Annotated in this window: 51 protein-coding genes, 1 pseudogene and 1 other annotated feature (2 of these 53 running past the window's edge); of the genes and pseudogenes, 31 read left to right on the top strand and 21 right to left on the bottom strand. The window is 40.7% G+C overall.

Annotation, left to right across the window (positions count from 1 at the left end; genetic code table 11):
* From M3226_RS17225 to M3226_RS17190, 8 genes are all read right to left on the bottom strand, one after another.
* Positions 1–282 carry the start of a hypothetical protein gene (locus tag M3226_RS17225; RefSeq protein WP_251567329.1) on the bottom strand. It extends 369 nt beyond the left edge of the window, so only the first 282 of its 651 coding nucleotides appear in the window; its start codon is at positions 280–282; its stop codon lies off the left edge, out of view.
* Positions 283–310: 28 nt separating this feature from the next.
* Positions 311–1,654, bottom strand: coding sequence for an MFS transporter (locus tag M3226_RS17220; RefSeq protein ID WP_251567326.1), 1,344 nt, complete (start codon positions 1,652–1,654; stop codon positions 311–313).
* A gap of 359 nt (positions 1,655–2,013) precedes the next feature.
* Complete coding sequence (locus tag M3226_RS17215) at positions 2,014–2,997, bottom strand: TAXI family TRAP transporter solute-binding subunit (RefSeq protein ID WP_251567322.1); 984 nt, start codon at positions 2,995–2,997, stop codon at positions 2,014–2,016.
* Positions 2,990–4,360, bottom strand: coding sequence for a sigma-54-dependent transcriptional regulator (locus tag M3226_RS17210; RefSeq protein ID WP_251567319.1), 1,371 nt, complete (start codon positions 4,358–4,360; stop codon positions 2,990–2,992). Before M3226_RS17210 ends, M3226_RS17215 begins: the two co-directional genes overlap by 8 nt.
* Entirely contained in the window at positions 4,360–6,285 is a 1,926-nt protein-coding gene (locus M3226_RS17205) for a transporter substrate-binding domain-containing protein (protein ID WP_374110623.1), read from the bottom strand. The genes M3226_RS17210 and M3226_RS17205 overlap by 1 nt, the downstream gene beginning before the upstream one ends.
* 741 nt (positions 6,286–7,026) lie before the next feature.
* A complete protein-coding gene (locus tag M3226_RS17200) occupies positions 7,027–7,818 on the bottom strand; it encodes a putative hydro-lyase (protein ID WP_374110622.1) in 792 nt (263 codons plus the stop codon).
* Positions 7,819–7,841: 23 nt separating this feature from the next.
* Entirely contained in the window at positions 7,842–9,086 is a 1,245-nt protein-coding gene (locus M3226_RS17195; RefSeq protein ID WP_251567316.1) for an NRAMP family divalent metal transporter, read from the bottom strand.
* A gap of 16 nt (positions 9,087–9,102) precedes the next feature.
* A complete protein-coding gene (locus M3226_RS17190; protein ID WP_251567314.1) occupies positions 9,103–9,864 on the bottom strand; it encodes a LamB/YcsF family protein in 762 nt (253 codons plus the stop codon).
* A 301-nt stretch (positions 9,865–10,165) separates the two neighbouring features.
* Here M3226_RS17190 and pxpB point away from each other — a divergent pair, with 301 nt between their 5' ends.
* Genes pxpB through accC form a run of 4 tightly spaced genes read left to right on the top strand, consistent with a single transcriptional unit; the run spans position 10,166 to position 13,714 of the window.
* Positions 10,166–10,900, top strand: coding sequence for a 5-oxoprolinase subunit PxpB (pxpB, locus tag M3226_RS17185; RefSeq protein WP_251567311.1), 735 nt, complete (start codon positions 10,166–10,168; stop codon positions 10,898–10,900).
* On the top strand, positions 10,897–11,892 hold the full coding sequence (locus tag M3226_RS17180) for a 5-oxoprolinase subunit C family protein (protein ID WP_251567308.1): 996 nt from the start codon (positions 10,897–10,899) through the stop codon (positions 11,890–11,892). The genes pxpB and M3226_RS17180 overlap by 4 nt, the downstream gene beginning before the upstream one ends.
* A gap of 12 nt (positions 11,893–11,904) precedes the next feature.
* Positions 11,905–12,354, top strand: coding sequence for an acetyl-CoA carboxylase biotin carboxyl carrier protein (gene accB, locus M3226_RS17175; RefSeq protein ID WP_251567305.1), 450 nt, complete (start codon positions 11,905–11,907; stop codon positions 12,352–12,354).
* Position 12,355: 1 nt separating this feature from the next.
* The gene (gene accC, locus M3226_RS17170; protein WP_251567301.1) at positions 12,356–13,714 is read left to right on the top strand and encodes an acetyl-CoA carboxylase biotin carboxylase subunit; all 1,359 of its coding nucleotides are present in this window, start codon (positions 12,356–12,358) and stop codon (positions 13,712–13,714) included.
* 67 nt (positions 13,715–13,781) lie between these two features.
* On the opposite strand, the gene M3226_RS17165 is transcribed toward accC, so the two are convergent.
* Positions 13,782–14,540 carry an IclR family transcriptional regulator gene (locus tag M3226_RS17165; RefSeq protein ID WP_251567300.1) on the bottom strand — a complete coding sequence of 253 codons (759 nt, stop codon included), beginning with the start codon at positions 14,538–14,540 and terminating at the stop codon, positions 13,782–13,784.
* Between the two features lie 342 nt (positions 14,541–14,882).
* Here M3226_RS17165 and M3226_RS17160 point away from each other — a divergent pair.
* Positions 14,883–15,338, top strand: a pseudogene (locus tag M3226_RS17160) (5-oxoproline transporter, DUF979 family subunit); the annotation flags it as partial.
* A gap of 24 nt (positions 15,339–15,362) precedes the next feature.
* A complete protein-coding gene (gene pcp, locus M3226_RS17155; protein ID WP_251567297.1) occupies positions 15,363–15,986 on the top strand; it encodes a pyroglutamyl-peptidase I in 624 nt (207 codons plus the stop codon).
* 47 nt (positions 15,987–16,033) lie between these two features.
* Here the strand turns inward: pcp and M3226_RS17150 are convergent, their stop codons facing one another.
* The gene (locus M3226_RS17150; protein ID WP_251567294.1) at positions 16,034–17,425 is read right to left on the bottom strand and encodes an aminotransferase-like domain-containing protein; all 1,392 of its coding nucleotides are present in this window, start codon (positions 17,423–17,425) and stop codon (positions 16,034–16,036) included.
* Positions 17,426–17,654: 229 nt separating this feature from the next.
* On the opposite strand from M3226_RS17150, the gene M3226_RS17145 reads away from it, so the two are divergent.
* Together M3226_RS17145 and M3226_RS17140 are read left to right on the top strand one after the other, a co-directional pair.
* On the top strand, positions 17,655–19,934 hold the full coding sequence (locus tag M3226_RS17145; RefSeq protein WP_251567291.1) for an EAL domain-containing protein: 2,280 nt from the start codon (positions 17,655–17,657) through the stop codon (positions 19,932–19,934).
* A gap of 88 nt (positions 19,935–20,022) precedes the next feature.
* Positions 20,023–20,943 (top strand): DMT family transporter, encoded by a 921-nt coding sequence (locus tag M3226_RS17140; protein WP_251567393.1) that lies wholly within the window; start codon positions 20,023–20,025, stop codon positions 20,941–20,943.
* A 67-nt stretch (positions 20,944–21,010) separates the two neighbouring features.
* On the opposite strand, the gene M3226_RS17135 is transcribed toward M3226_RS17140, so the two are convergent.
* The 4 genes from M3226_RS17135 to M3226_RS17120 all read right to left on the bottom strand — a co-directional run bounded on the left by M3226_RS17135 (position 21,011) and on the right by M3226_RS17120 (position 24,328).
* A complete protein-coding gene (locus tag M3226_RS17135; protein WP_251567288.1) occupies positions 21,011–22,471 on the bottom strand; it encodes an alpha-amylase in 1,461 nt (486 codons plus the stop codon).
* 120 nt (positions 22,472–22,591) lie between these two features.
* Positions 22,592–23,728, bottom strand: a complete 1,137-nt coding sequence (locus M3226_RS17130) for a zinc-dependent alcohol dehydrogenase (protein ID WP_251567285.1) — start codon at positions 23,726–23,728, stop codon at positions 22,592–22,594.
* 15 nt (positions 23,729–23,743) lie between these two features.
* Positions 23,744–24,103 (bottom strand): spore coat protein, encoded by a 360-nt coding sequence (locus M3226_RS17125; RefSeq protein WP_251567282.1) that lies wholly within the window; start codon positions 24,101–24,103, stop codon positions 23,744–23,746.
* Positions 24,104–24,118: 15 nt separating this feature from the next.
* Entirely contained in the window at positions 24,119–24,328 is a 210-nt protein-coding gene (locus tag M3226_RS17120) for a spore coat protein (protein ID WP_205180216.1), read from the bottom strand.
* A 145-nt stretch (positions 24,329–24,473) separates the two neighbouring features.
* Between M3226_RS17120 and M3226_RS17115 the strand changes: the two genes are divergently transcribed.
* Positions 24,474–24,677, top strand: coding sequence for a hypothetical protein (locus M3226_RS17115; protein WP_251567279.1), 204 nt, complete (start codon positions 24,474–24,476; stop codon positions 24,675–24,677).
* Complete coding sequence (locus M3226_RS17110; RefSeq protein ID WP_251567276.1) at positions 24,677–24,985, top strand: spore coat protein; 309 nt, start codon at positions 24,677–24,679, stop codon at positions 24,983–24,985. The genes M3226_RS17115 and M3226_RS17110 overlap by 1 nt, the downstream gene beginning before the upstream one ends.
* Before the next feature lie 131 nt (positions 24,986–25,116).
* Here the strand turns inward: M3226_RS17110 and brnQ are convergent, their stop codons facing one another.
* Positions 25,117–26,469, bottom strand: a complete 1,353-nt coding sequence (gene brnQ / locus M3226_RS17105) for a branched-chain amino acid transport system II carrier protein (protein ID WP_251567273.1) — start codon at positions 26,467–26,469, stop codon at positions 25,117–25,119.
* A 185-nt stretch (positions 26,470–26,654) separates the two neighbouring features.
* Positions 26,655–26,881: a binding site (T-box leader), on the top strand.
* Between the two features lie 168 nt (positions 26,882–27,049).
* On the opposite strand from brnQ, the gene M3226_RS17100 reads away from it, so the two are divergent.
* From M3226_RS17100 to M3226_RS17065, 8 genes are all read left to right on the top strand, one after another.
* Complete coding sequence (locus tag M3226_RS17100; protein ID WP_251567391.1) at positions 27,050–28,342, top strand: amino acid permease; 1,293 nt, start codon at positions 27,050–27,052, stop codon at positions 28,340–28,342.
* Between the two features lie 180 nt (positions 28,343–28,522).
* Positions 28,523–29,491, top strand: a complete 969-nt coding sequence (locus tag M3226_RS17095; RefSeq protein WP_251567270.1) for a LacI family DNA-binding transcriptional regulator — start codon at positions 28,523–28,525, stop codon at positions 29,489–29,491.
* Positions 29,492–29,742: 251 nt separating this feature from the next.
* Positions 29,743–30,714, top strand: coding sequence for an ABC transporter permease (locus M3226_RS17090; protein ID WP_251567267.1), 972 nt, complete (start codon positions 29,743–29,745; stop codon positions 30,712–30,714).
* Positions 30,715–30,727: 13 nt separating this feature from the next.
* Positions 30,728–31,627 (top strand): carbohydrate ABC transporter permease, encoded by a 900-nt coding sequence (locus M3226_RS17085; RefSeq protein ID WP_251567264.1) that lies wholly within the window; start codon positions 30,728–30,730, stop codon positions 31,625–31,627.
* A gap of 70 nt (positions 31,628–31,697) precedes the next feature.
* The gene (locus M3226_RS17080; RefSeq protein WP_251567261.1) at positions 31,698–33,305 is read left to right on the top strand and encodes an ABC transporter substrate-binding protein; all 1,608 of its coding nucleotides are present in this window, start codon (positions 31,698–31,700) and stop codon (positions 33,303–33,305) included.
* Positions 33,306–33,405: 100 nt separating this feature from the next.
* The gene (locus M3226_RS17075; RefSeq protein ID WP_251567258.1) at positions 33,406–34,386 is read left to right on the top strand and encodes a carbohydrate kinase family protein; all 981 of its coding nucleotides are present in this window, start codon (positions 33,406–33,408) and stop codon (positions 34,384–34,386) included.
* Between the two features lie 2 nt (positions 34,387–34,388).
* Positions 34,389–35,867: a glycoside hydrolase family 32 protein gene (locus M3226_RS17070; protein WP_251567255.1), complete on the top strand. Its 1,479-nt coding sequence runs from the start codon at positions 34,389–34,391 to the stop codon at positions 35,865–35,867.
* 16 nt (positions 35,868–35,883) lie between these two features.
* A complete protein-coding gene (locus tag M3226_RS17065) occupies positions 35,884–36,453 on the top strand; it encodes a YesL family protein (protein ID WP_251567252.1) in 570 nt (189 codons plus the stop codon).
* Between the two features lie 87 nt (positions 36,454–36,540).
* Here M3226_RS17065 and M3226_RS17060 read toward each other — a convergent pair whose 3' ends face one another.
* The 3 genes from M3226_RS17060 to M3226_RS17050 form a co-directional block, all read right to left on the bottom strand.
* Positions 36,541–37,242: an HAD family hydrolase gene (locus M3226_RS17060; RefSeq protein WP_251567243.1), complete on the bottom strand. Its 702-nt coding sequence runs from the start codon at positions 37,240–37,242 to the stop codon at positions 36,541–36,543.
* Positions 37,243–37,307: 65 nt separating this feature from the next.
* Positions 37,308–38,123, bottom strand: a complete 816-nt coding sequence (locus M3226_RS17055; RefSeq protein WP_251567240.1) for a hypothetical protein — start codon at positions 38,121–38,123, stop codon at positions 37,308–37,310.
* A 532-nt stretch (positions 38,124–38,655) separates the two neighbouring features.
* Positions 38,656–38,856, bottom strand: a complete 201-nt coding sequence (locus tag M3226_RS17050; RefSeq protein ID WP_251567238.1) for a hypothetical protein — start codon at positions 38,854–38,856, stop codon at positions 38,656–38,658.
* A 383-nt stretch (positions 38,857–39,239) separates the two neighbouring features.
* Between M3226_RS17050 and M3226_RS17045 the strand changes: the two genes are divergently transcribed.
* Positions 39,240–40,484 carry a cation:dicarboxylate symporter family transporter gene (locus M3226_RS17045; protein WP_251567236.1) on the top strand — a complete coding sequence of 415 codons (1,245 nt, stop codon included), beginning with the start codon at positions 39,240–39,242 and terminating at the stop codon, positions 40,482–40,484.
* A gap of 154 nt (positions 40,485–40,638) precedes the next feature.
* On the opposite strand, the gene M3226_RS17040 is transcribed toward M3226_RS17045, so the two are convergent.
* The 3 genes from M3226_RS17040 to M3226_RS17030 form a co-directional block, all read right to left on the bottom strand.
* The gene (locus tag M3226_RS17040; protein ID WP_308211955.1) at positions 40,639–41,757 is read right to left on the bottom strand and encodes a S1C family serine protease; all 1,119 of its coding nucleotides are present in this window, start codon (positions 41,755–41,757) and stop codon (positions 40,639–40,641) included.
* A 14-nt stretch (positions 41,758–41,771) separates the two neighbouring features.
* A complete protein-coding gene (locus tag M3226_RS17035) occupies positions 41,772–43,028 on the bottom strand; it encodes an FxLYD domain-containing protein (RefSeq protein WP_251567232.1) in 1,257 nt (418 codons plus the stop codon).
* 157 nt (positions 43,029–43,185) lie between these two features.
* Entirely contained in the window at positions 43,186–44,013 is an 828-nt protein-coding gene (locus tag M3226_RS17030) for a TetR/AcrR family transcriptional regulator (protein ID WP_251567229.1), read from the bottom strand.
* A gap of 95 nt (positions 44,014–44,108) precedes the next feature.
* Between M3226_RS17030 and M3226_RS17025 the strand changes: the two genes are divergently transcribed.
* The 12 genes from M3226_RS17025 to M3226_RS16970 form a co-directional block, all read left to right on the top strand.
* Entirely contained in the window at positions 44,109–47,192 is a 3,084-nt protein-coding gene (locus tag M3226_RS17025) for an efflux RND transporter permease subunit (RefSeq protein WP_251567227.1), read from the top strand.
* A gap of 291 nt (positions 47,193–47,483) precedes the next feature.
* On the top strand, positions 47,484–47,675 hold the full coding sequence (locus M3226_RS17020; RefSeq protein WP_251567225.1) for a hypothetical protein: 192 nt from the start codon (positions 47,484–47,486) through the stop codon (positions 47,673–47,675).
* A 193-nt stretch (positions 47,676–47,868) separates the two neighbouring features.
* Positions 47,869–49,335, top strand: coding sequence for a C40 family peptidase (locus M3226_RS17015; protein WP_251567223.1), 1,467 nt, complete (start codon positions 47,869–47,871; stop codon positions 49,333–49,335).
* A gap of 934 nt (positions 49,336–50,269) precedes the next feature.
* Positions 50,270–50,614 carry a lmo0954 family membrane protein gene (locus M3226_RS17010; protein WP_251567221.1) on the top strand — a complete coding sequence of 115 codons (345 nt, stop codon included), beginning with the start codon at positions 50,270–50,272 and terminating at the stop codon, positions 50,612–50,614.
* A gap of 25 nt (positions 50,615–50,639) precedes the next feature.
* On the top strand, positions 50,640–51,281 hold the full coding sequence (locus M3226_RS17005; RefSeq protein WP_251567219.1) for a PspA/IM30 family protein: 642 nt from the start codon (positions 50,640–50,642) through the stop codon (positions 51,279–51,281).
* Positions 51,282–51,451: 170 nt separating this feature from the next.
* A complete protein-coding gene (locus tag M3226_RS17000) occupies positions 51,452–52,282 on the top strand; it encodes an alpha/beta fold hydrolase (RefSeq protein WP_251567217.1) in 831 nt (276 codons plus the stop codon).
* 56 nt (positions 52,283–52,338) lie between these two features.
* A complete protein-coding gene (locus M3226_RS16995; protein WP_251567214.1) occupies positions 52,339–53,130 on the top strand; it encodes an IclR family transcriptional regulator in 792 nt (263 codons plus the stop codon).
* A gap of 274 nt (positions 53,131–53,404) precedes the next feature.
* Positions 53,405–54,682, top strand: a complete 1,278-nt coding sequence (locus tag M3226_RS16990; protein WP_251567211.1) for an MFS transporter — start codon at positions 53,405–53,407, stop codon at positions 54,680–54,682.
* Between the two features lie 159 nt (positions 54,683–54,841).
* Positions 54,842–55,378 carry a cupin domain-containing protein gene (locus tag M3226_RS16985; RefSeq protein WP_251567208.1) on the top strand — a complete coding sequence of 179 codons (537 nt, stop codon included), beginning with the start codon at positions 54,842–54,844 and terminating at the stop codon, positions 55,376–55,378.
* Positions 55,379–55,519: 141 nt separating this feature from the next.
* Entirely contained in the window at positions 55,520–56,434 is a 915-nt protein-coding gene (locus M3226_RS16980; protein WP_251567205.1) for a VOC family protein, read from the top strand.
* Positions 56,435–56,459: 25 nt separating this feature from the next.
* A complete protein-coding gene (locus M3226_RS16975) occupies positions 56,460–57,251 on the top strand; it encodes an SDR family oxidoreductase (protein WP_251567201.1) in 792 nt (263 codons plus the stop codon).
* A 25-nt stretch (positions 57,252–57,276) separates the two neighbouring features.
* Positions 57,277–57,671: the beginning of a thiamine pyrophosphate-binding protein gene (locus M3226_RS16970; RefSeq protein WP_374110626.1), read on the top strand. It continues 1,294 nt past the right edge of the window; the window shows 395 of its 1,689 coding nt (coding positions 1–395); the start codon lies at positions 57,277–57,279; the stop codon falls past the right edge of the window.

Genomic DNA, 57,671 nt, shown 5'->3' with positions numbered 1-57,671 from the left:
AGAGTCAACGTATTTTTTTCCTTGCAGTGACAACTTTCGCATTCCTAATTTCCGATCTCCTTTGACTATTAGGACGTTCCCCTGTTGTTCGCTGGTCAGACCAATGGTATCTAATGTTTCCTCTAATGTACAGGTACCATTTTCATCAATCGTCAAGGCTAATGCCTTCGATGAATAAAGTACAGACTTTCGGATATTCTCTAAACAAAAAAAAAACCGGGCGGTTTTTGCCCGGTTTTTCTTATCTAGTAAAATATTTTCATTATTCATAAAAGCAGACAAATGATTAATCTCTTTAAATAGTAAGATTTTATAATGCCTTAGAGCCGTTTGCATCTGCTGCTTTATTTCTAGAAATGAGTTCTGCTTCAATCTGAGATATCTTTGAAGATTCACTCATACGCCAATAGGTGATAAGGCTTATTGCAATACATGCGGCTACGTAGAAGAAGAAGATGGACTCAAGGCCAATACTCTTTAACCACAATGCCACGAATTCCGCAGTCCCGCCAAATATAGCAACCGTCAGGGAATAGGGGAATCCTACTCCAAGTGCGCGAATTTCAGTTGGAAATAACTCTGCTTTTACAATAGCATTGATAGAAGTATAACCGGTTACAATTGCAAGACCTATCATCATAAGGATAAAGGCCATAATCGGGCTTTTTGTATGCTGCATGAGCAGGAATAATGGGACAGTTAGTAATGTTCCAAATATACCGAAACTCATCAATAATGGCCGGCGCCCAATTCGGTCGGACAGCATCCCGGCGAGTGGTTGAAGAACAACAAATGCAAGTAATGCAATAAAATTGATCCAGCTTACGGATTCTTTATCGATCCCTACCGTATTGATCATGAACTTCTGCAAATAGGTTGTAAACGTATAGAAAGCAACTGTTCCGCCAAGTGTTAAGCCAACAACTGTTAGAACAGCCTTAGGATATTTCATCAAAACCTTAAGGGTTCCGGCACTTTTACGGGTTTCTGAACCCATTTTTGAGAATTGTTCTGATTCGTCCATCGTCCGGCGTAACCAAAGTACAGCCAATGCTCCTAATGCTCCAATTACGAAAGGAATACGCCAGCCCCATGAAACCATATCTTGTTCATTGAGTACTTGCTGAAGAACAATCTGAACCCCAAGTGCCACCAGCTGTCCAGCAACTAGTGTAACGTACTGGAAACTCGAGTAGAAGCCGCGGCGGCCGCTGCTGGCCATTTCAGATAAATAGGTTGCAGAAGTTCCGTACTCTCCGCCTAGTGATATCCCTTGGATGAGGCGGGCGAGAACGAGAATAATCGGAGACAGTATACCAATACTGCTGTAACCCGGAATACAGGCAATAACGAGAGAACCCCCGGCCATGATCGAGACGGAAAGTGTCAATGCGGCCCGGCGGCCAAAACGGTCGGCGTAGCGTCCCATTAATAAACTGCCAATTGGGCGCATCAGAAAACCAATCGCAAAAATCCCCGCTGTGTTGAGCAATTGGATGGTAGGATTTCCTTTTGGAAAAAATTCAGCTGAAAAGTAGACTGCAAAAGCAGAATAAACATACCAGTCGTACCATTCAATTAGATTTCCAAGCGACCCTTTGAAGATGTTGCTCCTAATACGTCGTGACTCTGCACGATTAATAGATTGTTTCACTTTTAAAATCCCCCTTTTTTAAGTAACTTAATGGTGCACAGCTGCATCCAAACTAGTACCCGAAGTGTTGATGTAACAACATTCCTTTTACCCCAACCCCTGTTGTGATGTAAGCGGATTCAAAAAAATACTAGCATTTCCCACCTTCTTCTAACTTAGTTCTCGTAATATACTATGCAACTTTCGTGCCAGCTCGTATCTGAGGGCCCGATCCCTTATTTTTAAGGGAAGTTCATTAGAAAAAAATTGAATTTTTCATCAATAAAAAAAACAATCCGGCAAAAAACTCCGCTTAATACGGAATTTTTTACCGGATTGGATCATCGAATCGTACATTTCTTCCGTCCACGCAACATGGCCTACTGATCGCCATTTTCTTTATAGTATTTCTTCGCACCGGGATGGAGGGGTACCACGAGACCCTTTCCCGCTTCTTTTCTATTAATCTGATTCGCAGCTTGATGAGCCTTCTGCACAACATCCAGACTTTCAAAGAATGTTTTGGTTATTTTATAAACCTGATCATCTTTTAAATCGGAACGCACCAGGAGGATATTGCGAATAGCGACCGTTGGGACGGGCGATACATTTTGATAGACCGCAGTCGGGATTTCCGCTTTCTCAAAAAACGGAAACCGCTTGATCAGCTGATCAACGTCCGCAGGCTGGATCGGAACGATCATAACTTCCTTTAACCTCTGCAATTCCAAGACCGCGTTATTGGGGAGGCCGGATGTTACAAAAGCAGCATCAATGGTCTTGTTTTTTAATTGTTCAATCGCCTCATTGTAGGAGAGGTATTCGGGTTTCAACTCATTATAGGTAATGCCATGTTCACCTAATATCATCCGGGCATTTACTTCTACACCGCTATTCGGTGCACCGACTCCGACCCGTTTTCCTTTCAAATCGTACACCGAATTAATTTGGTTTTCTTTCAACGTAACTATTTGCACATAGTTAAAATAAAGTCCTGCCACCGCTTTAAATTTTTGCGTGGGTCCACTAATCTTAAAATTTTCTTGCCCCTTTAACGCAAAAGAAGCAGCATCCGACATAACAAAGGCTAGGTCTGCCTTATGTTTCTTCAGGAGGTTCACATTCTCCACCGAACCGTCGGTAGACTGAACCGTGGCATTGTAGCCAAGTTTTTCTTTATAAACTTTAGCCAATGCTCCACCAATGGTGTAGTAGGGACCGGAAACACCGCCCGTTGCAATTGTTAAAAATTTCTGTTCGCCGTCTACATTGTTGGATCCTTTCTCAGGTAATTTAGAACATCCGACTGTAATAGCCACTAAGATTAACACTATAATCCGGATCCATGAACTGATCTTACTCATCTTTTTCCCTCAAATATTGCTTCAGCTTTTCACGTAATCCCCGTTCACTGATCACTAATTGTTTAGCCGTATTGAGGCGATGACCCTCATTTTTTTCCAGAGTGTAAAGGATGTACGCTCGATTCACTTCAGCAAGCGAAAGACCTTCCGGGATAAACAAACCACCCTCTTTAGGTTGTTCATCTTTGCCAGGAGACCATTTCTGATAGACCGTTGCCGGGAGATCAGAGGGCTTAATGACCTCTTTTTCCGAAAGAGCGACCGCATATTCCAGCGTATTGGAAAGTTCTCTCACGTTACCAGGGTAAGCATAGTTGTAGAGAATCCTTTTTGCGTCCAGACTGCAGGTCTTTGTGCGGATGCCCATATTTGAGGAGTATAAAGTTAAAAAATGTTCGATGAGCAGCGGTATATCCTCCTTGCGCTCGCGTAAGGGCGGGACATGAATGGGAATGACATTCAAGCGATAGAAGAGATCTTCGCGGAAATTCCCGTTTGCCACTTCTTCCAAAAGATTCCGATTTGTGGCTGATATAATTCTTACATCTACTTCCTTCGTCTGCTCGGAACCCAATGGCGTGACCACCTTCTCCTGAATCACCCGTAAAATCTTGGCTTGAAGGGCAAGCGGCATTTCCCCGATTTCATCCAGAAATATAGTACCGCCATCTGACCGTTCAAAAAGCCCTTGCTTTCGCTGATAGGCGCCTGTGAACGCTCCTTTTTCGTGCCCGAACAATTCGCTTTCAAGTAACGGTTCGGGAATGGCTGCACAATTGATGACTGAAAATACGCCATTCTGACGGCAACCCTGGAAATGAATGGCGCGGGCTACTAATTCTTTGCCTGTTCCGCTTTCTCCCGTTATCAAAATATTGGAAGGGATATCCTTTACCTTCTCGATCAATTGGAATACCTTCCGCATAGTACTACTCTTACCGATGATATCCGCATAGCTTTCCTGCTGGCGCACCGCTTGGCTTAATACTTGAACCTGCCGGTGCAGCTCCTGGAAAGCAAGGGCCTTGTTCAGCAGTAATTTTACTTCCTCCAAATTAAGCGGCTTGGTCAGGTAATGATAGGCTCCAGCTTTGATTGCCTCGATGGAAGATTCAATCGTTCCATAGGCAGTCATAATTATCACAACGGCATTTGGTTTCTTTTCCTTGATGATCCGCAGAAGATCCATTCCGCTTGTTTTCCCCAAATTCAGATCGAGCAAAATGCCATCGATGTCCTCTTTTTCCAGCAGGTTTAATCCTTTCTCCGCAATAGTAGCTGTCCAAACTGTGTATTCATCCTCAAGAGCGAATGAAAGTGATGAACAGATTGCTGGTTCATCATCAATGATTAAAATGTTCATCACGATGCATCTCCTTCGTTTGAAAAATATAGTATAAAAGTAGTACCTTTATTTTTGACACTTTTCACTTCAATCCGCCCGCCATGCTCCAGCATAATTTTCTGGCTAATATACAAGCCTAATCCAATTCCTTGACTCTTTGAGGTATAGAAAGGCTGGAACAAATGAACAATGTCCCGTTCTTCGATTCCTGCCCCTAAATCCGTAATCACCAGGCAGATCAGTTGTCGATCCGTCTTCGCATGAAAGGTCAATTTCTTATCTATTGTGGCGGACATTGCTTCAATCGCATTGAGGATCAGATTGATCAGTACCTGTTTTATGCGATCACGGTCCACATACACTTCCAAGTCGGGAGAAATATCAACCTCAAGTTTTATCCCTTCACTTCGGATCTGTTTCCTGAATAGACTTGTCACAGACTGAATCAGGTCTTGAAGGTTTGCCCATTTTCGGTGCATGGGCTTTTCCCGTGAATAATCGAGTAAATCCTCGATAATCCTGTTCATTCTTTCTACTTCTTCCGGGACGTGCCGGACCAGCTCAGCCCGGAAGCGGGAATCATCCAGCTTGAGCGGGAGTAATTCAGCAAAGGTTTTAATCGCTGTAAGCGGATTGCGAAGTTCATGAGCAATACCGGCGACCAGCTGACCTAGGGCCCGCATTTTTTCCTGGGCAATCAGCCTAGCCTGCAGGTGCTTCTGTTCTGTCCGGTTCTGGAGGGAAAGGATTCCTCCTGCCTGCTCTCCCGCACTGTTTTGTAAGGAAGCTAAATAATAATGAAGAATCCGGTCGGTGCCATCCCTCAGATGGAACTCACCTTGCAGCATCCGCTGCTCGCTTAAATCTGCCGTCTGATCGAGAGGAATTTGGGGCAGATAATCCACGACGTTTGTTCCCCCCAACTCGTCCTTGATACCAAGAAGATTACGGGCAACGTGATTGATCAAGGTAATTCTTCCTTCCTGATCAAAAGAAAGAATCCCGTTATCGACACTGTCCATTACTTTTGTTTGAAAAGCAAAGCTATCGGCCAAAGCGGCAGTTTGTTTTTTAACCTCTTTTTGCAATCGTTTATTCCAAAAAAAGCTTCCCGCAAGCACAATGACTGTAATCCCCAATGCGATGAGCAGTCCGGAGACAAGCTTTCGCCACCATCCAATTTCCATCCCGTTATAAGGTTCGAGATACTGTGAATATAAGCGTTCATAAGTTCCATTACGATGAAGCTCTGCCAATCCCTTATTCAATTCGTTTAACAGATTATAATTACCTTCTCGGACAGCAAAAGCATAATCTGATGGCGGAATGAGCCCTGTGCGAATACGGTAATGAAGTTGTTTATTTTCTTTTTGGAGAATGTATTCGGCCGTCCAGCGATTGCCCAGGAATACATCTGCTCTTCCTAGAAAAAGCATTTCCATTGCATCAGGCTGGTTAAAGGCAACGAGCATTTTGCTTCCTCTAATGCCTTCCAGCTGGGTGATGACGGTGTCTTCCCGCTGAACCGCAACGACTTTTTCTTTTAGTTCATTAATACCTGATAGATCCCGGATTGCTGCCGGAACAACCACCGCATCTGAAATGGTCAGATAGGAATCGCTGAAGTCCAAAAAAGTGTCGACGGTGCTTGTATATTTCATGCCAACTATGACATCCAGCTGGCCTGCTTTCAATTTATGAACGACATCTTCCAACTCAAGAGGAATCAATTTGATTTGCACCCTTTGTTGTGCAGCAACATTCCGGATAAGCTCGATGTCAAAGCCGGCAGCTGCTCCGTTTTGATCTAAATAGGAAAGAGGGGGCAGGTTCTTGTCGAAACCGACGCGAATAACATCCTTATCCTGTGCTTCCGCCATTCCTGGCAAAGTCGGGAAAAGAAACAATAATAGAAAAACTACAAGCAAACCTAAGCGCCACAAAAGCAGACTACCCCCTAACAAATATAAACTGTAATGGTTCTAATGTTCTTGTTTACTATCCGTAACTTCTGAAGCAATCCTGAATTCAGAATGGAAGGGCATTCATTTTTCAAACAGCACATCCTTTTAAACGTTGATGTTCCTAATATCTAAAGCTAAGAAAATATGTTTTTTGGTGGAAAAAGGTAAAAAGGCTTTCGAAATCGAATTATACCAAAAACTAATTTATGTACAACCAACTTTGTTATATATTTTATCATTCTTGTTAAAAATCAAATAGACTTGGAAGAAGATGGAGGGAAAATGTAGGTTTGAGGTTAGGCTTATTGGGACAAGACAGGCAAGTAATCTCCTGTGCTAGTCCGAATAGTTATTTGGAGTCTACGCTTATTAAAGGTCAAAGAATAAGGGATAACGCTTAGTTATCCCGCTTTGTTATGTTTTGAACAAAATTCTTGCCTCTTTTTAGTGAATATTCCTTTTCTTAAAGTTCCCCCCCTCGTACTTCAGCAATATCGCCGATGGCAAGGAAAGCTTTCCATTTCTTCATTCCACGATCTTTTTTCATTAAAAGTGTCCCCCTTTTTAATTATTGTAGGAACGTTAGTTCTTATTTATCATGAGAAATATAACAACAATTTTATTGATATGTTTACATCCCCCTTCCGTTTTTATCAGTCATGCAGCCTTAAGGCTGCGGTTTTTCTTCAGAAATAAGGAAAAGGAACAGCCTAAAATTTATTATAAAACACTAAACTTCTCATCCCGAACATCGCTGATAAACATATGTCCAGGTGCATGGGTAATCATGATGGATGGTTTACTATTCATTGCAACCGCTTGTGGTGTAACGCCGCAAGCCCAGAACACCGGAATTTCACCAGCTTTAATGGGTACAGGATCGCCAAAGTCAGGCTTTGAAAGATCAGCGATGCCAATTTGGCTTGGACCACCAATATGAATCGGAGCCCCATGTACAGCTGGAAAACGTGAAGTAATTTGAACCGCACGAATCGCATCCTCCGGTTTCATTGGCCGCATGCTGACAACGGTCGGCCCTTCAAATACACCCGCTCCTTCACATGGAATATTCGTCTTATACATCGGAACATTACAATTCTCTTCAATATGACGAACCGGAATTCCACTTTCTAATAGTGGTGTCTCAAAGGTAAAACTGCAGCCGAGTAAAAAGCCAACCATATCGTCTTCCCAATACTCCGAAATATCGGTTACTTCTTCGGTAAAAACACCATCTCTGTAAATCCGATATTTCGGAATATCCTTTCGAATATCGGCAGTCCGAGCAATTTTACCAGGAATAAAAGACCCAGGTTCCGTTACATCCAGCAGTGGACATGGCTTTGGATTTCGCTGGCAGAACAACAGAAAATCAAAAGCATATTCTTTCTTTAAAATTACTAAATTCGCTTGTGTGAACCCTTTTGACATCCCCGCAGTCGGCCCTGTGATCGTTTGTTTGCGAATCAGTTCTCTGATTTCAGCGGGAGCCATATTTTCATAGCTGATCATTTTATATCCCTTCCTTTAAAAATCTATTTAAAAAGCAATGGAATTTGTTCAATTAATGTATCGATTCCTAAATATCCCATGACGATTACTACTAATCCGCCTGTAATGGTAAGCCATAGTGGATGTTTATAATCCCCAACCACATTTTTCTTATAAACCCCAATTAATAAGGTTCCTAATGCAATTGGCAAAATAAGCGCATTGAGGGCACCGACAAGAAGTAAAATTTTAACCGGTTTGCCTACCAATGAAAACGTTAAGGTGGAAACTAAGATAAATAAGATAATAATCCAATTGTGATATTTCTCAATCACCGGGCTGAAAGAACGAATAAATGAGACCGAAGTGTAGGCAGCTCCGACAACGGAAGTAATTGCTGCGGCCCACATGATAATGCCAAACATGCGATAACCTATATTACCTGCGGCAAGCTGGAATACAGAAGCGGGAGGATTTGCTGCATCAATTTGAAGTCCCTTTGATACAACTCCAAGTACGGCTAAGAATAAGGCAACACGCATCAACCCTGTTACAACAATTCCGGTTACAGAACTTTTTGTCACTTCCGGTAAGGATTCAACCCCTTTGATTCCAGCATCTAACAAACGATGTCCGCCGGCAAAGGTAATGTATCCGCCGACGGTTCCGCCTACAAGCGTTACGATGGCAAAAATGCTGATTTTTTCTGGTGCAACCGTATTGACTATAGCTTCCCCAACAGGAGGAGAGGTGATAAAAGCAACATAAATCATTAAGAGGATCATGACGCCACCGGCAACTTGGGCTACCTTGTCCATTGCTTTGCCTGCTTCTTTTACAAGGAAAATAAAAATAGCAAATGCGGCACTAATGATGGCGCCGGTTTTTGGATCCAGACCAAGCATCGCATTTAATCCAAGACCTGCTCCTGCGACATTTCCAATATTAAAAGCAAGACCACCAACTACAATAATTACAGCTAAAAAAATACCTAATCCGGGTAAAACCTTATTGGCGATCTCTTGGCCACGCAATCCAGAAACCACAATGATACGCCAAATATTGATTTGAGCAAAAGCATCAAGAAGTAATGAAATTAAGATGACAAAGGCAAAACTTGCAGCTAATTGTTGAGTAAAAACTGTTGTTTGTGTTAAAAAACCGGGGCCAATTGCGGATGTAGCCATTAAAAAAGCGGCTCCCAGTAAAACACTATTGCTGACCTTCTTTTTCTTCTTTGCTTTTTCTGCTGCTACATTTTCTTCTACTTCTACTTTTTTCGTGATCATTTAATTGCCTCCCATTCTAGGTGTTGATGGGTGATACGAGGATCTGGTTTTGTTCTATGGTTTCTTTAATATATTTTGCAAAAGCAAGGGCGAGTTCGCCATCTCCGTGGATACAAACCGTATCTGCTTTCAATGAAACTTCGGTGTTCTGCTGTGACGTAACTTTTCCTTCTGTCACCATTTTTATGACCTGTGCCACTGATTGTTCCTTATCCGTTATTAATGCATAAGGCTGTGACCTGGAGGTTAATGTACCATCTGATTGATAAGTTCGGTCAGCAAACACTTCATGTGCTGTATTAAGACCAACTTTCTGACCAGCTAATACTAATTCACTGCCGGCAAGTCCGAATAAAACCAATTCAGGTGAAACATCATAGACTGCTTGGGCAATGGCTTCTGCCAGCTTCGCATCTTTTGCCGCCATATTGTATAATGCTCCGTGCGGTTTTACATGCTGCATTTTCTCATTAAACACGGTTAAAAATCCTTGAAGAGCGCCAATTTGATAGACAACCATGTCATAGGCTTCTTGCGGTGAGATCTTCATTTCCCGGCGGCCAAAGCCATTTAAATCAGGGAGTCCGGGATGCGCGCCGATTTTTACTTGATTTTCAATCGCCAGTTTGACCGTTTCTCTCATGACACTTGGGTCTCCGGCGTGAAAACCGCAGGCAATATTTGCCGATGTTACATATTTTAAAATTTCTTTCTGCTCGGCTAAGCGATATCTGCCAAAACTTTCTCCAATATCGCAATTCAAATCTACCTTAAACACATTTTATCCTCCTTTTATTTTTTGATGGAACCGTCAACACTCCACTTTTTATAAAGCGTTGTCATTTAAAAATTAGAGTTTAGTTCTGAAATAAGGAATTGAAGTTTTAAAATTTAAATTCATTCTATCATAAAATGAAAAATCTGAGTAGACAGTAATTCGGGAATTTTCTAAAAATATAAATAGAATTAATTTTTATGCACTAAACAGCTTGTTTTTTTAATTCTGAATATTATAATGATCGTATATCCATTTTTTAAAACATAAGTTCCGAATGACGAAACTAGTCGGAGGTTTTTACATGTGTTCTCTTATAAATAAAACCGTCATCAAACCTTTAGGTGATTCGGCCCTGATTGTACACCTTGGTGACGAAATCAGTCCGGCCATTCACCGAAAGATTCAAGCGTTCTCAGCATTATTAAATCATCACCAATTTGAGGGGTTTGTGGAGTCCGTACCCGCTTTTACGAATATAACCATCTATTACAACCCAGTAGTAGTGCATCATTCCATCGTAAATTCCCAACCAATGACTCCATTTCAAAAAGTGAGTGCAAAGCTCAATGCATTACTACAGCAAATGGATGATCAGCAGGTTTTTGAGGGAAGATTGGTGGAAATTCCTGTCCTTTATGGTGGAGAATATGGACCTGATTTAGAGTATGTAGCGTCTTTTCACAAGATATCCGCGGAAGAGGTGATCCAAATCCATACCGAAAGCGAATGTTTGGTGTATATGATTGGTTTTGCTCCAGGGTTTCCATTTATGGGGGGAATGGACGAGCGAATTGCAACTCCCCGCAGAGAAAGCCCAAGGACCGCGATTGTACCCGGTTCAGTCGGAATTGCCGGAAAGCAAACGGGCATTTATTCACTGGAAACACCTGGTGGCTGGCAAATTATTGGCCGCACGCCGCTCGAATTATTTCGTCCTGATTTGAATCCTCCTACATTACTAAAAGCGGGAGATAGAATAAAATTTTTCCCAATTTCTCCTGAGGAATTTAACACATTTAAGGAGGGGAGCCGATGACTGTAAAAGTATTTCATCCGGGACTGTTAACCACGATTCAAGACTTAGGAAGATATGGTTCACAAAAATATGGTGTTATTGTTGGCGGAGCGATGGATTCATATTCGCTAAGAGCTGCAAATCTGCTGGTTGGGAATAAAGAAAATGAAGGGGCACTGGAAATCACCTTATTCGGTACCGCGCTTTTATTTGAGGCGGATCGGGTCATAGCGATTACCGGCGGAGATTTACAGGCTGTTATCGACGATAAAAAAGCAGCAACATGGCGGCCGATTTTGGTGAGAAAAGGGTCTATTTTACAATTAAAATCAGCCATCAATGGGTGTCGCGCCTATGTCGCCTTTGCCGGTGGTATTGACGTTCCTGAAATAATGGGAAGCAAAAGCACTTATCTTCGGGCAGGTATTGGCGGATTTAAGGGCAGAGCTTTGAAAAAAGAGGATGTCATCGAGTTCGCTGAGATGAATGAACTTAGTCAATCCATATTCGCAAAATTGGAAAAAGTGGAATGCGATCCAACCTGGTCCGTCAATTTTACAAAGCTAGTCAATCTGCAGCAAGCCCAGACCATGCGAGTCATCAGGGGCTCCGAGTTTGACCGTTTTGATGAAAATAGTAAAAGGGGCCTGTTTCAGAAATCGTTTAGGTTAACGACCCAAGCCGATCGGATGGGTTATCGAATCGAAGGACCCCAACTTTCATTAGAAAGGAAATTTGAATTATTGTCTGAAGGGGTAACCTTTGGAACGATTCAAGTCCCGCCAAACGGAAACCCAATTGTCTTAATGGTGGATCGGCAAACAACTGGAGGCTATCCAAAAATAGGGCAGATTATTTCTGCTGATTTATCAAGCATGGGTCAACTGCAACCGAACGCAGTGATTCATTTTAAAGAAATTTCCCATGAAGAAGCGGAAAAAGAACTATTGGCGAAGGAAAAAATCATCGATGAAATAAAAGTGGGGATCCGCTTTAAAATACTGTATGGATGAGAGGAAAAAATCATGAAATGGAATGAACTGAAGGAACTAATCGAAATACTCGATCACTCTTCTTTAGATGTTTTAAAGGTAGAAAATCAGGATATCAAATTATACTTTCAAAAGCACGATGCTGCAAATGTGAAGATTGATTTTAAAGAACAGCTTTCACAAACCGCAGAATTCGGGACCAAGGAAACAGAAAAACCTGCTGCAAAAAAAGAGGATGGTTTTTACCAAATCAAATCTCCAATGATCGGCGCATTTTATTCCTGTTCCAATCCGGAGGCAGAACCTTTTGTCCAAGTGGGATCGGTGATTGAAAAAAATCAAACGGTTTGTGTGTTGGAGGCTATGAAATTATTTAATGAAGTGGTTTCAGATGTAGAGGGGGAAATCACCGAAATTTTAGTAGAAGATGGACAAATCATTGAATTTGGACAGCCGTTGTTTTTAGTGAAGGTTGGTGAGTGATTTGTTGAAAAAAGTCCTCATTGCCAATCGCGGGGAAATCGCGGTCCGGATTATTCGTGCTTGCAAAGAAATGGACATCCAAACCGTTGCTGTTTTTTCAGAAGCGGATCGTGAAGCACTCCATGTGAAGCTTGCAGATGAAGCGTATTGTATTGGCAGGGCCCCTTCAAAAGAAAGTTACCTAAATATGGAGCAAATTCTCGGTATCGCCACCTTAACAAAGGTGGATGGAATCCATCCCGGATACGGATTCCTTGCGGAAAATGCGGATTTCGCCGAGTTTTGCCGTAAGTGCGACATTGAATTTATCGGACCCTCTCCAGAATCGATTCGAAAAATGGGCATCAAAGATGTCGCGAGAGACACAATGAAAAAAGCAGGTGTCCCGATTGTACCTGGTTCAAATGGGACGATAAAAGATACCGCGGAAGGTTTAGAGATTGCTAGAAAAATAGGCTTTCCGGTTATTATAAAAGCAACTGCGGGCGGGGGCGGAAAAGGAATCCGTGTCGCATATAAAGAAGAGGAATTAATAAAAGGAATTGAAATGACCCAGCAGGAAGCGAAAACCGCATTTGGGAATCCGGAAGTGTATCTAGAGAAATTTATTGAAGATTTTCGTCATATTGAAATTCAGGTCCTCGCAGATACCTACGGAAATGTCATCCATTTAGGTGAACGGGATTGTACGATTCAGCGGCGCATGCAAAAACTGGTAGAAGAAACCCCGTCGCCGGCTCTTTTAGCGAAAACCCGGGAAATGATGGGAGAGGCGGCTGTTAAAGCAGCAAAAGCGGTTGATTATGTCGGGGCGGGAACGGTTGAATTTATTTATGATTATAAGGAAGATCGCTTCTATTTTATGGAAATGAATACCCGGATTCAGGTAGAACATCCGGTCACAGAGATGGTCACAGGTGTCGATTTGATTCAAGAACAGATTCGAATTGCATCAGGTGAACCGGTGAAGATGAAGCAAGAGGATGTAACCATGAACGGCTGGGCAATTGAATGCAGAATTAATGCTGAAAATCCCGCTAAAAACTTCATGCCTTCCCCAGGTAAAATTGAAGAATATCGCTTACCGGGCGGTTTTGGGGTCCGGGTTGATTCTGCTATCTATGCCGGCTATCAAATCCCGCCGTTTTATGATTCGATGGTCGCAAAATTAATTGTCCATGGCCGGACAAGAAACGAAGCGATTAAGAAAATGCTTCGTGCTTTAGATGAGTTTACGGTAAAAGGCGTGGCCACAACGATTCCATTCCATCAAGCGCTGCTAATAAATAAGGTTTTTACCAGCTGCGAATTTAATACGAATTTCCTTGAGACCCATACATTAGAGATCAAGGAAAGGTAAACTGGATACAAAACTACTAAAAAACATCCTCTATTCTCCTGAAACCCAGGTATATAGAGGATGTTTTTTACGTCTGACTATACCCTAACCGCTTGGAAATTTCTTCTGTCGCTGCTTTTAATTTTTCGGCAAAATTAGAGATGTTTTCGTTTTGATAATTAGCTTCAATCCCCGCAATACTCATGCCGGCAATGACTTCACCTTTATGGTCAAAAATAGGTGCCGCAATGGCTGCTGTGTGATCTTCTAATTCCGAATAACTAATCGTATACCCATTTTCTTGCGCTTGGCGAATGGCGCTAAACAGCTCATCCTTATCCGTAATTGTTCCCTTTGCAAAAGATTTCAACTCAGCTGAATCCAAATATGTGTGAATTTCTTGCTGGGGTAAAAAAGATAAAATTGCACGGGCACAAGCACCCGCATACAAGGGGCTTCTTCTGCCGATAGCGGTATATAATCGAACCTTTTGGTTTGTATCAATTTTTTCAATATAGATTGCCTCGTCTCCTTGCTTGACGATGAGGTTGATCGCTTCCCCTACATCATCATGCAGATCTTGCATAATCGGATAGGCAATTTTTCGGATATCCAGTCTGGATGAAACAAGATGACCGAACTTAAGAAAGAGCAACCCTAAGCGATATTTGTTATCCGGCCCCTTTTCTAAAAACTCCATTTCTTCTAAAGACATTAACATTCGATAAACGGTAGTTTTCGGAATCCCTGACAGATCAATCATTTCTTGAAAGGTTAATGCCGCATGGTCTTTAAATAAATTTAAAATATCCATCGAACGGACAACCGTTTTATTTTTATGATTCATAGTGTTACTCCCTCTAAAAATAAAGCTATTCCATTACTCTGCTTTTCCTACTATAATATCAAATTTTGAGGAGGGATTGTAGGTAGATTCGATAATATTCATTTGGTTGATAAAACAATAAAAATTTACAAAGAAAACGGTGAATTTGTAATAGAGATAATCAATGAATTCAACCATGCTACCAAGCGAGTTTTCGCCACAGAAGAGGGCTTGAAAGAAGGTTTAGATATTTACCATTCAGTTATCCATGAATACGAAATAGAAGCCTCAGAGAACGTATGGGCGTTGGTTATCAATCATTTGAACAAAGGGTAAAGTTAATCTGTCCGGAAAAACAAAAACGTTGGCTGGGCCATCATTTTACCGCAAATGCTAGCAGCACTTGGCTCCATTTTTGCTAAGGCCGGCGTTGGCGAGGTCGTCTCAAAAATGGTAAGTGATGTCCTTCCAACCAATATTCCATTTGTCGCAGTTGCTGCTTATTGTATTGGTATGGCCCTGTTTACAGTCATTATGGGCAATGCTTTTGCTGCTTTTGCCGTCATTACAGGCGGAATAGGTCTGCCGTTGATTGTGCACATGCATGGAGGAAATCCAGCCATCATGGCGGCAATTGGCATGTTTGCAGGTTATTGTGGAACGTTGATGACACCGATGGCAGCAAATTTCAATATTGTGCCGGCCATGCTGTTGGATCTTAAGGATAAAAACGCCGTCATCAAGGCACAGCTGCCGATTGCCATCCCACTCTTGCTGATCAACATCTTATTGATGTATTTCTTGGTCTATCATTTCTAATACCTAGTAGAAAGGGAAATTGTTATGAAAAAGATACTTGTTACCGGTTTTGAGCCGTTTGGAGGGGAGCCCGTCAATCCGGCGCTCGAAGCAGTGAAGCGGCTAAACGGAAAAGAAATTGCAGGATACGAAGTGGTCACAAGGGAAATACCAACCGTTTTCAAAAAGGCGATTTTTAGTCTGAAAGAGTCGATAGACGAAATGAATCCTGACATGGTCATCTGCGTTGGACAGGCAGGGGGGCGTTCCACGATCACCCCTGAACGGGTAGCCATCAATGTCGACGATGCCAGAATCACAGATAATGAGAATAATCAGCCAATCGATGAAGAAATTGTTCCAGGCGGGCCAGCCGCATACTTCTCCAAACTGCCGGTCAAGGCAATGGTGAAAATCATGAATGACAATGGAATCCCAGCTTCCGTTTCGAATACTGCGGGCACATTTGTCTGCAACCATATTTTCTATGGGCTGATGCATTATCTTGATACCAGCGGCAAGGAGATTCGAGGCGGTTTTATCCATATTCCTTTCCTTCCGGAACAGATTGTACGCAACCCCGGACAGCCAAGCATGAGCCTTGAATTCATTGTTAAGGGACTGGAACTATCCATTGAGGCTGCTATATTAAATGTTGGCGGATGTTGAATTTTTATTAAAAAAACCTCTTTCCGATGCTGAAAGAGGTTTTTTAGTCACAGGGAAGAGTGGACCAAATCAATAAACTTCCTAGTTCCCACCGAAATTTGTTCTTCGTTGGCAAATGAATAGCTTAACCTTAGCCACGAAGATGGTTCCTTTAAAGGATCACAAATTTGCCCGGGAACAAAGGATATCGAGTGCTCTAAGCTCTTGGCTAGTAAGTCATCTGTTGAAAGCTGGTTTGGCAGCCTTACCCATAAATTCAAGCCGCCATTTGGGCTGGTCCATTGCCAATCCGTCGCTGACAACTCCTCTTCCATGATTTCTTTCCGTATTTGTAAGGCAATTCGTAGTTTTTCAACATGCTGCTGCAGTCTTGACGACGAATAGTAATGCAGGAAAATCTTTTGATTGAGCAGCGGCGAACCGTTATCCACTAACGATTTTACAGAAAGCAGTGATCTCATTATAGAAGGTTGACTGTTCATCAAAAAGGCAACCCTTAACCCAGGTGAGATGTATTTGCAAAAACTTTTAATATAGATCACCATACCAGAGGTATCGTATGTGTACATGGGCGGCGGCGGCTCTTGGTCAAAATAGATGTCATAGTAGGCGTCGTCCTCGATTAAGAGACAGCGGTATTGCTCAGCTAACTGGACTAATTGCTTCCGTTGTTCTGTTGGTACCGTGTATCCGGTTGGATTATGGAAGGTTGGATTCAAATAGAACAGACGTGGTTTGTGTTTCTTCATGATGATTTCAATCTGTTCTAAATCGTACCCGTAGGGATGAATATCGACCGTGACAATATTGGCTCCTTGGGCTCTAAATACGTCTATGGCTGAACTGTAGCTCGGCCGTTCCAAAAGAATGGTGTCTCTTGCTTTCACAAACGCTTGAGCAATCAGATGAATGGCTTGCTGAGAACCAGCCGTAATCAATAGCTGATCAAGATTTGTCATTGTTTTATAGTGTTGATTGAAATAGTCGGAAAGCGATTGACGCAGCTCTTCGTCACCTTGAACGGTCGAGTAGGTGGACAGTACCTTTGGGTAGAGGTCAAACACCTTTTTTACATAATCAGAGATATAGCGATTCGGCAACAAATTGGGGTCAATTAATGCCTGTGAAAATTGATAGGAAACTGGTACTTTATGAATTTCTGATAAATGATTTTTTTGCACATAGGCAGAGACGATTGGGTTTCTGAGATTTTCCTTTTCACCGGATTGCACATAATAGCCGGATTTATCTTTTGAATAGATTCTATTTTCCTTTTTTAGAAGCTGGTAAGCTTTTAATACGGTTAAGCGGTGAACATCGAAGTCCACTGCTAGTTTTCTGATCGAGGGGAGCTTTTCATCTTCTCTCCATTCACCCAGTTCGATGCGGTTTACTACATAATCATAGATTTGATTAAAAAGGTAATCAGCTTTCCTCATTTTCTTCCCTCCATTCCGCATGATTTTTAGCATGTTTCTATTGTATCTGGGCTCGCTGCTTATAGCGAAAATTAAGATGCTTTTATCTATTAATCTTTTATTAAGGACTTAGTAAATTCCTACTTTAGTACTGTTCAAATGGGGGAATTATGAAGCCATTTAATTTTAAAAATGTGATAAACTTACAATATGTTTTTTGATTTTATCAACATCCAATGAGGTATAAATTGTGAATGAATCAAATTTTTTAATAGATAAAGAAATTGAAATCGAGCTGCAAAAAGCGATTGAACAGAACCAGTTTTTCCTTCACTATCAGCCGAAGCTGGATTTGAGAACAGGTGAACTAGTTGGAGTAGAGGCGTTAATTAGATGGAATCACCCTAGATGGGGAATGGTTTCACCAGAAAGTTTTATCGGGATTGCCGAAGAAACAGGTTTGATCATCCCGATTGGGGAATGGGTTTTACTAGCTGCTTGCAGGCAAACGGTAAATTGGCAGCATGAAGATTTTTTCACAGTGGTCTCTGTGAATCTATCACCAAAACAGTTTAGTAACTCAAATATAGTTAAGACGATTGAAGAAGTTCTCCAAAAAACAGGACTTGACCCGCACTATCTAGAGTTGGAATTAACCGAGAGTTTAAAGTCTGATATGGAGCATACCATTTCATCCTTACAACAACTGAAGCAGCTTGGAATTTCTATCAGTATTGATGATTTCGGGACAGGATATAGTTCCTTAAATTATTTAAAGGAATTCCCGATTGATACATTAAAAATTGACCAGTCTTTTGTAAAAGAACTTCATCACAATCCGAATGATGAGGCGATTGTGAAAACGATTATCTCCATTGCTCACAATTTAAACTTAAAGGTTGTGGCGGAAGGAATCGAAACTAAGGAACAGCTCATATTTCTCCAACAGCATTTGTGTGATCAGGGGCAAGGATATTTCTTTAGTAAACCTATGCCGGCGACTGAGTTAAAAGAAAAACTTTTTGAGGTTCAACAAGTTGTAAATCAATACGGAATCCCCGAGGGTACAAGGAATCGTATCTGGTATGAGGAGCTGCTAAATCAAGCGAAAAAAGAGTTAGAAGATACTGTTCGGATGCAACAAGGAATGATTTTTAAGTATAAAAAAATAGGCGGCAAATTTGTTCACACCCTCTGTGATGGGGAATTACTGTATAGAATGGGGTTGATCCCTGCACAAGTAGTGGGTAAAAGATTAGATGAATTTCTCCCCTTGGAAAATGCCTTGAATAAAACAGCCTACTACCAGAGGGCATGGGATGGGGAAGAACATGTTCATTATGAGGACGAGATAAATGGAATTCTTTATCTAGCTAGTTTACGCCCTATTAAAAAAGGCGGAGAGATCGTCGAGGTGATTGGTTCGTGTGTGGATATAACCGCGCGAAAACAGACAGAGATCTCTTTGCGAGAAAGTGAGTCCAGGTATCGCCTTATAACAGAGAATATGAGTGATATCCTTATGTTGCTGGATAGCCGTGGGAAGATTTTATATGCATCTCCTTCACTTGGCAGGGTACTTGGGACCCCAACAAAATCCTACGAGGGAGGGAGCTCATTCCGGTTAATTCACCCCGAAGACAGGGATGAAGTCATGAGACGGTATCAACAAATCCTAAATAAGAATCCTTCCTCTCGAATGGAAGCGCGTTTTTTGCATGCTAATGGAAACTGGGTCTTAATTGAGGGGATCTGTACACCTGTGTTCGGCAGTCATGGTGAAATAAACCATTTTATTATCGTCGGACGCGATATTACAGATAAAAAAAGAACAGAAGAGCAATTAGCACAATCAGAGAAATTAGCCATAGTAGGAGAACTAGCTGCTGGTGTTGCGCATGAAATTCGAAATCCGATGACATCCATAAAAGGATTTATCCAGCTCTTCCAGCAAGGGATCTATAAGCCGGAATATTTTAACGTTATTTTTGATGAATTTCAACGGATTGAGGATATTCTTCAAGAATTTTTAAACCTGGCTAAACCACAACCATTCAAAATGAAAAAGTCTGACTTAAGATCCATCCTTCAAGATGTTGTGACCTTGCTTCGTCCAGAGGCCAATCTGAAAAATGTTCAAATCTATCATGAAAATAACCATCCGCTCCCACCCATTATGTGTGATGTGAATCAAGTCAAACAGGTTTTCATTAACATCATTAGAAACAGTATGGAAGCTATGGTAAACGAGGGTAGTATTCAAATTGTTGGAAGTTTAGAAAATAAGTATGTCCTTATTAGTATTACCGATAATGGCATAGGAATAAGTGAAGACCGTCTGAAAAGACTGGGAGAGCCGTTCTTTAGCAATAAAGAAAAAGGGACCGGTCTTGGTTTAATGTTATGCTTTAGAATCATCAGACAGCTTAATGGGACCATTACCATAAAAAGCATAGAAAATAAAGGAACAACCGTTGAGGTTAGGTTTCCCAAGATGCACGGGGACGTTTCTCATGCTTCCGAAGCATGAGAAACGTCCCTTTGCTTACAATCTGGTCTGCTCTTCTTCATCTGTTCTATTCAGCATCCCCTATAATGGAGCAAAAGGGGGAATAGTCTTGGTTATTATTGGTTATTTATTTATGTGTTTGATTTTCAGTACGACTTTTCTGGCAATAAAGATTGGGATTGATGCAGGTGTGCCGCCATTTTTATCGGCAGGACTCCGTTTTTTTATAGCCGGTTTGGTTCTGTTTGCGTTGATGGTGATAAAAAGAAGGGCCGCTCTTGGTTTGTTTTTTCGTAAAGAGATGCTGCTCTCGGGGATTGGATTAACATTTGGTACGTTTGCGACTTTATATTGGGCAGAGCAGTTCGTCCCATCCGGAACGGCAGCCGTCTTATCGGCCACAGGGCCGATGATGATCCTGCTCATCCAAACCTTTATTTTAAAAATGAAGGCTGATTCCAGTTCCTTTATTGGATGTTTGGTGGGAATCGTAGGGGTTTTTCTTCTCCTTTTACCAAGCTTTACTTTTCATATGGATACGTTTGTGTTGGCGGGTTGTCTTTTCATTATCGTAGGTGAGGTCTTTTATGCATCGGGAACGATTTATTCAAAAAGAGTCATCAATCAGTTTGATCAGGTATCCCCAATTGCATTGAATGCGGTTCAAATGATGCATGGCGGAATCCTGTTGATGCTCTTGTCTTTCGTGACGGAAGATATTCATTGGGGTGCTATGGTAAGTCCGGCAGCGATTGGCTCTTATCTTTATTTAATTGTGTTTGGCTCGATGCTAGGGCATAGTCTCTATTACTGGCTTGTATCGAAAACAAATCCGGTTTTCCCTTCGACCTGGCTGTTTGTTTCACCGATTCTTGCGATGCTGCTAGGGGTGGTTTTTTATCATGAAGCACTTTCCTGGGTGTCCGGAATAGGTGCATTAACGATTATCCTTGGAACCATCATCATTTCGCTGCCAAATTTGAGATCATATCTCAAAAGTCCTATTAAACAAGGAAACCATTCAGCGTAAAAAAATAGTTAGTGAAATAAAAGGGCTGTTCTCTTGAAACTGGAATTCAAGTAACAGCCCTTTATTTTTACTCTTTAGGAACGCAAGCCCATACCGAAACACTTCCTCCGTTAACTGGGAAAGTCGCATATCCATCTTCTTCGATGACAATTTGCTCATCCCTTGAGTTGGTCAGGTCTACCCATGTTTCGCCAGCTTTTCTCTTGCCAACGTACATTCTTTTCTCTCCATCATCTCCATTGGAAATCACAACAGCACATCCGGAATGCTTAACATCTTTAACACCAAGCCGAACCCAGCCGATTGTATTTGGATGATTGAAGTAATCATGCTGTTCCCCGTAAGCTCTATGATAGCGGGCAAAAAGCAGAGAATCCAGAATTTCCTTTTTTCCTTCTTCAGGCTCTGGGCCTCTAATACCATAATAATCGCCATAGAAAATGCATGGATATCCCTCTTGCCGTAGAAGAATCAAGGCATAAGCGCTAGGCTTAAACCAGTCTTGGACCCATGATTCCAGGGATTCCTCTGGTTGGGTGTCATGATTATCAACAAAGGTAACCGCATGCTCGGGGTGAGAACTTACAAGGGTGTCTTCAAAGATGCGGGTTAAATCGAAATCTGCTCCTTCGATGGAGGCTTGGTGCAGTTTATAATGCAAGGCAACATCAAACAAATCGATATGATTGTCGACACGATCAAGGAATACCTGGCAGGCATGCAAATCATGTTTCCAGAATTCCCCTACCATATAGAAATCCTCGCCGCGGTGTTTACGCATCTCATTTACAAACTCGCGAATAAAATCATGGTTTATATGCTTGATGGCATCGAGACGGTATCCATCACAGTTAAGGGTATCAGCAAGCCATTCGCCCCATTTAATCATTTCTTTTTTGACTTCGGGATGGTTATAATCAATATTGGCAAACATTAAATAGTCATAATTGCCGAATTCGTGATCGACGTTTTTGCTCCAATCCTTGTGGTCTCCTAGAATTCGATAGATTCCTATTTTTCCTGTCTTTTCATCACAATCAGTTCCATTGAAATGCTCGAACCCCCATTGAAAAGAAGAATATTTTCCTGCACGTCCTGGAAAGGTGAACTTTGTCCAGCCTTCAATTTCAAAGGGTTCCGATATATCTTCCATCCGGTTCTCCTGGTTGACTTCAACCGCTTTAAACGTTTGAGTTTCGTCCGCCCCTGCTTTATGGTTCATCACGACATCTACATAAACTTTTATGCCGTAGTTATGGCACGCGGATATGGCTTCGATTAGTTCCTGTTTCGTTCCATACTTTGTCCGAGTGGATCCTTTTTGATTGAATTCACCCAGATCATATAAATCGTATGGAGCATAACCATTATTGTCCGGTGAGGACGCTTTTGTCACGGGAGGTATCCAAATGGAGGAGATGCCTTTTTCCTTTAGTTGCGGGGCCATTTCCTTCAGACGGGTCCAATGAGTGCCATCCGGTTCTAGATGCCACTCGAAAAATTGCATAATCGTTTTATTTCTTTCCATGCACTGCTTCCCCCTTGTTCATCAAATCATCGAGCATAGAGTGTTTACCCAGTTAGACACCAAGTTAATCCAGGGGGAGCAAAAGGAGCAAGAACCGTCCCCGCGCTTATCCGCGCTTATTTATGGTTTTAACACTACTTTTATACAATCTTCTGTTCTGGTATCAAATACTTCATAACCATGCTTTGCTTGATCTAAGGGGAGGACATGTGTTACTACATCACTAGGGTCGATTTTTCCGGATGAAAATAAATCATAAAGAAAAGGCATATAAGGAATAACGGGTGCTTGTCCTGCTTTTATGTCGATATTTCGCTGGAATAAATCTCCGAGTGGGAAACCATTATAGCGTCCGCCATAGACACCGGTGATTTGAATCGTGCCGCCTTTTCGAACTGCCTGACTGGCAATGACAATGGCACCCATTGCTCCACCTTGAAGCTTTAGACCGCTTGCCAGAAATTCCATCGGTGTCCACTTGCCATCCATCCCGACTGCATCAATGACGATGTCAGCTCCGCCTTTCGTGATTTCCTTTAAGTAGAGGCCTGTGTTTTCATGCTGTTCAAAATTGACAATTTCCACGTTGTTGGTCCGTTTGGCATGCTGCAAACGGTAGTCAATATAATCAACAGCAATGACCCGTTTAGCTCCTTTATACCAGGCGAATTTTTGTGCAAGCAAGCCAACGGGACCGCAGCCTAGAATGACGACTGTATCCCCATCTTTCACACCAGCATGATCAACAGACCAGTAAGCTGTCGAGGCCGCATCTGCAAGCAATACCAGTTTCTCATCTTCCATTTCACAATTTTCAGGGATTTTAAAAGGGGTGAAATTCCCGTACGGTACCCTCATATATTCTGCTTGCCCGCCAGCATAGCCTCCAGTTGATTCGGAGTATCCAAAAAAACCTCCCATATCACCATGTGGATTGGAATTATCACATTGGCTGGTTAGGTCATGCTGACAATACCAGCAAGTTCCGCAGCTCACATTAAAAGGGATAATGACCCGATCCCCTTTTTTTAGGTTTCGGACATCTGGTCCCACTTCCTCGACCACACCCATTGGTTCGTGACCAATCACAAAATCCGTAGGCGTATTGGGAATCATGCCATGAATTAAGTGGAGGTCGGACCCGCAGATCGCGGAGGATGTAACTTTTACGATAATATCATCTGAGTTTTTAATTGAGGGATCTTTTACCTCTCTCACTTCTACATTCTTAATCCCTTGGTAAGTAACAGCTTTCATCTAGTACCCCTCCTTTTATTCATTTGGTGTAGCAAACATTCCGCCCCTGTCCGTGTCATTAGGGAAGAGAGTCATTTGGGCGATTTGTACCGCCGTTTCTGCGCCTTTTAGGTCAATCGGATACTGATCTTTAAAATTATAAGGATGGAGCCATTTGTTTTTTATCATGAGATCGGAGATTTCGCCATGTAAATCAAGAGCGGCTTCGAGTTGCTTGGTTAGTATTCTTCTTAGTTCAGGGTTTGTCGTCTCTGTAATCGCAAAGCCATAATTGCGAATTCCGCTTTTAACTGATATTAAAAAATCCATGGCAAACGTGGAATCTGCTAAATTAGGCATGCCCTCTGCATTCCGTGGGTCTAAATAATCTTGCATCTTTTCACCTCCAGATTAATGAAGTATTTGGCTTTGTTTATAAAAGGGGAGTAGTTCATTTATATCCTGAATGGATTGCTTCACATCTTTTTCCATTAATTGTTTTAATTCATTATTGAAGCAAATTCCCTGCATTAATTTAGATCGAAGCAGACAGACGGTTTTAAAATTAATAATTTCATGCGTTTCTAATGTTTCGTGTAAGGCTAATTTTTCTTGGTCCATTTTTCGCACCTCCGTTTCTTAACATTTCTAACTAGAGATATTTTCTCCAAACAAATCAATTTAAACTAAAAAAATAATGAATATAGATCACAATTTATTGAAAATATAAGGGAACGAAAAGACTGAAATTAATGGAGTGAACTAAATGGTAAAATTTTTGGGGCTTCATGAAACTCTCGATTTACATGAATTGTTGACCTTTAAAAACCTTTGTCTGACCAAATCAGCCACAATGGGGGCACTCGTTCAGGATGAAGAATTAAAAACGATACTTGAAAATGATGTTACAACTGGCCAGCTTCATATTGAACAATTACAGCAATTTTTAACCAATCGGGAGGCGCAGTGATGAACTCATTTATTCAAAATTTGATGGGGATGGGCGGGATGACCGATCAGGTGATCGCCACCGACTTTTTAATCGCTGCCAAAGCAGGGGTAAGAAACTATACGGTTGCTCTTACTGAAGCGGCTACTCCAGAATTACGAACTGCTTTAAGAGCACAGTTAAGAGATGCCATTCAAACCCATGAGAATATTACCAATTATATGATTGCAAAGGGATACTATCATCCACATGAGTTGAGTGAGCAGCTCCAGGTTGATTTGACTGCTGCAAGTACAGCAACAAACCTGGCTGAAAAATCAAATAGCTAATAGGGAAAACCCAACTTCACTTTTTGAATGGAGGTTGGGTTTTTTATCTTAAAGCTGAGGAAGATATAAGGTTTAGTAAAAGTTCCATATAACAAGAGAACCACCCCGTTTAAAGGGTGGTTTTCTTGTTATTATTCTATTGCCACTTTTTTAGAGTTCGTCGGCCAAAAATAACCGATAATCGCACCGACTAAGGCTGGTAACATCCATCCAAGGCCAATACTGTAAAGTGGTAAATACTCAATGTAAGCCGACTTAATCGATTCGAATAAAGTATTAGTCGCTCCAGGTAAACTGCTGGCTAATGTGCTGTATCCATCGAAGAAACTAACACAAAAAGTAAGGAACATAGACGCAGCATAGACACTTTGCTTATGCTTGAATAATGAGGAGCTTAGCGCTAACAAAATCAGAACAATCGCTAAAGGATACAATAACATAAGGACCGGTACTGCAAATTGAATAATATTGTTTAAGCCAAAGTTGGCGATAATAAATGATACCAGGCATAGGATTAGTACGAACATTTTATAGCTTACTTTTGGAAAAACACTATTGAAAAATTCACTGCACGATGTAATTAGGCCAATGCTAGTTTTTAAACATGCTAGTACGATTATAATCGCAAGTAAAATCGCACCGAATGGTCCGAAATAATGCTGAGCAACCTTAGCAAAGATCAACCCGCCATTATCGAATGTACCGATAGCCGATACGCTGGATGCCCCCATATACGTAATGAGGCCGTAAATCAGCATCATTAGCGCCATAGCGAAGATACCTGATTTCCAAGTTGCTTTCGCAATCGTCTTCGTGTCGGTGATGCCTTGTCCCTTAATAGCATTGATGACAACAATCCCGAAAGCTAGTGATGCGAGGGCATCCATCGTATTATATCCTTCTTTAAAGCCCGTAATAAATGCCAATCCACGATAGTCGCCTGTCGGCTTATCGAAGTGTCCCATCGGCTTGACGATCGCAATAATAATTAGGAAGAATAAAAAAACTAAAAATGCCGGTGTTAGATATTTTCCGATATAGTCGATAATTTTTGCAGGATTTAATGAGAAATAATATACGATGGCAAAAAATAGGAAGCTAAAGAGCCCGAGATATAAACTGGTGTGTTCTGGATTTATAAACGGTTCGAAACCAACCACAAATGGTACGGTTGCTGTACGCGGAATCGCAAAAAATGGTCCAATGGTTAGGTATAGAGCCATTGCGAACACGACGCCAAATACTGGATGGACACGGCCTGCTAAGTCACGCAGGCCGTTACTTCCGGATAAACCAAATGCCAAAATGCCCATAAACGGGAGGCCTATCGCTGTAACTAGGAAGCCGATTAGAGCTGGCCAAAAGTTTGTTCCGGCAAGTTGTCCCATTTGGATAGGGAAAATTAAGTTACCTGCACCAAAGAACATTCCGAACAGCATGGTACCGATGACTGCATAGGTTGAAAAGGATATTTTTTGTTGCATTATATGTGCTCCTTCTTGTTGAATTTGATTTATTTTAACACCTTTTTTTGTAGTAAGCTATAGGAGTTGCTGATATAAATCTTTCCTAATATATTATTTTGAAAAAATTATTGACAGAATAATAATTCAAATTTTATAATACAGAACATACTTGAAATTTGGAACTAATTCTTTAAAATTTACATAATTGAGCAATGAAGGGAATATTAGTAGTGCTTATCTCACTGTTTTCAGAGAGCTGATGGAAGGTGCAAATCAGTACAAGATAAGGATGAACTTCGATCCCTGAGCATCTTTTTCGAAATAAAGTGGACCTTTATGAGGGAAAGACGGTCGATGGACCGTTAACAAAGTCGAGAGGCAGACTTTGTCTGCAACTAGGGTGGTACCGCGATAAAAAGTCGTCCCTACTGATAGGATCAGTAGGGGCTTTTTGTGTTTGTTGGGCTTTTTTTACATTGCCCGAGGGAGTGTCCAGCTACCCATTGCGGTAAATCAGCGACCCTTTCATAGTTATATTAAATAGGAGGAAACTATTTTGGAATTACAAAAAAGATTATTGCCACGGCATATCCGATTGATGGCCATCGGGGGAGCCATTGGCACAGGTATATTTAAAGGGACATCGGAAACGGTATCGATTGCGGGGCCTGCTGTTATATTTTCCTATCTTTTCGCAGGCATATTGCTGCTTGTTGTCATGAGTGCCATTGCCGAAATGGCGATTGCCTATCCTAGTCTGAATATGAAAGGATTTATTCGATTAGCATTTGGAGCTAGAGTATCCTTTGTGATTGGGTGGCTGTACTGTTTCATGTGGCTCACCGTTTGTGTGATTGAGGTAATAGCAGCAGGAAGCTTTCTGCAGTACTGGTTTCCTTCAATGTCTTTATGGTCATTAAGTTTTATTAGCGCTATTTTTATTGTGGCGATCAACTTTATGAATGTTAAGAAGTACGGAGAGTTCGAATTTTGGTTCGCTGGTATTAAAATTACCATGATTGTTTTATTTATTATCCTAGGTGCAAGTATTTTATTTGGGATGATTCCTAGTAATGAAACTCACTATCTACAAAACTATTCGCAGCACCAGGGGTTCTTTCCACACGGCTGGTCAGGCGTGTTCTCTGCCCTATTAATTGTTATCTTTTCTTATGGCGGTTCAGAACTGATTGGATTGACGTTAACAGAAACAAAGGATGCCGAAAAGGTATTACCTAAGGTGATTAAAGGCGTTATTTGGAGGATTGTGATATTCTATACAGTCCCTATCCTGATCATTTGCGGGTTAATTCCGTGGAATGAAGTCGGCAATCAGGATAGTCCGTTTGTCCAGGTGTTATCTGCGGTTGGATTTCCTGGTTCTGCCCATATTATGAACTTTGTCCTTATTACTGCTGTATTGTCTGCCGCAAACTCAGGTATCTATGGCTGTACTCGAATGTTATATTCCTTAGCAGCAGAAGGGGAAGCACCGAAACAGTTTTCATTTGTGGCTAAGAACGGGGTGCCGTTATACAGTGTGATTTTGAGTGCTGTCGTTCTTGTCGGGGGGACGTTTGTTGCGTATTTTTCACCAGACCGTGTGTTTGGGTACTTGATGGCCATACCAGGGTTTACGGTCGCAGTGGTGTGGATTGCAATCTGTTTGGCGCAGGTCAAGCTTCGTAAAACATACAAGAAACTGCCTCATTTTCGAGTCTGGGGGTTCCCTTATGTAACCGTCTTTACGGCAGCGGCGTTGATCATTAGTTGTGTGGCATTTGCCTTTAGTGAGGAAAACCGATTAAGTATTTTTGTTTGTTTAGGTATTCTGATCATTTTAGTAATATGCTCGGGCATGGCCGGTAAAAAGGGGTCTGATCTTACTTAGGAAGCATGGGGACGGTTCTCATGCTTCTGAAGCATGAAGAACTGTCCCGTTTAATATTTTTTAAAAAATATATTGAAACGTTTCCAATTGGGTGATAAGATAGGCATATAAGTTAATTGAAACGTTTCCACGAGGGAATAATGAGTACATGAAATTGTTTAAATATCGGAGGTAATTGTAGTGCCAAGTATTAAAGATGTTGCCAGTTTAGCAGGAGTTGGAGTTGGCACCGTCTCAAGAGTAATTAATAATCATTCAAATGTTACATCTGAGAACATCAAGAAAGTGAATGATGCAATCAAACAATTAAACTATATACCCAATGAAGTGGCAAGAAATTTTAAAATGCAAAAATCGAAAATGATTGCCCTTTTGCTCCCTAGTATATGGCACCCGTTCTTCTCAGAAATGGCTTATTACATCGAAGATCAACTCGATAAGGAAGGGTATAAACTCATGCTCTGCAATAGTGGGGGAAGGCCTGATAAGGAAGTCTATTACCTTGACATGTTCTACCAAAATAAAGTGGCAGGTATAATCGGGCTCACCTACAATGACATTGAAGAAAATGTGAACACCGACATCCCATTTATTAGCATTGACCGTCATATTGGAACAAAAATTACCTGTGTGACCTCTGACAACTATGAAGGTGGGCGAATTGCTGCAAGAGAACTAGCAAAGGCAGGAGTAAAAAAAGCCGCTTATCTTGGAATAACCAGTTATGCTTACAGTGAAGTCATTCTAAGGAAAGACGGATTTAAAGACGAAGCAAAACTTCAAGGAATAGAATATGTCACATTTGAAGAAACCAGCGATGTTTACGACGATGATGTATTTTTCGAGCGTTTCTTTCAAAAGCATGGTGAAGTAGACGGAATATTTGCCAATACAGATATTCTTGCTGCTAAGTACATTAAAAAGGCAAAAGAAAAAGGTTTGAACGTTCCAGAAGATGTGAAAGTGATTGGCTATGACGGAATCCAAGACAATGATTTGTTTCATCCTATCCTTTCGACCATTAGGCAGCCAGTTGAAGAGATGGCGAGAATGTCTGTCAACCTTCTTTTAAGAAAAATTGAAGGAAAAGAGTTAAAGCAAGAGATTTATCGAATACCAATTCACTATCGAAAAGGTGAAACAACCTAATTAATTTTTTTATCTATCTTTGGAAACGTTTCAACATAATATCTGGGGATTCATGAAATACAAGATTAAATGGGCAGAAGAGATTGACTGAATCCCCCAAAACCAAATGAAAAAGCTGCTAAATTTTTTTATCTATTATTGGAAACGTTTCAACATCTAAATTTGAGTACATTCTAAGCTATACGTGTTACTAGATACATAGCCTGCTCAAACGAGTTTTATTTATTTTTAAAAAAGTTGAGGGAGATATTATGAAATTAACCTTAAAAGCTTCCACTAATTCTTTAAAAGCAACAGCCATTCCACTGGGAAATGTAAACAAGAAAAGCAGGGTCAAAAGAATTCTCGAAAACTATGAGCTTTATCTCTTTTTATTGCCTGCCATCATCTATTTTATTGTATTCCAATATGTACCTATGTATGGTGTTTTAATCGCCTTTAAAGATTTTACCCCGTCACTCGGAATTTTAGGAAGCCCTTGGGTAGGATTTGAACACTTCGAACGATTTTTTCATTCTTATCAATTTTGGGATTTAATCAAGAATTCACTAGGTTTAAGTATTTTTCAACTGATAATCGGATTTCCGATGCCCATTATTATTGCTCTTTTGATGAATCAGATGATTCATGAAAAATATAAGCGATTTGTACAAACAGTCATTTATGCACCGCACTTTATTTCCATCGTGGTTCTTGCAGGTATGATGTTTGTCTTCTTTTCTGACAAGGGACTAATTAACAGCGCTGTCACACTTTTTGGTGGGAAGGCCATCGCATTTATGTCAGAACCGAGCTGGTTTAAGCCTCTTTATATCGGTTCAGGAGTTTGGCAAGAAACAGGCTGGGCTTGTATCGTTTATCTCGCGGCATTAGCGGGAGTCAGCCCGGAAATTCATGAAGCGGCAACAATGGACGGCGCCAATAAATGGCAGCGGATTTTACATGTTGATATCCCTGCAATCATGCCAACGGCGATTATTCTCCTGATATTATCAGTTGGGAATTTAATGAATATTGGTTTTGAAAAGGCTTACCTTATGCAGACGCCTCTTAACCAACCGGCAGCGGAAATTATCCCGACATACGTCTATAAAGTCGGTTTGCAGCAGGCTGAATACAGTTTTGGAGCCGCTGTAGGATTATTTAACAGCATAATCAACTTGATCTTACTGTTTATTGTCAACAAAACGGCTAAGAAATTCTCTGGATCAGGGTTATGGTGAGGAGGAAATAAACATGACACAAGCAGCAAAAACCATTAAATCAAAAGAAGATAAAATATTTGATGTTGTCAACACGATATTTTTATCGCTGATTTGCTTAGCGGTATTGTATCCTTTATATTTCGTCATCATTGCTTCTATCAGCAATCCGAATATGGTTTATAACGGTGAAGTATGGCTCTTCCCGAAGGAGATTACCTTTGAAGGCTACAAGCGGATTTTTAGTGATCCGAAAATTTGGCTTGGGTATAAGAATACTGTCGTATACACCGTTGTAGGAACGGTAATACAGGTTTCACTGACACTAATGGCAGCTTATGCACTATCGCGCAAGGACTTTTACGGAAAAGGTTTTTTTATGATGGTGATCCTTTTTACCATGTTCTTTAATGGGGGATTAATCCCGACTTATTTAGTGGTTAAGGATTTAGGAATGCTTAATACGATCTGGGCAATGATCCTTCCTAAAGCAGTCGCCGTTTGGAATCTGATCGTAGCCAGAAGCTTCTTTGAAGAGAATATTCCAAATGAACTTCTTGAGGCAGGGAAAATTGACGGATGCTCTAACACCAAATTTTTCTTGAAAGTGGTACTGCCACTTTCTAAACCAATCATTGCCGTTATGGTTCTGTTTTACGCAGTTGGACAATGGAACTCATACTTTGATGCCCTCATTTACTTAAATGATGAGAGTCTTTATCCATTGCAATTGATCTTAAGAAATATCCTGACTCAAAATCAGTTGAGCATCAAAATGCTGAGTGACCTTGACAATCTTGCAGCACAGCAGCAAGTAGGAGAGATTATTAAATACGGAATTATTATTGTAGGAGCCCTTCCATTGTTAATTGTTTATCCATTTGTTCAAAGACATTTTGTAAAAGGAGTTTTAATTGGCGGAGTAAAAGGATGATCTTTTAGATACCTAAAACAATTTCGCCATTATATAAGAATAAAAAAATATCATAAAGGGAGAACACGACATGAAAAAGTCATGGGTTAGGAATTCACTGGTTTTATCTATTGGTTTATCTACTATTCTCGCTGGTTGTTCTAATAGTTCAAGCAGCAGTGCAAGTGAAAAGAAAGTCAATGTTAAGATGAATGAAACGGGTTTACCGATTGTGGATAAATCCATTACGTTAAATTTTGTATCACCGAAATCTTCTTTAGCTCCAAATTTTAAAGATATGACTCTGTTTAAAGAGTTGCAGAAACAGACGAATGTTCAAGTGAAGTGGAATAATATCCCAAGTGAGGGATATCAAGAGAAGAAAAACCTGTTGCTTTCAAGCGGGGATTTACCAGATGCGTTTTATAATTCCGGATTTACAGATTTAGATATCGTGAAATATGCAAAAGATGGTACGCTCATTTCTCTCGATGAGTTAATAGATAAGTATATGCCTAATTTAAAGAAGAGATTGGAAGAAAGACCTGCTCTAAGGAGTGTTATCACTTCTCCTGATGGGCACATTTATTCACTTCCAAGAGCAGAGGAAATGGACCTTGTTGGACTTCCAAACACCATGTACATAAACAAAACGTGGCTGGATAAATTAGGATTAAAAATGCCGACTACCCTTGAAGAATACCACGATGTCCTAAAGGCCTTCCAAGATAAAGACGCAAACGGTAACGGTAAAAAGGATGAGATCGGATTAACGTACTTATTTAATGGCTGGTGTGGAAACTTTGGTGATATGATTGCTGCCTTTGGTGTTCCTGACAATAATGACCACCGTATCGTACGTGATGGGAAAGTGATTTTCAGTGCGGTTCAACCGGAATATAAAAAGGCTATCGCTTATTACCATAAGTGGGTGAAAGAAGGAATCATTGATCCTGAAGCAACGACTCAAGACCAAGCGAAGTTATTTTCAAAAGGTAAAACAAAAGACGAGACACTTGGTTCCTTTATCTGGTGGGAAGACACTGAATTAGTCGGAACAGACCGTCAAGATGATTATGAGGTTCTGCCGCCTCTTAAAGGAACTGACGGAACTCCAATTGTTGGTCGTTCTAATTACTCTGAATACAGCCGCGATGCATTTGTGATCACAAAGGCCAATAAATATCCAGAAATTACGGCAAGATGGGTAGACCAGTTATATGCACCAAAAGAATCTGCTCAGGTTGACTGGGGTCCACTGGGTGAAATTTATGATGAAGATGCAAATGGAATGCTTGTAAATAGAGAACTTCCGGCTGGAGTTGCAATGGGTGAATTCCGTCAAAAAGTAGCTCCTGGAGGACCATTCGTGGTATTGAAAGAAGACTTTGGAAAAGTGGTTGATATGGAGCCGCGTGCAAAAGATCGTTTAGCGATATTAGACAAGTATTATCGTCCATATGTAGAAAAAGAAAACTATCCACAGGTTTTCTTTAATGAAGAAGATACCAAACGAGTCAATCAGCTGCAAACCGATATTACTCAGTTTGTGAATCAAAAGCAAGCTCACTGGCTGCAAGATGGTGGAATTGAGAAGGAATGGGATAGCTATGTAAAACAGTTAGACCAAATGGGACTTCCGGAACTAATGAAACTATACCAAAAAGGTCTTGATAAATTTAATAAGAACAATAAATAATTCATGGATTCATTAGAGGGCAGAACATAAAGGGTGCTTCCTTTGTTCTGCCTTATCTTTACTAAGGTCCACTGAAAAATAAGGAGACAGGTGAACATACATGTACGACATTACAGCACTTGGGGAGGTACTAATTGATTTTACACCTTCCGGATTTTCCGAAAATGGAGGGACATTGTTTGAACAGAATCCAGGCGGTGCTCCTGCAAATGTTTTAGCCGTATTATCTAAGTTTCAAAAAAGAACTAGATTTATAGGGAAAGTTGGAAACGATCGGTTTGGTATTTTTCTAAGAAATACATTGGAACAAATACATGTGGATACTGCAGGGGTAGTTATCTCGGAACATACAAATACAACTTTAGCTTTTGTTCACTTAGATCATACGGGAGACCGAACATTTAGCTTTTATCGGGACCCTGGGGCGGATACAACATTAGAAATAGATGAGGTAAACTTTGATACTATTAAGAATTCGAGAATTTTCCACTTTGGATCTCTCTCATTGACGCATAACCCTTCTGCTGAGACCACACTGGCAGCCGCTTCTTTTGCTAAGGAAAATGGGGTACTTATATCCTTTGATCCTAATCTACGGGAGTCGTTATGGGGAAATCTAGATTATGCCAAAGAGATGATGTTCAAAGGACTTCAATTGTCCGATGTCGTAAAAATTTCCGAGGAAGAATTAGTGTTTCTTACTGGGGTTAGCGATTTAGAAAAAGGCTCGAAAATCATCTGTGATCATTATCAGGTTCCATTACTGTTTATCACTTTAGGTGGAAATGGCTGCTTTTTTAGGCATGGAGAAAATACAGGCATTGTACCGGGATATACTGTGAATGTCCAAGATACTACCGGAGCAGGAGACGGATTCCTTGGAGGAGTTCTTTACAAAGTTCTTGAGAAAAATGGCAAGATTGATAACTTGTCGAAGGAAGAATTAACGGAAATAGCCTCTTTCGCAAACGCGGTAGGTGCATTAGCTACAACCAAAAGAGGTGCGATTTTAAGTATGCCTACTCTCAATGAGACTCTTACACTCATTACTTCAAAAGCGACGACAAAGGAGAACGTGTAACTATGGTATTGGATCAATCAAATTTGCTAAGTTCAGAGAAATACATAGAAAACTACCGGCCTCAGTTTCATTTTACACCGGAATCGAATTGGATGAATGACCCTAATGGGATGGTGTATTATGAAGGCGAATATCATCTGTTTTATCAATATCATCCCTATAGCACGGTTTGGGGCCCAATGCATTGGGGACACGCGGTAAGCAAGGATCTAATTCATTGGGAGCATCTGCCGATTGCTTTATACCCTGATGCAAATGGAGCGATTTTCTCTGGAAGCGCGGTAGTGGATTGGAAGGATTCGAGTGGATTTTTTAACGGAGGAACAGGCCTTGTTGCCATTTTCACTTCAGCCGATGGACCAAAGCAAACGCAAAGCATTGCTTATAGTACGGACAAAGGGAGAACTTGGAATATATATGAGGGAAACCCGGTTTTAATGGATGAAAATTGTCTAGATTTCCGCGACCCAAAAGTGTTTTGGCATCAAAAATCGAATAAGTGGATCATGGTTTTGGCTGTTGGGGACCATGTAAGAATCTACCTTTCAGATGACCTTAAAACTTGGGACTTTGCAAGTGAATTTGGACGAGAAGCAGGCTCTCATGAGGGTGTATGGGAGTGTCCGGATCTGTTTGAATTGCCAATTGGTGAGACGGACAAAAAGAAATGGATCATGATTGTCAGCATCGGCAACGACGACGCTCACCCAGAAGGTTCACGAACACAGTATTTTATTGGAGAATTCGACGGAAAAACCTTTGTCAATGATAACCCAAATGATACCATTCTATGGGTAGACTATGGACGCGATAATTATGCAGGAGTAACTTGGTCAGATACATTGGGGGAAAGACGGGTATTTATTGGCTGGATGAGTAATTGGAAATATGCCAATATCACGCCGACGAAAGAATGGCGAAGTGCCATGACTTTGCCGAGGGAGTTATCGCTCAGTAGCACATCGGATGGTATCCGATTAACCCAAACTCCTGTAAAGGAAATAGAGAGTATCCGGACAGAAAAAAGCAAATGGAAAAATTTATTCATTGACCCAAATTCCAAGAATCTACTTGCTGATTGCAAAGGCAAAGAAATCGAAATTTTAGCTGAATTTGAACTAAATTCTGCAACTGAGTTCGGTTTTGAAGTAAGAACGTCAAGTGAAGAAAAAACGATTATTGGTTATGATGTTACGGAACAAGAACTTTTCATCGATCGCCAACGATCTGGTGATTCATCCTTCCATCCGTTGTTCGCTTGTCGACATACTGCTAGAGTTGAACCAGAAGGAAATCGAGTGAAGCTTCATTTATTCCTGGATTGGTCTTCGGTTGAAGTGTTTGCAAACAGCGGTAAAACCACCATGACGGACTTGATTTTTCCGAGCAGTGAAAGCGAGGGATTAGCATTGTTTGCCGTTGGCGGGGATGTTAAGCTAGTCTCATTAGAAGTCTATCATTTAAACTCAATCTGGAAATAAAAAGGGGAAGTCATCCATGAATATCCTGAATAGTCGAATGCTAAGGAGCATTGAGCGAATTGTAGACCTTTTTTTATTGGACTTGATCTGGCTTCTCCTTTGCCTGCCTGTGGTTACGATTTTTCCGGCAACGACCGCGATGTATGGCGTGACTCGTAAATGGGTAATGGGCAAAGAAACAGACGGAGTTTTTCGAAGCTTCTTCTTGTTGTTCCGGGAATGCTTTTTTCAAAGCATGGGAATCTCATTCTTATGGTTTGTTTTAGCCTATTTGATTTTCTTCAATTATCAACTGGTGCATTCGAACTTGTTAATCACGGGTATTCTTGGGGTGCTGACTCTATTATTTTTATCTGTAACAGTTTATTTATTTCCGGTTATGGCTCATCTTGAGACCAAGTGGAAGCATATAATTCGAAATTCGCTTACTATGGCCATTTCCTTTCCTATATCAACACTCTTGTTAATTGGGATTCTACTGATTTCAATGTATCTTATCTATTTAGTTCCGGTACTCATTTTTATCGTTGGAAGCGTTTCTGTCTATGTGTCATATACTATCTGCCATAAGTTATTCTTAACATAACTAAAAAAGCTGCACATCTGGTGCAGCTTTTTCTAATTGTAAAGTGTAAGGACCATATATTAATTTAAACTTTATAAAAATAGAAGCCTAAAATAGTAATTTTATCAGCCCTTCAAGCTGCTGATAGGAATTTGTCTCATATGTTGGATGAATATGTTCAATCGTCCTTGCTTTGTTCTTGTCATTAATCCATATTGAGCCCCAACCAGCATGATGGGCTCCTGCTATGTCATTCTCAAAAGAATCCCCAATCATATAGGAATTGGAACTCGATGTATTGGTTTTTTCATTAACATAATCAAAGAAATCCTTGTGTGGCTTTGCATAGCCCACTTCGCTAGAGATATAGATATGGTTCTTTGGTAACCACTGTGAGAGATTTAGTGATTCTAGTTTCAACCGCTGATGGGTGGAAGGACCGTTTGTTGTCACATATACAGGAATGCCCTTATTGCTTAAATATTGAAGAATATTTTTCATTTCTGGAATAAGGGTGACCTTATATTGCTGGTCTTTATATTCCTTTTGAAAGGCATCCGCCTCATCAGTCGTAATCGTATATCCGAAATCTTTAAAGGCATTGATCATGCGATATTGATGCATCTTTTCTAATGACATTTCTCCAGACTCTGTCAGCGCAAACACTTTATCACTATACTCGCGGCTCTTTTTAAAGAGGTCTAGAATCGAAATATCGGTGAACGTTGAAAAAACTCTAGTATACGCTTCTTGAAAGGGTTGGAGTTGGTCATATAATGTATCATCTAGGTCGAAGAAAATCGATTTCATGCGCTACACTCCTATTCATTACATTCTTCTATTATAGTAAAATGAAGAACTCAAAGGAAGCCGTTTTAGGAAACGATTCTAAATTCGATTTCTTGATCGTTCAACTCAAACTCATCATGGAGCTTTTTATGGAAAAGGTTGCAAAATTTGATTTCTGTTATCCCGTAAAAATAGGCAAAGGGATTCTTAATCTTTCGGTCAAACTTTAGCTTTCGAATCAGCTGCTTAAAGGATTGAATGGCAACATCAAGGATCATCTCTGAATCCTTCTCCCATGAATTGCGGTAGGCCGTGATTTTAGCTGTTTTCCAAAACTCTTCGATGGTTTTTGCATCGTTAAAGAAGTATTTAACTTGTTGAACAAAAGGCTGTGGAACACGGTCGCTTACGTATGTATGATCAAATTTTAACGGTTCTTCTATACGTTCTTTTATCTTTTGATCTTTTTCAGTTTTTAAAAGATTACTAGCTTCTTTAGGGTGGGTCATTATTTCCTCTTTAGGTGGTTCATTTGAGGGAAAACGACTAAACTGGTACAGATTGCTCGATTGTGAACCATTTTTTCTTTCGGTTTCGAAGACAGTGAGAATACCTAATTTCGTGGCTTTAAGGATCATCCGTTTAAACGTAGAACGAGAGATGCCGAGGTCCTTATATTCTTCGTGGATGGCTTTTAAGATGGTGCCGATTTTGGCATTGCAAACGCCGGGGACTTTCGCTGCGTAACGTACCAATCTCTTTAATCCCATTAATTCTCCTTTTGAAAAATCTTGCTTATGTTCTAACATCCACATCTCGATATGGTGATTGAATTCCTGAAGTGAACTGAATTGCGAAAACTGTTCGAATCCTTCAATATTTCCTGACTTAAGATTGCACATTTGCTAACACCCTTTCATCGCTAAAATTGGTGCCGTTTGTCAGCGAATCTGACGTATCTGGCATCTCCACGATATCGGGTTTAACAAGGTAAATCGAATTCCACTTTTTCGCATTTGGAGGCGTTTTAGAGGCTTTAAGTGCCTTTTTGGGCATCAAAAGTAAAATTTGGAGCCGTTTTTGGCAATTTGAGCTGATTTTAGGATCATTTTGTTTTTCTAAAACAATTTAAATCTAGCGATAATGATTGTCCAAATTATGAATGTTAATATGGGCAGTGAGACGAGCGTGACTAAAAACGACCGTTCGAATAGGTTATAGCCCTTTTTTTCGGCAAACCATTCACACAATAGGACAAGGATATAAAGTAAGATCAGTTGGACTGAAAGAGATAGGAGTTTATAGAGTACAAATTGAAAGAAACCATGATTGTCCATTTTATTTCCCCTTTCACATATCTATAATTATTCAGCGGCCGGGGGAAGTATTATTAAAATGGAATGGAAAAAGGCCCCTTTCTAAAGGAGCCTTTCACTATAATAAAAGAGTTTCTTTTTTATCTAGATAAACGTCGTACATCTCTAAACATTCGAGAAGTTCATGTTTATACACTAATAATGCCTTTTTCACTACCAGGTTGTTATTTTGGCTGTCGAGCTCCATATTACACTCTTCCAGTTCCTTGCTTTTTACTAGTTTTAACTCCCTAAAAATGCTCTCTAAATCTCTCCCCATTGACGCAACCTCCAAAACTATTTCTTTTTCTACTGAAAGTATGGACGGATTTTTCCTATTTTATGCAATTGTCTTAAGGATATAACCATCTTTTTTATAGACTTAGTCACTTGGAAATATAATTAAAATAGGTATAAATATCCACGAGGAATATTCCGAAATATCTAATTGTTATCTTATTCACAGGAATTTAATACTATTACGATAGTAATAAAAAGCACTTAAAATTGGATGCTGCCATTATTTTCAGTGTTGTGCATGTCGAAAAAAATGTCTAGAATTATATTGTAGTATCATGATATGATGTTGAATAAACCTAATTTATACTTTTATGTATATAGTAATAAATTTTAGATAAATTATTAAGGAAAAGGAGAGAGGTTATGAAAAGAATTAGTCTTGCATGGCAAATCTTCATTGGTTTAACATTAGGTATTATCGTAGGCGCGATATTTTACGGAAATACTCATGTAGCAGATTTTTTGCAGCCAATTGGGAATATCTTTATCCGCTTAATTAAAATGATCGTTGTACCAATTGTTATCTCAAGTATTATTGTTGGGGTTGCTGGTACTGGCGATATGAAATCCCTTGGTAAACTTGGCGGCAAAACCCTACTATATTTTGAAATTATCACTACTATTGCGATTGTGTTGGGATTACTATTTGCTAATGTCTTCCATCCTGGAACAGGTGTCGATCGTTCACACCTAGCTAAAACAGATATTAATACGTATGTGGAAACGGCGAAAACAACTGAATCTCATTCTTTTGCCGATACGTTTGTTAATATCGTCCCAACCAACATCATTCAGTCATTAGCGAATGGTGATATGCTAGCCATCATTTTCTTTTCTGTTATGTTCGGACTTGGTATTGCTGCGATTGGCGAAAAAGGTACACCGATTATCAACTTCTTTAAAGGTACTGCCGATGCCATGTTCTGGGTTACTAACCAAGTGATGAAATTTGCACCGTTTGGCGTTTTTGCACTAATTGGTGTGACGGTATCAAAATTCGGCTTGTCATCACTTATTCCATTAGGAAAATTAGTTCTCGTTGTTTATGGTGCTATGATCTTCTTTATTTTGGTTGTCCTAGGTATTACGGCGAAGATTGCAGGAGTTAATATTTTTAAATTCTTAGCTTATTTAAAAGACGAGCTATTACTTGGTTATTCTACAGCAAGCTCGGAGGCTGTTCTTCCGAGAATCATGGAGAAAATGGAGAAGATTGGCTGTCCAAAGGCGATTACTTCTTTCGTTATTCCAACCGGTTATTCGTTTAACCTTGATGGATCCACGCTTTATCAAGCGATTGCAGCATTGTTCATTGCGCAAATGTATGGAATTCACTTGAGTATTACGCACCAAATTACGCTTGTTCTTGTCTTGATGGTAACATCTAAAGGTATTGCCGGTGTTCCAGGGGTATCTTTCGTGGTTCTACTTGCAACGTTAGGAAGCGTGGGAATTCCGGTTGAAGGTCTTGCGTTTATCGCCGGTATTGACCGTCTTCTTGATATGGCTCGTACTTGTGTCAATATTGTTGGTAACTCTCTAGCTGCAGTTGTGATCTCGAAATGGGAAGGTCATAAGCTTAAAGATGAAGGTAAAATAGCAGCTTAAATAGATGAATGGAGACAGGGATGCAGATTATTGCACTCTGTTTTTTTGTTTCTTAAAAATGGTCTGGAGAAGTTGTAAGAGCAGAACACCATTCGCGTGTTCTGCTCAGATTGGAGCAAAAAAACATAGGAATTTCAACTGATGAGATTTTACCCTAATGAATGGCTTTGGCTGTCCCACTTATAATTTTTAATTGGTCATTTTCATATCCAACTTTATACTCTACCTTAAATTTAGCATAATTTTCATTTCCATCTACCAAATCAACCGCCGTAATAATCCCCGTTACAGAAATGCTATCTCCATCCTTCGTGGTTTGGACATCGCCTATCGTGGTAGACTTTGTGGTTAAGTATCCGTTTCGAAATTTGGAGAACCCTGTTTTACTCTGCCAGGAGCTTCCCAATAAAGAATAAGCTGTGACATAATCACGAGAGTTTAGGCTTTCATAAAAATAGTTAACAAGATAACCAGCCGTTATTTCTGGTGAGTCCGCATCTTCACTCACATCTGCTGAGGCGGTTTCTATTGTGGTGTCAGGTAACTCTGTCATTGGAGCCTTCGACCATCCTTCTACAAGAGACATAATAGTAACGATTGGAAGACTGAAACCAATGGAACCTTGATCTGTTGCAGCAGAATTAATTCCAAGGACTTCACCAGTCTTGCGGTTTATCAACGGTCCGCCTGAATTACCAGGAGCAATCGGAGCGGATATCTGATAAGCATCCTTATAATGAAAAGGTTTAATGTCAAAGTCTCTTCCGACACCGCTAATAATCCCAGTTGTGACTGTGTTTTGCAAGCCTAGTGGACTGCCAAGGGCTAATACTTCCTCACCCACATCCGACTTCTTTTGACTTATCTGTAAGGGTTCTTCAGAGGCTAATCCCGGGACACGAACAACGGCAACATCAACATCCTGACTTATTCCAATCACCGTTCCTTGAAACTCCCTGGCATCAGCCGTTTTAATTTTGACGGTTTTGGCCCCGCTCACCACATGTGCATTTGTAATAACATCCCCATTTTTATTATAGAGAAACCCTGAACCCAAGGTGCCATTCTCCTGCTGGATCATGACAACTTCTTTCTGAACATCATGAATAATGTCCTTTAACTTCTTCTCTGACACTTTGGCCTTTGCTACATTCGGTACGAACAGTGAGGTGTTTTTTAACTGGGCAGGAATTTCTTGATGCCAGTAAAAAATCAGGCCCCCGCCAGTTCCTAAAATAAGCAGCGAACTAGCCACACTAATAAGCCATTTCATCATCATTTCCCCTTTTAATCTAATTCCCAAGTAATTTTAGTTATTTTGACAGTGCAATCCTGATAAACCCCATATTGGTAATTATCAAAACTGCCATTTTCACCAGGCTCTAAGTAGAAAGGATCTCCGTATGTATAATCCGTCCCAAGGGAATCCCCGTTTACATCATAGACTGTATAATAGATTTTGATAGAGGAAATGGATACCGTAGCATGATTTTTTAGGTCACCTGTAATATGCAGGTCACCATACTCATCCGTATAAACATTTAAATTGTCGATGGTAACAGCTGCGGTATGGTTGTTTAGATCTTCTTGAGCTGCCACCTCTATCGCTTTTTGAATCCGTTCCTGTTCTGCTTTCTCAAATGACGCCTGTTCACCCTTTATTCGGTCTTTAAAAGACAGCAGTTTCGTGTCGTTCGCTGCATATTCAAGACCCTTATCAACGGTCGTCATTGCTTCAGTGAAATTTTTCTCACCCAGTTGAGTTTCTGCGGCTTTTGTCGTCAATTCGACCACTTTTGTTAAAATTAACCGTTTGACTTCATCCGTCTCTGAAGAACTAAGTGAAGATAAGGTATTTAATTTTCCAGCAAGCTCTTCGACTGTATTAAGGTGATTGATTTCTACTTTTATTTTTGCAACGGCCAGAGTTGTTGATTTCTCTTCTAATTGGTTATTCAGTAGAGCGTAAAGTGGGCCTTTTAGTGTTTGTAGTGTTATTTTCAATTTATTAATCTGTGAATCTGCTTTGTCGATTTGCTGTGTTTTCAGGGAGTTGGAAATTTCCTTTAATGAACTCTCTGCCTTTATGGCCTTTGTTATTTTTTCTTCATCTTCGATTAATACTTTATAGTTCGGTCTTAATGTTTTAGCCTTTTTTATGGAAGACAAAGCCTGGGCATATTGGCCTTTTAGAGCATCATTTTCGGCTTTTTCTTTTAAAGAGGTGACACTTTTATTTGTCTCGATCTGATGACTATAGTAGGCGTAACCTGATCCAGCGGAGATAACTAATGAAAACACTGGAATGGCAATGGGCCATACTAAGGCGGACTTGATAAATCTTCGTTTTTGAACACGTGTTTCTTCTTCAGCTGTATTGATAATGGCTACAAGTGGTCCGTTGTTTGGATTTTCTATTACTCTTTCTTCTGCTTGCTCCTCTGTTGATTTTTGTTTTGGTTCTACCGCCAATTGTGTCCCGCAGTTGGGACAAAATCGAGCGTCTGTATCAGGTATCTTTGACCCGCATTGCTGACAATACATTTCATCACTCCTACTAAAAAGGAAATTATAGGTATATTATACTAGTAAAATAGGAATTGTGTAAGTCGACAAAATTTTTATCTCTCTTTTTTAGAGGATAAATGAAGGGTTTATTTAAACTACTCATGAAAAAAGCAGAACACATAGAAGCGTTCTGCTAAAAATGATAATATCGGCTAAGTAAAAAGGAGATCCATTTACAATGGGGAGATTTGCGGATATTTTCAATCAGCCCTCTAATGATAACAGGCGGATAGGTTGGCTCCAATAGCTGCTCTTTCAGTAAAAGCAGTGATTCTTTCTCCACTGATTCCTCCATTTCCAGCATCTTCTGTTCAACAATTTCTAGGATTTGTTCCTTAGTGATCTCTTCATTTATCGGACTCTTAAACATTTGGATTAACTCTTCTGAAATAAACGGAACCGTCGTATGCTGCGCAAGCAAGTTTGTTTTTTCCACAAGTGATTTAGACAGCAATTCCAAATCAAGTGGAACTTGATAAAAGAAAAATAATTGTGAATAAGTGTTCATGAATCCTTTGATACAATACATTAAATCATATTTCGTTTCTCTGACTGCTTTACCATATAATTTGTCCAGCATGGAAAGAATGGTTTTGTTGACTAAACGATCATAGTATTGCATTTTTACCAATAGGTCATTATTAAAGGTATGGGATTGCTCCTTCATCAGTAATTTCGCGAAATCTGAGTGATCATAAGAAGTTTGGAAGATAATGTAATAAAATTTATATAAAAGTTCTTCCTTATTTGTATTTCTGACTACATAGTCAATATCAGAGGTCATTTGATTCATGAAGTGGTCAATCAACGCCAGAATCAATTCGTCCTTTGATTTAAAAGATAAATAAAACGCCCCTTTAGAAATGCCGCAATGTTCCGTTATCTGTTGAACGGAGGTAGCTTCAAACCCTTGCTTAGCGAAAAGTTCAAGCGCTTTTTCCATAATTAGTTGTTTTTTCAATGTACTCGCTCCTAACGTCATTTATTGACAAATGACTGGTTGGTCATTATTATAAATAATTGAGCTATGTAAGTCAATCAAGGGTAGGTGTAACAGTGAAAGGGATAGCGAATTTTGTACTTGGGAATAAACTGGCCGTCTGGCTGTTGACGATTATCATAACGGTTTCTGGGATCTATTCGGGGACACGCATGAACATGGAGACGATTCCGAATATATCGATTCCATACTTAATGGTGACAGGCGTCTATCCGGGGGCCACTCCTGAAAAGGTAATGGAAGATGTATCGATGCCAATTGAGAAGGCAGCTGAAGGTCTTGATCATGTAAAATCGGTACAGTCCAATTCATACTCGAACATGTCAAGTATTCAGGTCGAATATGAATACGGCATTGACATGGATGAGGCAAAACGTACCTTAAAATCAGCATTAGATGACGTGAAGTTACCAGATGGGGCACAAGAACCAAAGGTTACGGCCATCAGTATGAACATGATGCCGGTTGTGGCTCTCAGTGTGAGCAGTTCAAAAGAAGATATTGTAGATTTAACTTCAACAGTGGAGGATGTTCTTCTTCCAAAGATCGAAAAAATTGATGGTGTGGCGTCTGCCACTATTACAGGTCAGCATATTGATGAAGTTGACCTTACCTATAACCAAGCTAAATTGAAAGAATTTGGTCTGACGGAAGATAAAGTGAAACAAATGATTCAAGCGAGCAATATGGCGGTTTCTTTAGGGCTTTATCAGTTTAAAGAGGGTGAACAGGCTGTTGCGATTGACGGCAAATATATGACAGCGGATGAATTAAAGAATACGATCATTCCTGTCACACCGACTAAAACACATCCATCCCCATTTGTGAAATTAAGTGATATTGCTGCGATTCAAACTGTTGGTAAAGTTCAGTCCGTCTCCCGTACAAATGGGAAAGAAGCCATTGCGATTCAAATCGTGAAAGAGCAGCGTGCCAACACAGTTGATGTCGTTAACAGTGTGAAGGACCTGGTGAAAGAGCAAAAGGCGAAAATCGATGGTCTTCACATTGATGTGACGCTTGACCAAGGTAAACCAATTCAAGAATCTATCTCGACCATGGTGGAAAAAGCGGTCTTTGGCGGTTTCATTGCTGTATTGATTATCTTATTATTTTTACGAAGCTTTAAATCAACGATTACGTCGATTATCTCGATACCAGTGTCCATTTTCATGGCGTTACTGATTCTTCACTGGCTCGATATTACCCTTAATATTATGACACTTGGAGCGATTACGGTAGCCATTGGCCGGGTCATCGATGACTCAATCGTAGTCGTGGAAAATATTTATCGCCGCTTGCATTTAAAAGAAGAGAAATTAAATGGCCGCGCCCTTGTGCGTGAAGCGACGATTGAAATGTTTAAACCAATCCTTTCATCAACATTAGTAACCGTTGCAGTATTTGCACCATTAATTTTTGTAGGCGGCATGGTTGGTGAGTTGTTTGCACCGTTTGCCTTAACGATGACGTTTGCACTTGGTGCTTCGTTACTGGTGGCGATTACAGTGGTTCCAGCCTTATCACATACGTTATTTAAGAAAAAGTTATACAGTGAAAAGACAGGTAAGAGACATAAAGAAGTTGGCGAGCTAGCGAAATGGTATAAGTGGGGGCTAGAAAAGGCGCTTAATCATAAAGTCATTACGTCCATCATTGCGGTGGTGTTATTGGCTGGCAGTTTGGCGCTGACGCCATTAATCGGCTTTAGTTTCATGGGCAGTGAACAAGAAAAGATGATGTACTTAACCTATACACCTAAAGCAGGTGAGTTAAAGGATGAGACTCTAGAGAACGTGAAATACGTTGAAGATAAGATGATGAAACGTGATGATATCGATATCGTTCAGTTATCGGTGACCGATAAAGCGGACACCTCCACTGCTATGTTTGGCGGCAGTGGCGGCGGGGGATTAATGTATCTAATTTTTGATCCGGATATAAAGGATTTCCCTAAGGTAAAGGATGAAATTGAGAAATATGTGAAAAATCTTGACCAATCAGGCACGTGGAAGAGTCAAAACATGGGTGCCTCAACTGTTGGTTCCAATGAGGTCAGCTATACCTTCTACAGTGATAATCTAGATAAACTCTACCAATCTGTTGATAAGGTTGAAAAGGTGATGAGGAAGGATAAAGGTCTTAAGGATGTTACTTCTAGTGCAGAAGATCCTTATGTCGAATACACCTTTAAAGTAGCCCAAAATGATTTGATGCAATATGGGTTAACCACAGGTCAGCTTGTGATGATGTTGAACCCGACGAAGACACAAGATGTGTTAACGACGATCGAGAAAAACGGTGAATCCCTGGATGTGATCGTACAGCAAGAGCAGTCGAAACAGCCGGCATCGATTGATGAAATGTTAAAAACCCAGGTACCAACGGCGATGGGTAAGACTGTGCCGCTTTCACAGCTTGTAAAAGTGGAAAAAGGAACTACGTTAAATACACTGGCACGAAGCAAGGGTGAGTACTATGCAAGTGTTTCTGGAACTGTCCTTGGTAAGGATGTTAAAAAGGTAACCGATAGTCTCAAGAAAGAAGTAGATAAACTTGACTTGCCAAAAGGTGTTACAGTCGGCACTGCAGGTGTGCAGGCAGACATGACGGATACCTTTACACAGCTTGGTGTTGCGATGCTAGCGGCGATTGCGATCGTCTACTTCATTCTTGTGGTAACCTTCCGTGAAGGTGTCGCACCGTTTGCGATTCTGTTCTCGTTACCGTTTGCGATAATCGGTTCATTTGTCGGTCTATTAATTGCCGGTGAGACGATTTCGGTTTCGGTTATGATGGGTCTCTTAATGTTGATTGGGATCGTCGTCACGAATGCAATTGTACTCGTGGACCGAATTATTCATATGGAACGTGATGGATTGACGATGCGTCAAGCGGTACTTGAAGCGGGGGCGACCCGTTTACGTCCAATCCTGATGACGGCGATTGCCACGGTTGGTGCGTTAATTCCGTTAGCGCTCGGCTCAGGCGGCGGAGGGTTGATCTCGAAAGGACTTGGAGTTACCGTTATTGGCGGTTTAACAAGTTCAACATTGTTAACATTGTTCGTGGTACCGATTGTTTACGAGGTATTATCGAAGTTATTTAAGAAAAATCGGCGCGAAGAACAAGAAAACTAAGAAATGGCCCTGCAAGATGATGAGTCTTGTGGGGCTTTTTTAGCTTAGAGACGGTTTATCGGAGGTTTTTGGGAAGATATCGGCGGTTACGGAACTTTTATCGGCGTTTTTTTGATTTTATCAGCGGTTTTGACCCTTTTATCAGCTTTTTTAAAAATAGGTACCTAAGGTTTGTTTAATGTGAGTTAAATTTTGTTTGTTACATACATTAAATAAAAGGGTTTCCATTTTTTGAAAAAGAGGGTGTTGTAAATAACGACCATCCAAGAGATTGCTGAGGTCCTTGCAGGTATGGATCATTCGCTTGCCCCAATCTGGAGCCAAAATGATATTATCAAAAAGAATATAGCGATTAGTTTTGATTATTGGTTAGAAGATACCGGGATACCGATCACCTTAGCTGAATTTGTGGAGCAGTATTTGGCGCATGCCGAGTATCTGGGGGAGATGTTTTCGTCTGGGATCGAACTAGATAATGGTTGAGGTTATAAGGGGAAGTGTTCACAGCACTTCTGTTTTTATTTTGATTTTTAATAAAAACGTTTTCTTTATAAAAAAGTCCTACCTTTTCAGTATTTGTTCTAGCAAACTACCACTTTTGTCGGATGTTCTTTTGTCGATAATTGCATTAATATGTCTATTGAAGTAAATAAAGGAAAGGTAGGAATTATTAAAAGTGAAGAAAAATTTAGTAACAGCCGCTGCAACTGCCGGGCTCGTACTTACTGCTTTTGGAGCTACAGCAAGTGCACAGGAACCTGCTTATACAGTTCAGCCAGGAGACAGCCTTTGGAAAATTTCTCAATCAAATCATGTGACTATAAATCAAATAAAAGAGTGGAATGCTCTATCAAGTGATACAATCTATGTCAATCAAAAACTATCACTTACTTATACGGTAAAAAAAGGTGATACTCTTTGGGCGATTGCAAGAGATAATGGTACGACCGTAAGTGAACTAAAACGCTTGAATGGCATGACATCAAGTTTCCTTCGTGCTGGGCAGCAATTGAAGGTGGCAGAAACGAGTGTAAGTGATTCTACTTATACCGTACAAAAAGGTGATTCGCTTTCAGTGATAGGAGCGCGTTTTAATGTAACGGTTCCTCAGCTTAAATCAATGAATCAATTAACCTCTGACACTATTTATGCTGGGCAGACGTTAAATGTGAGTAGTAATGGGGCTAATACTAGCACTGTGGCTAAGTCAGATTCAGTTACAGCTGGAAGTACTGCGGCAGCTTCAAGTGTGGAAACAAAGAGTCCTTCGGTATCTTCAAATACAGCTTCCACGGGAAGCACTGCAACCACTTCAAATACGGCAGCAACTGAAGAAGCGCCAGTAACATCTGGAACAACAGTGACACCGGAAAAGGCACCAGCAGCACCGGCAGCACCGGCGACACCGGCAGCACCGGCGACACCGGCAGCACCGGCGACACCAGCAACACCAGCAACACCGGCAACACCGGCAACACCGGCGACACCGGCAGCACCGGCAGCACCAGCGGCACCGGCGACATCAGCAGCAGCAGCAACACCGGCAACACCAGCAACACCAGCAGCAGCAGCAACACCGGCAACACCGGCAACACCGGAGGCACCGGCAGCACCGGCAGCACCAGCAGCACCAGCAGCACCGGCAGCACCGGCAACATCCGGATCAACAGCAACAACCGAAAAAGCACCAACAACATCAGAATCAACAACAACGACTAATTCAGCAGCAGATCAAAAGCCAGCAACTTCTACTGAAGCAGCCCAAAAACCAGCGACTGCATCTACTTCAGTTGTTGAAGGAGTTATCGCTGAGGCTAAGAAATATATCGGTTCACCATATAAATGGGCAGGAAATACTCCAGCAGGATTCGATTGCAGTGGCTTTACAGTTTATGTATTCAATAAAGTTGGGATCTCCTTACCACGAACAGCAGCAACACAATGGGATGCTGCAACACCAGTCAGTTCGCCACGTGTAGGTGACCTAGTCTTTTTTGAAACCTATAAAGTGGGACCGTCCCATGTTGGAATTTATTTAGGAAACAACAAATTCATCAGTGCTGCATCGACGGGTGTAACCATTTCCGATATGACATCATCATATTGGAAAACTAGATACCTTGGTGCAAAATCTCCATATTAATATATAGATATCGGGAAAAACCCTTTAGGAAGACAGTATAAAAAGTGCTGTCTTCCTTTTTGTTTTAGTAACACATTTAGAGGGAATTTTTTAAAAGGGTATCATAACCCCCGAAGCCCACGCGAAGGCGAACCTTCAAGGGATAAGGAAGGTCCATAACCCCTGAAGCCCCAGCCAAAACGACTCTTCGAAGGATAAGAGGTGATCATAACCCCCGAAGCCCACGCGAAGGCGAATCTTCAAGGGATAAGGAAGGTTCATAACCCCTGAAGCCCCAGCAAAAGTGACTCTTCGAAGGATAAGAGGTGATCATAACCCCCGAAGCCCACGCGAAGGCGAACCTTCAAGGGATAAGGAGGGTTCATAACCCCTGAAGCCCCAGCAAAAGTGACTCTTCGAAGGATAAGAGGTGATCATAACCTCCGAAGCCCACGCGAAGGCGAACCTTCAAGGGATAAGGAAGGTTCATAACCCCTGAAGCCCCAGCCAAAACGACTCTTCGAAGGATAAGAGGTGATCATAACCCCCGAAGCCCACGCGAAGGCGAATCTTCAAGGGATAAGGAAGGTTCATAACCCCTGAAGCCCAAGCAAAAGTGACTCTTCGAAGGATAAGAGGTGATCATAACCCCCGAAGCCCACGCGAGGGCGAACCTTCAAGGGATAAGGAGGGTTTATAACCCTCTAAGCCCATGCGAAAGCCAACGTCCGAGGGATAAGGAAGCCGGTTTTGGTTTCTACTGGCTATTTGTAAATCAGAACTAAGTGTAAGGCTGCAGTGGCGGTCTTTTTTTGTGTCTTAGTCTCATCTCACCTACGTCTCAGGTCTGAGATGAAAATCAAGCTCTAGCGCAATTATGGAAATGAAAGAAAACAGGTAAGATGAAATCAAGATAAAGAAACAAATACCTGAACAATTCCAAGGAGGAATTAAAATGAAAAAATTTGGTTTATGTTTAGCAGGCGGGCTGGCTGCTCTTATAATGCTCCACTCCATCGGCCCAATGGTTGGATTACTGATAAGTCTCGTGTTGCTTTACTTCATCTTTAGACAGTTTCTCAAAACGGATTCCATTGCTTGGAAGATTGGTCTAGTCATTATTGGCTTGATCGTACTGTCTTCCACAATCCACCACATCCCAGCTCTTATCGGCGTAGGTGCTGCTTATGTGCTTTACCTAGTTTATAAAGAATGGAACGAAACCAAAAAGGCACCCAAAATCAATGATAACGACCCATTTGTAAACTTTGAAAAGCAATGGAATGAATTTAAGAAATAATTTTTATCAAAAGGAGAGAAATAACATGACAAACTTATTAACAAGAATCAAAGACATCATTGTAGCGGATTTAAATGAGGCCCTGAATAAAAAGGAAAATCAAAACCCGATTGCCATGCTCAACCAATACCTGCGCGAATGCGAGCGGGAAACTGAGAAGGTCGGCAAGTTGGTGGGTCGTCAAACTCAGTTGAGAGATGAATTTACAAGAGAATATAGTGAAGCCATAAAATTGGCTGAAAAAAGAAAGCATCAAGCAGAGGTTGCCTCATCCGCTGGGGAAACAGAGCTTTACCAATTTGCTGCAGCCGAGCAGCACCATTACGAAGAACGGGCACAGCGCCTGCAAGCTTCACTCACTCAAGTGACCGAGCAGCTTGATGAATTGGAAAGAAAATATGAAGAGATGAAGCGAAGAGTGAAGGATATGCAGATTCGCCGGATGGAGTTAATGGGCAGGGAAAATGTAACCCGCGCTAACTTGGAAATGAACCAGATATTAGAACCGAATTCTTACGCGAATCCTTCCTTCTCAAAATTCAAGGAGATTGAAGGTTATATGGACCGACTAGAGCAGAAGGTGAAGAGTTCTTTCTTCAGCAGTACCATTGACGAACGAATTGCGCAGCTGGAGAAAGGAAAAAACTTAAATCTAACAAAAGAATAATAGAAATAGCAGTGGTCCTAAAAAGGAGGGCCACTGCTTATTTAGTTATTAACCCTTTGTGTCAATTTTAGTAACTTCAGAAAATTCTGTTGACTTATCTTGAATTTGATTTATCATTTAATTACGAAACGTCGTTTTGCTAATAAAACATGGTTGTATGGAGGGAGTATATGCCTTATTTACAAGTAGAGGATTTAAAGATTCATTATAAAATCGAGGGCGAGGGAGCTCCATTAATTATTTTACATGGAATGGGGAACAACTCTCAATCATGGAAAAAACAATTAAAGGGCTTATCTGAGCATTACACGGTTATAGCTTGGGATGCGCCTGGGTATGGGAAAAGTTCTGATCCAACAGTAGAGTTAAAGGAATTCAAGCAATTTGCAGATGTATTAAAAGGATTTATTGATAACTTACAATATGAATCTGTTACAATTCTGGGTCATTCTATGGGTTCGGCCATAGCACTTGATTTTTGTTATCGCTTTCCGCACATGGTAGATGCCTTAATCATTTCTGATGCGACAAGAGGGGCAGCCGCCTTGAGCAAGGAAGCGAATGAACAGAAATTAAACAATCGATTAACCAACATTGAAACATTAGAGCCAAAAGAACTGGCTGCCCTGCGTGTAACGGAGCTTCTTTCTCCGCAGCCGGCGCCTGATGTAAAGAAAGAGGCAGAAAGAATCTATTCGCAAATAAGACCGATGGGCTTCCGATCAGTAGCCTATTCACTTTTTCATTTGAATCAAATGGAGATCCTGCCTCGCATTTCTGTACCTACCCTTGTCATTTGTGGAGAATTAGATAAAGTCACGCCGGTATCTGAATCACAGATTTTCCATGATGCCATTAAAAATTCAACATTTGTTACGATCCCGTTGACAGGTCATTTGTGTTATCAAGAGGATCCCAATCAATTTAATTCAATTGTCCTAGACTTTCTAACCTCTTTAGACAAGGGTAAGGATGCACACTGTAATGCCCTCTTTGATTAAACTTCATGAAAATAGTAGAATAAGTAAATTAAAGATAATGAGATGGTGAAATAGTTATGGTAAAAGATGAAAAGGAACGTTATAATGCCAATGCTTTAGTAAGAGGATTGGAGATATTAAAGCTATTCAGTGAGGAGCGTCCAACATTATCGTTGGTAGAAATCGCGAAAGAACTAGATGTGAGCCGGACAGTTCCATTTCGATTATTGTATACACTCCAAACTTTGGGATACCTCCATCAGGATGAACATACGAAACGCTATAGTTTAACTCCAAAGGTTTTGGAATTAGGATTTGCGTATTTAAGCACATTGAAACTCCCAGAAATTGCGCAGCCATACTTAGAAAAATTAAGAGATGAAACAGGGGCTTCCTGCCATTTATCGATATTGGATGGCCATGAAGTCGTTTATGTTGGCAGTGCGCCTGTTAGAGGTGTTTCGGCGGTAAATGTGAATATTGGGCTAAGGCTGCCTGCGCATGCCATTGCAAATGGGAAAGTACAGCTTGCCTATCAACCTCAGGACCAATTAAATCAAATCTTGTTTGGCTCTAATTTAAAACCATATACGGAAAGAACGCAAACAGATTACATGGAATTTCAGCAGGAATTGGATGCAATTCGGCAAAAGGGATATGCGATTACAAAGGGAGAGTTTCACCATGGAATTCAATCGGTTGCAGCTCCTGTATTCGAGCGTACCGGTAACGTAATGGCAGCCCTTAACATTGTCGCAACAGAAAAAACGTTTAATAGTGAATTTATTGAAAAAGTAGCTTTACCAAAAGTGCTTGAAGTTTCTAAAATATTATCCGGTTTTATGGGCTATCATACTAAAATGAATTAAAGCTTGCAGCTAGATGCAAGCTTTTTATTACGCGTTATGTGTTTTGTATATAAAACGAATTTTAAATAATAAAACAAAACTTATATTTTATGTTGACACAATTTTCTTAAAATTTTAAAATAGACTTAGTAGTAAACGGTGTTTTATATATAAAACACTAAGGCTGCTGCAAATAATCAAAAAAGGAGGAGTTAAAGTCAGTTATAGCCTTTGAATTATAGTATACTATGAATAATAATTTGGAAGCGTATTCATTTAAAAAGGGGGCTCTTTCATGCTGAAAGGTAACAAACGATGGATCTATATTGCGATGCCTATATTCTTCTTTTGGTTTTTTGGACAAATTGATAAATTAGGTATTTCTATTATTCAAACCGATCAAGGCTTCTTAAGTGATCTTGGATTAACAGGAGCAGATAGGAATGCCAAGATTGGAATGATTACCTTTGTATTTACCATTTCCTATGCATTGTCTAATATCTTTTGGGGATTTATCATTGACAAACTTGGAGCTAGAAAGACAGGTATTTTAGGTCTTTCCGTATGGGCACTGACCATGGTTGTTGGCGGGTTATCCACCTCTTATGAAATGTTTATTGTTAGCCGAATTGTTCTTGGGATGGGTGAAGGTATGATGATTCCCATTTGCGGTAAGTTCATTTCAAACTGGTTTCATCAGCGTGAACTTGGCCGGGCGCAATCTTCTTGGCTTGCAGGAAACTATTTAGGACCTGCATGTGGAGCTGTTATATTAACGCTTGTTATTGCTACCTTCCATTGGCAGGCTGCCTTTTTCGCTTTAGCTGCGTTTAATATTTTAATTGTACTTCCAATGTTTATATTCCTTACTCGTGATACCCCTGAAGAACATCCAGGATTGGATAAAAATGAATTAGCCTATATTCGGCAATCAGATTCTAAAGAATCTACTAAAAAACTAAACTTTACTCAAGACTTCCGTTATTGGATTGTTTGGTTTGGAATGTTAGTTTCGTCGTTCTTGTTTTTTGGTATTAGCATTTGGCTCCCGACTTATTTAGTCGGAGCAAAGGGCTTTACAAGAGAGGCAATGACTGGAATCACCTCTTTATCTTGGCTATTTGCTTTAGGTTTTGTATTAATTTGCGGATTTTTAGCGGATAAAACGAAGCGCCCTGGTTTAATAGCGACTATATTATTTCTTTTAACTGCTTCATTCTTAACTGCTGCCATATTATCTCCACAGCCAGTAATGGCCGGGGTTTGCATGGGCTTAGCGATGGGATCGCAAGGCGGTGTTTTCCATATCAGTAATTTATTTATCGTCAAATTCTCTACTCCTGAAACAGCGGGACGTGCTGCTGGGTTGATGGGATTCACCAATATCCTTGGCGGTTTTTCAAGCTATATTATGGGATGGATGGTTGATGTTTCTGGCGGGGACTTTGGACCTTCTATCGTTATGCTAATTATTGCTGCTGCGCTAGGTTTCGCTGCTTATCTGTTTACATTGAAAAAAGAAGCATCGGAGCTTAAAATGGAGAATTTGCCGCCTAATCATGTAACTGTCTAACAACCATATAAATACGGGTATTGGTTTTGTATACAAAACACAGTTGTAAATAAATGAATTTTCTCAATATTTTTAATTGACAATTATAATATTGGGATTTATTATTGGTTTATAAACAAAACAATGTTTTATATATAAAACATTAAAGGAGTGTTATGAATGTCCCAGGAAAAATTTTCATTAGAAGCGTTTGAGAACAAATATGTTGCGAGGTTAAAGGATCGCTCTCTTGATTGGAATGTGTTGAAGTTTCAGGAAGAAATAAACCCGGCTTATCGTAGAGCGCAAATGAGATACATTGGACGTGGTGCAACAGCTAATAACGATTCCAATGTCATTGCGGCTGAACACTTTACATTAAGCACGATGGTTTTACCAGCGGGATGTGAGGGACCGCTTCATTTACACGACGATGTGGAAGAAGTTTTCTTTGTTATCAAAGGAAGTGTGACAGCGCTTATCCAGGAAGAGGGAGAAAACGAAATCCATGAAATCGTCCTAAATGAGAGAGATTGTATTAGCTCCCCACCAGGAGTATATCGTGGTATTCGAAACGATGGTGACGAAGAGGCTTTGATGCTGGTTATGTTAGGAGCAGTGAAACCGAATTTACCAACCTATCCAAAAGGCAGTGCTTTAGAAGAACTTCGTATCCAGCGGGCAAAAGAAAGAGAAGCCATTATTAAAGGAAACTAATTTTAAAATTAGGCAGATGTTTCAACTAAGCATACTCCCTGATTCCTGAAAAAGTGTTCATTGACAGGGATGGTCCTCCTACTTCAATACGGGATCATCCCTGCCTGAATTTAAAAGTTTATTAAAAGTGGAGGTGGCGAGATGTTAGGAATTACACATTTACGGCATATTAGCTTAATTACCCCAGTGCTAAAAGAACAAGCTGATTTTTATGAAAAAATTTGGGGCTTAGATAAAGTTTCGCAGGATGATCAATCAGTTTACTTTCGGGGGGCAGGTCCAGAAAATCATATCCTAAGCCTACATGTCGGTGAAAAAAGTGGATTGCACCATATTGCATTTGGAATGGTGGATAAAAATGCCGTCGACCTGGCAGCCGAAATTCTTGCTTCAAAGGGCGTGAAGATTGTTTCACCTCCCGGGTATCTAGAGGAAGAGGGTAAGGGTTATGGTTTGCGTTTTGTCGATCCTGAAAATCGCTGTATCGAATTATCCGCCTGGGTGGAAATGCATACCACTATTTGGCAAAAGAAAAATGTGGATCCGGTCAAACTTAACCATGTCGTGATGAATACGAAAGACCTTGATATGATTACTGATTTCTATACGAATGTCTTAGGGTTTAAGGTGACCGACTGGAGTGAGCACCAAATGTCCTTCCTTCGCTGTAACAGGAAACACCACTCCATTGCCTTCAATCAGGATCAACACGCCTCTGTTAATCATATCGCGTATGAAGTGGATACAGTGGATGAGGTTATGAGGGGAATTAGTAATGTAAGAAAAGCAGGTTATCAAGAGATTTGGGGCCCGGGACGCCATGGTCCTGGAAATAATGTTTTTTGTTACTTTCAAGATCCAGGGAAGTTTGTGATGGAGTATACCTGTTATCTAGAAACGATTGAAGATGAGTCAGAATGGAGAGCGCGTGTCTGGAAACGGGTTCCGCATCTAATGGACCAATGGGGAATTGCTGGACCTCCAAAACCGGAAACACGGGCAGCGATGGCTGGAAAGCCAGATCCGGGTTGGGTGGATGTAATAGAATTGGTTTAGCGTCTGGATGAAAAGGGGTGGTACCATGGATTTAGGATTAAAAGATAAGGTAGCTGTTATTATGGGCGGCACATCTGGCGTTGGGTTAAAAACAGCTGAGATGTTTCTTCTGGAAGGTGCCAGAGTAGCAGTTTGTGGAAGAGATCCGGAAAGAAAAGAAAAAGCATACGATCATTTGCTGAAATTTGGAACAGTAGATTCCATTTTTGCAGCGACATGTGACGTAACGAGTAAGGACGATGTGAACACTTTTATAAACGGAGCAGCTGCTAACTTTGGCGGGATAGATATCCTTGTGAATGCTGCCGGACAAAGTGTGATGGGCTACTTCTTTGATGTAACGGACGAACAATGGGAACAGCAGATTAAGTTAAAATACTTTGCCATTATTTATGCAGTCAAGGCGGTTCATCCTTATTTTATCAAGCGGGGCGGTGGCAGAATCATTAATATTAATGCCACATTAGCAAAAGAGCCGGAAAGGCATATGATTGCTACAGCTGCTACAAGAGCGGGATTATTGAATTTAAGTAAGACGCTGTCACAAGAGCTTGCGTCAGAGAATATTTTAGTCAACTCTGTAAGCTTAGGTTTGATTCGAACGGATCAATGGGAGCGGCGCAGGTTAAAAAATGCCCCCGACATGAAAGCAGAAGATTATTATGCAGATTTAGCTAAAAAGAGAAATATCCCATTAGGCAGAGTAGGGGAAGCAGAAGAAGTAGCCAGTGTTATTTTGTTTTTAGCCTCAAGCCAAGCAAGCTATGTATCGGGATCAACCATAGAAACAGCTGGAGCGTTAGGGAAAGCGCTTTAATTTTAGAAGAAGGCAGGAATGAATGATGAGTGAACAAAATCAAAAGGAATTTACGACTGCTGATGCAGTTGTGAAAGAACTTGTTCGTGCTGGAGTGGAAGTAGCATTTGGAATTGTTAGTATCCATAATATGCCGATTTATGATGCTATTCTTCGTGAAGGAAGTATTCATTTAGTCTGTTCCCGCGGGGAGAGCGGAGCGGTCAATATGGCAGATGGATATGCCAGAGCAACAGGTAAATTAGGAGTTGTAATTACTAGCACTGGGACAGGAGCAGGAAATGCAGCAGGCTCCTTAATTGAGGCATGGGCAGCAGGAGTTCCTGTTCTTCATCTTACCGGTGAGGTTGCTTCTCCATACTTAGGAACTGGCAGAGGGTATATCCATGAATGCAAAGACCAGCTGTCCATGATGGAAGG

This window comes from Neobacillus cucumis, from assembly GCF_023715505.1.
The sequence above is the reverse complement of the archived record's forward strand: the minus strand, read 5'-3'. Positions and strand labels throughout refer to the sequence as shown.

Excerpts from the sequence above, each read along its gene's own strand:
- M3226_RS17075 (WP_251567258.1), top strand. The coding sequence starts at position 33,406 with ATGTACGACATTACAGCACTTGGGGAGGTACTAATTGATTTTACACCT.
- M3226_RS17210 (WP_251567319.1), bottom strand. The coding sequence starts at position 4,360 with ATGAACATTTTAATCATTGATGATGAACCAGCAATCTGTTCATCACTT.
- M3226_RS17020 (WP_251567225.1), top strand. The coding sequence starts at position 47,484 with ATGGATCATTCGCTTGCCCCAATCTGGAGCCAAAATGATATTATCAAA.
- M3226_RS17110 (WP_251567276.1), top strand. The coding sequence starts at position 24,677 with ATGAACTCATTTATTCAAAATTTGATGGGGATGGGCGGGATGACCGAT.
- M3226_RS17150 (WP_251567294.1), bottom strand. The coding sequence starts at position 17,425 with ATGAGGAAAGCTGATTACCTTTTTAATCAAATCTATGATTATGTAGTA.
- M3226_RS17000 (WP_251567217.1), top strand. The coding sequence starts at position 51,452 with ATGCCTTATTTACAAGTAGAGGATTTAAAGATTCATTATAAAATCGAG.
- M3226_RS17130 (WP_251567285.1), bottom strand. The coding sequence starts at position 23,728 with ATGAAAGCTGTTACTTACCAAGGGATTAAGAATGTAGAAGTGAGAGAG.
- M3226_RS17115 (WP_251567279.1), top strand. The coding sequence starts at position 24,474 with ATGGTAAAATTTTTGGGGCTTCATGAAACTCTCGATTTACATGAATTG.
- M3226_RS17135 (WP_251567288.1), bottom strand. The coding sequence starts at position 22,471 with ATGGAAAGAAATAAAACGATTATGCAATTTTTCGAGTGGCATCTAGAA.
- M3226_RS17040 (WP_308211955.1), bottom strand. The coding sequence starts at position 41,757 with ATGAAATGGCTTATTAGTGTGGCTAGTTCGCTGCTTATTTTAGGAACT.
- M3226_RS17050 (WP_251567238.1), bottom strand. The coding sequence starts at position 38,856 with ATGGGGAGAGATTTAGAGAGCATTTTTAGGGAGTTAAAACTAGTAAAA.
- pxpB (WP_251567311.1), top strand. The coding sequence starts at position 10,166 with ATGTGTTCTCTTATAAATAAAACCGTCATCAAACCTTTAGGTGATTCG.
- pcp (WP_251567297.1), top strand. The coding sequence starts at position 15,363 with ATGAAAAAGATACTTGTTACCGGTTTTGAGCCGTTTGGAGGGGAGCCC.
- M3226_RS17055 (WP_251567240.1), bottom strand. The coding sequence starts at position 38,123 with ATGTGCAATCTTAAGTCAGGAAATATTGAAGGATTCGAACAGTTTTCG.
- M3226_RS17125 (WP_251567282.1), bottom strand. The coding sequence starts at position 24,103 with ATGCAAGATTATTTAGACCCACGGAATGCAGAGGGCATGCCTAATTTA.
- M3226_RS17005 (WP_251567219.1), top strand. The coding sequence starts at position 50,640 with ATGACAAACTTATTAACAAGAATCAAAGACATCATTGTAGCGGATTTA.
- M3226_RS17090 (WP_251567267.1), top strand. The coding sequence starts at position 29,743 with ATGAAATTAACCTTAAAAGCTTCCACTAATTCTTTAAAAGCAACAGCC.
- M3226_RS17070 (WP_251567255.1), top strand. The coding sequence starts at position 34,389 with ATGGTATTGGATCAATCAAATTTGCTAAGTTCAGAGAAATACATAGAA.
- M3226_RS17065 (WP_251567252.1), top strand. The coding sequence starts at position 35,884 with ATGAATATCCTGAATAGTCGAATGCTAAGGAGCATTGAGCGAATTGTA.
- M3226_RS17195 (WP_251567316.1), bottom strand. The coding sequence starts at position 9,086 with ATGATCACGAAAAAAGTAGAAGTAGAAGAAAATGTAGCAGCAGAAAAA.
- M3226_RS17035 (WP_251567232.1), bottom strand. The coding sequence starts at position 43,028 with ATGTATTGTCAGCAATGCGGGTCAAAGATACCTGATACAGACGCTCGA.
- M3226_RS17100 (WP_251567391.1), top strand. The coding sequence starts at position 27,050 with ATGGCCATCGGGGGAGCCATTGGCACAGGTATATTTAAAGGGACATCG.
- M3226_RS16985 (WP_251567208.1), top strand. The coding sequence starts at position 54,842 with ATGTCCCAGGAAAAATTTTCATTAGAAGCGTTTGAGAACAAATATGTT.
- M3226_RS17080 (WP_251567261.1), top strand. The coding sequence starts at position 31,698 with ATGAAAAAGTCATGGGTTAGGAATTCACTGGTTTTATCTATTGGTTTA.
- M3226_RS17165 (WP_251567300.1), bottom strand. The coding sequence starts at position 14,540 with ATGAATCATAAAAATAAAACGGTTGTCCGTTCGATGGATATTTTAAAT.
- accB (WP_251567305.1), top strand. The coding sequence starts at position 11,905 with ATGAAATGGAATGAACTGAAGGAACTAATCGAAATACTCGATCACTCT.
- M3226_RS16975 (WP_251567201.1), top strand. The coding sequence starts at position 56,460 with ATGGATTTAGGATTAAAAGATAAGGTAGCTGTTATTATGGGCGGCACA.
- M3226_RS16995 (WP_251567214.1), top strand. The coding sequence starts at position 52,339 with ATGGTAAAAGATGAAAAGGAACGTTATAATGCCAATGCTTTAGTAAGA.
- M3226_RS17200 (WP_374110622.1), bottom strand. The coding sequence starts at position 7,818 with ATGATCAGCTATGAAAATATGGCTCCCGCTGAAATCAGAGAACTGATT.
- M3226_RS17215 (WP_251567322.1), bottom strand. The coding sequence starts at position 2,997 with ATGAGTAAGATCAGTTCATGGATCCGGATTATAGTGTTAATCTTAGTG.
- M3226_RS17180 (WP_251567308.1), top strand. The coding sequence starts at position 10,897 with ATGACTGTAAAAGTATTTCATCCGGGACTGTTAACCACGATTCAAGAC.
- M3226_RS17045 (WP_251567236.1), top strand. The coding sequence starts at position 39,240 with ATGAAAAGAATTAGTCTTGCATGGCAAATCTTCATTGGTTTAACATTA.
- M3226_RS17060 (WP_251567243.1), bottom strand. The coding sequence starts at position 37,242 with ATGAAATCGATTTTCTTCGACCTAGATGATACATTATATGACCAACTC.
- brnQ (WP_251567273.1), bottom strand. The coding sequence starts at position 26,469 with ATGCAACAAAAAATATCCTTTTCAACCTATGCAGTCATCGGTACCATG.
- M3226_RS17120 (WP_205180216.1), bottom strand. The coding sequence starts at position 24,328 with ATGGACCAAGAAAAATTAGCCTTACACGAAACATTAGAAACGCATGAA.
- M3226_RS17085 (WP_251567264.1), top strand. The coding sequence starts at position 30,728 with ATGACACAAGCAGCAAAAACCATTAAATCAAAAGAAGATAAAATATTT.
- M3226_RS17010 (WP_251567221.1), top strand. The coding sequence starts at position 50,270 with ATGAAAAAATTTGGTTTATGTTTAGCAGGCGGGCTGGCTGCTCTTATA.
- M3226_RS16990 (WP_251567211.1), top strand. The coding sequence starts at position 53,405 with ATGCTGAAAGGTAACAAACGATGGATCTATATTGCGATGCCTATATTC.
- M3226_RS16980 (WP_251567205.1), top strand. The coding sequence starts at position 55,520 with ATGTTAGGAATTACACATTTACGGCATATTAGCTTAATTACCCCAGTG.